Source organism: Stenotrophomonas sp. PD6, from assembly GCF_049199305.1.
In the GTDB taxonomy this organism is placed as follows: domain Bacteria; phylum Pseudomonadota; class Gammaproteobacteria; order Xanthomonadales; family Xanthomonadaceae; genus Stenotrophomonas.
The window spans coordinates 1-56,530 of the sequence record NZ_JBLZQD010000010.1; the positions used below are offsets into that span (position 1 = coordinate 1).

Here is a 56,530-nt window from a genome sequence, read left to right on the forward strand (position 1 = left end):
GGCAACGTTTCGCTTGCTTTAAAACAATTGATATGTTGCTTGATCAAACGTCTGCAAGATGGACATACATCCTTCCTGCAGGCGCCTTCACAAGATACCTGCGCATACTGTCAAAGAACTTGGGAGTCGGCCTCAGCGCCTTCCTCCGTGTGCCCCGACGTTTCCGTCGTTGCGAGCCGCCCATTATAGCCGACTTTTCCGCTTCGTCAACACCCTTTTTCGAGGGCCGTCTCACCAAAGTGGACGTTGTTGCCGATGCTGCTTCGTCGTGCGACCCGGAGGTCTTTTCGTCGAAGCGAGCCGCCTATTATGTCAGGCTTTTCGTTTCCGTCAACACCTTCTTTCGAAGAAGTTGAAGTCCGTTTCCTTCGCGGTTGCCGCCTTGCGGCGACCCCTGCGTCGGGGGAGGGAAAGTATGTCCCCAACCGCATCATTTGTGAAGGGGGTGCATGAACTTTTTTCACAGAACTGTGCATTCATTCATGCTGGTTTCGCGCCCGAAGGCGCGAAACCCTTGCAGCGCTTAGGCCGCGACCAGCAACACGCGGGCGAAGTTGCGCTTGCCCACCTGCAGAAGGCCCTCGAAACCGGGCAGGAACACCTGCTGGGCGTCGTCGACCACCTCACCATTGACCTTCACCGCACGCTCCTTGAGCTTGCGCGAGGCCTCCGAATTGCTCGGGGTGATCCCGGCAGCAGTGAGCAGCGCCCCGATCCGCAGCCCTTCGGCAGGTACCGGCACTTCCTGCAACGGCAGCAGGGACACATCGCCCTGCCCCGTCACGGCCGCGTTCCAGCCGGCAATGGCCAGTTCGGCCGCGTCGGCGTCGTGGAAGCGGGTGGTGAGCTCGCGCGCCAGGCGCAGCTTCACCTCACGCGGGTTGAGGCTGCCCGCCTCGACCTGCTCACGCAGGCTGAGCGCCTCGGCCTGGCTGATATCGAAGGACAGCAGCTCGATCCAGCGCCACATCAGGTCGTCGCCGATCTTCATGGTCTTGGTCACCATGTCGATCGCCGGTTCGCTGATGCCAATGTAGTTGTTGAGCGACTTGGACATCTTGGCCACGCCGTCCAGGCCTTCCAGCAGCGGCATGGTCAGCACAATCTGCGGCTTCTGCCCGTAGTGCTCCTGCAGGCCACGGCCCATGAGCAGGTTGAACTTCTGGTCGGTGCCGCCCAGTTCGACGTCCGCCTCCAGGGCGACCGAGTCGTAGCCCTGCACCAGCGGGTACAGGAACTCGTGCAGGGCGATGGACTGCTGGGCCGCGTAGCGCTTGGCGAAGTCGTCGCGCTCGAGCATGCGCGCCACGGTGTGCTGGCCGGCCAGGCGGATCATGTCGGCCGCGCCCATCTTGCCGAACCACTCGGAATTGAAGCGCACTTCGGTCTTTTCACGGTCCAGGACCTTGAAGACCTGCTCTTCATAGGTGCGCGCGTTGGCCAGCACGTCGTCCTTGCTGAGCGGCTTGCGGGTGACGTTCTTGCCCGAGGGGTCGCCGATCATGCCGGTGAAGTCGCCGATCAGGAAGATGACCTGGTGGCCGAGGTCCTGGAACTGGCGCAGCTTGTTCAGCAGCACGGTGTGGCCCAGGTGCAGGTCCGGGGCGGTGGGGTCGAAACCCGCCTTGACCCGCAACGGGCGGCCGCTTTCCAGACGCTGGCGCAGCTCCTCGATCTTGAGGACTTCGTCGGCGCCACGGCCGATCTGGGCAAGGGCTTGTTCAATCGAGGACACGTACAACTCCCGGCGATGCCTTATTTACATGAATGACGTTAAGTACAAGTTAACCGCAAGCGCTTCACAAAAGCCAATAGGCACAAGGGTTTGACGCGATATTTATACATGTCTATGTTACCGACGTTTGGGCCCGCGATCCCGGGTCAGCCAGGAACACACCGACGATGCTGAATACCGATCAAGGCCGCGCGCGCAAGCAGCGCTTCAAGGAACGCCTTCACGTTCTCCACGATACCGCCCTGCATCGGAAGCTCAGGCAGCATCTCCCCGCCGCGTTCAACGAACGCTGGACCCGCCGCCACTGGATGCACGCCAGCCTGTTCGCCACCATCGGCGCACTGGTGGCCACCATTGTTCCCGGCTTCTCGCACACCATCGAATCGCCCTACTCGGTCAGCCATTCCACGCTGGCCCTGCCGTTGCCGCCGCTCTCCCAGGAACGCCGCCAGCAGGTGCCCGGCGACAGCTGGCAGGTGTTGCGCGTGCAGCGCGGGCAGACCCTGAGCAACCTGTTCGACGAAGCCGGCATTTCGCCCACGGTGATGCACCAGGTGCTCGACCACCCCGGTGCCCGCGAGGCGCTGACCAAGCTGCGCCCGGGCGCGGAGATCGCCTTCGACCTGCCGCTGTCCGGCGAGCTGCGCACGATCCGCTTCGACCGCGATGCCGACAACCGCGTGGAGCTGTCGCTGAAGGGCGACCAGATCAACGAGAAGGTGATCAAGCGCGAATCCTCGGTGCGCCGCGTGGTGGCCAGCGGTGAGATCACCAGCTCGCTGTACGCCGCCGCGCGCAAGGCCGGGCTGTCGCCTTCGGCCATCGCGACGATGACCGACGAGATCTTCAAGTACGACATCGACTTCTCCAAGGACCTGCAGCCCGGCGACCGCTTCAGCGTGGTGCTGGACGAGACCTGGCGTGAAGGCGAGAAGGTGGACACCAGCAAGATCCTGGCGGCGACCTTCACTTCGGGCGGCAAGACCTACAGCGGCTTCCGCTTCGACCGCAACGGCAAGGCCGAGTACTTCGACGTGAGCGGCCGGCCGCTGAAGAAGAGCTTCATCCGCATGCCGATCCCGTTCGCGCGGCTGAGCTCCAGCTTCGGCGCGCGCAAGCACCCGGTGCTGGGCAAGATGCGCATGCACAAGGGCGTGGACTACGCGGCCCGTACCGGCACCCCGATCATGGCCGCCGGCGATGCACGCGTGCAGTTCGCCGGCACGCAGCGCGGCTACGGCAACGTGGTGATCCTGGACCACGGCCGCGGCCACACCACGCTGTACGGGCACATGTCGCGCTTTGGCGCGATCAAGACCGGCCAGCGCGTGGCGCAGGGCACGGTGATCGGCTACGTGGGCTCGACCGGCCTGGCGACCGGCCCGCACCTGCACTACGAATTCCGCGTCAACGGCGTGCACCGCAACCCGCTGTCGGTGACGATGCCGCCGCCGGAGCCGCTGCAGGGCAGCGAGCTGGTGGCGTTCCGCGCGCAGACCGCGCCGGCACTGGCCCGCATCCAGGGCATGGAGAAGCTGATCTACGCCGACGCCAGCCCGGCGCCGACGCCCAGCAAGGCGGCCACCACCACGGCCAGCGCGGCCAAGCCGGCCAAGCCGAACCGCGGCTGATCGCACCGGGCTGCAGCGCGCGCCGCAGGGGGCGCGCGCATTGACGGCGGCAACAGGTTGCGCGGAAGCTGCACGCACCTGTGTTGAACCGCCTGGCCATGACTGCATTCGATCCGCATTCCCCGCTCTACCTGGGCCTGATGTCCGGCACCAGCGCCGATGGCATCGATGCCGCGCTGGTGCAGTTTCCCGCCGAGGGCGGCTGCCGCTTTATCGATGGCCTGACCCACGAATGGGCCGCCGCGACCCGCGCCGAGCTGGTGGCGCTGGGCGAAGGCGGTGAGCTGGGGTCGCTGGATACGCTGGGGCGGATTGATGCGCAGATCGGCATCACCTTCGCGGCGGCCGCCAACCGGCTGTTGGCACAGGCCGGGGTCGCGCCCGCGCAGGTACGGGCGATCGGCTCGCATGGGCAGACGGTGCGCCACCGCCCGCTGGCCGATCCGGCCTTCACCTGCCAACTGGGCGACGCCAACCGGATTGCCGAGCTGACCGGCATCACCACCGTGGCCGACTTCCGCCGCCGCGATGTGGCCGCCGGCGGGCACGGCGCGCCGCTGATGCCCGCGTTCCACCTGGCGATGCTGGGCACGGCCGATGAGGACCGGGCGGTGTTGAACCTGGGCGGGATTGCCAACCTGACCCTGATTCCGCGCGAGGGCACGCCGCGTGGCTTCGATACGGGCCCGGCCAATGCGTTGATGGATGCCTGGTGCGAACGCCACACCGGCAAGCCGTTCGATGCCGACGGCGCGTTCGCGGCCAGCGGTACCTATGACGAGGCGCTGCTGGCGCGGTGGCGGGCCGAGCCGTGGTTTGCACTGCCGCCGCCGAAGAGCACCGGGCGCGAGCAGTTCCATCTGGAATGGGCGGAGGCGGCGCTGGGCGAGCTGATGCTATCGGCCGCCGATGTGCAGGCCACGCTGCTGGAATTGACCGCCGCCACCGTGGCCGATGCACTGCTGGCGAACCTGCCCGGGGCGACGCGGGTGCTGGTCTGCGGCGGCGGGGTGCGCAATCCGCAGCTGCTACGGCGGCTCGGCGCGCGGTTGCCGGGCGTGGTGATCGAGTCCAGCGCGGTGCACGGGCTGGACCCGGATTACCTGGAGGCGATGGGGTTTGCCTGGTTGGCGCAACGGACGCTGGACGGGTTGCCGGGCAACCTGCCGAGCGTGACCGGGGCGCGGGGGCCGCGGATTCTGGGGGCGATTCACCTGGCGTGACCGGCGGGGTAGAGCCGACGGGCTGGACACGACGGGGTAGAGCCGACTGTTAGTCGGCTGCTCTGCAACGCGGCACCGGAACGGAGAGCAGCCGACTAACAGTCGGCTCTACCCAGTCGGTGCGTCCAGTCGGGTCCACCCAGTCGGGTCAGCCCAGTCGGTCCGCCCAGTCGGGTCCGCCCAGTCGGGTCCGCCCAGTTGGGTCCGCCCAGTCGGTCCGCCCAGTCGGGTCCGCCCAGTTGGGTCCGTCCAGTCGGGTCCGCCCAGTCGGTGCGCCCGGTCGAGTCCACGCAGTCGGGTCCGCACCGTCGACCGTTTCCGATCGCCCGGAGCCCGTCGCGCAGTCAGAAGGCTTTGACGTCCGGGAGCGCCTGAAGCGCCGCGATGGCTTCGGCCAAGGCGTCCACTTCCGGGTCGCGGAAGCCGCTGCGGACTTCCAGTTCGCTGGCGAACAGGCCCTGCTCGAGCAGCACGACGCAGGTGTGTTCGCGGGTCCAGCCGCGCGCGACGGCAACCCGGCGGATCCGCTCGTTCAGCAGCGGATCCAGGTCTCGCAGCACCAAATCAGCCATGTGTTTCCCCTGTTGGCAACGCACCGCCCCCACGGCACAACAGGATCGATCATGGCCCAGCACCGGGGTGCGGGCAAGCGCCGGTCAGGACGCGGCCCGCAGATGGCGGCGCTGCTGCACGATCAGCAGGGTGCACAGGATGACCACCGGGATGCCGATCAGCGCGGTGCCGGTGAAGAACAGCGCGTAGCCCTCAAGCAGGGTGCGGCCCTGCGCCAGCGACTGCACCGCCCAGCCCGAGAAACCCTTGAGCGCCTTGCCCGGCATGGCATAGAACGAGCTGAGCAGGGCGTACTGGGTGGCGGTGTAACCGATGCTGGTCAGGCTGGACATGTAGGCGATCAGCGCGGTGCCGGCGAAGCCCCCCGAAATGTTGTCGATCGCCATCGCGATGGCGAAGCTGGTCGGGTCCGGGCCCACATAGGCCAGCCAGGCGAAGGCGAGGTTGGACGCGGGGCCCAGCACCGCGCCCACCAGCAGGGTCGCCAGCACGCCCCAGCGCACCGACACCAGGCCGGCGGCGGCAATGCCGACGAAGGTGGCCACCAGGCCGATCGAACTGCGTACCGCGCCGACGGTTTCTTCGGACAGGCCGAGGTCGACGTAGAACGGGTTGGCCATCGGGCCCATGATGAAATCGGCCATGCGATACACGCTGATGGCCAGCAGGATCAGGATGGCGCCGCTGCGGTGTTCACGGACGAAGGCGACGAACGGCCCGACCAGCGCGTCGAACAGGCCGCGCGGGGTCCACAGCGGGGCGGCCTGGGTCTGCACGGCGATCTGCGCGCGCGCCGGTTCGCGCGCCATCACCACGGCCACCACGCCCAGCGCCATCAGCCCGGCCATGATCTCGTAGGACATCTGCCAGCCCACGCGGGCGGCGATGAGCAGAATCAGGGCGTCGGTGACCAGCAGCGCCGTGCGGTAGCCCAGCGCGGCGGTCGAGGTCAGCAGGCCGAGCTGCTCGCTGTTGTCCGCGCTTTCAATGCGCCAGGCATCGATGACGATGTCCTGGGTGGCCGAGGCGAAGGCCACCACGGTGGCCATGATGCCGAACACCAGCATGTGTTCCCAGGCCACGCCCAGGATCAGGATCTGGCCGCCCTTGGGATGGACCACGGCCATGCCGATCAAGGCTGCAGCCACCACCGCCTGGGACAACAGCATCCAGCCGCGGCGGCGGCCGAAACGGCCGAGCAGCGGGGCGTCGACCTTGTCGACGATCGGCGCCCACAGGAACTTCATCGAATAGGCCAGGCCCACCCACGACAGGAAGCCGATGGTGTCCAGCTCGATGCCTTCCTTGCGCATCCAGAAGCCGAGCGTGTTGCCCACCAGGTAGATCGGCAGGCCCGAGCTGAAGCCGAGCAGCAGCATGGCCAGCACTTTGCGCTGGCGCAGGTTGGCCAGCACCCGCTGCCAGGGGCGCTGGGACTTGGCGACCGCTTCGGTCATGGGGCGTAGTCCACCGTGAACGGGGCATGGTCGGAGAAGCGCTCATCGCGGTAGATCGAGCAGCCGCGCAGGCGCTCGCGCAGGCCCGGGCTGACGAACTGATAGTCGATGCGCCAGCCCACGTTGTTGGCGCGGGCCGCGCCGCGGTTGCTCCACCAGGTGTAGTCCTCGCCGGTGGGGTGCAGCAGGCGGTAGGCGTCGCTCCAGCCCTGGCCGCCGGCGATGTCCAGCGCCTGGCCGGCGTCGGCGCACTGGCCGTTGAGCCAGTCGCGTTCGGGCGGCAGGCAGCCGGAGTTCTTCTGGTTGGACTTCCAGTTCTTGATGTCCAGCGCCGAGCGCACGATGTTCCAGTCGCCGCACAGCACGTAGTCGCGGCCGCTGGCCAGCCACTCGGCCAGGATCGGGCGCAGCCACTCCATGACCTCGTACTTGAAGCCCTGGCGCAGGTCGCCCGAGCTGCCCGAGGGGATATAGAAGGAGACCACGCTGAGGTTGCCGTAGCGGGCCTCGATATAGCGGCCTTCGTCGTCGAACGGGGCCCAGCCCAGCGAGGTGATGACCTGGTCGGGCTCACGCTTGCTGTAGATGGCCACGCCGCTGTAGCCCTTCTTGGTGATGGCGTCGCGGTAGAAGCAGTGGTGGCCGTCCGGGCGGAACATGGGATCGGTCAGCTGGTCTTCCTGGGCCTTGGTCTCCTGGATGCACAGCACGTCGGCGTCCTGGGCACGGAACCAGTCGAGGAAGCCCTTGGTGGCGGCGGAACGGATGCCATTGGCATTGAAACTGATGATGCGCATGCTGACCCGGGTCTGGAACGGTAACGGCCAAAGCATACCGGGTTGCCCGCCCCATCGGCTGGCCGGATCCGGCCATTGCAGGGGCCTGCGGCCGGTGGCCGCGAGCCTGAATTGCCGGTCATGCATTAGGATCTGCGCTCCAGATGAATTGAACAGAGCGTTAGATGAGCGACCACCGTTACCGTTTCCTGCAGCTGGCCCTGACCGCAGATGCGCTGCGTTTCGGCCAGTTCACCCTCAAGTCGGGCCGGCTGAGCCCGTACTTCTTCAATGCCGGCCGTTTCGACTCCGGCGCCCGCATGGCCCAGCTGGCGGCCTGCTATGCCGACGCGGTGGAGGCCACCGGACTGAAATTCGACGTCGTGTTCGGCCCGGCCTACAAGGGCATCCCGCTGGCCACCGCGACCGCCTGTGAGTTCGCCCAGCGCGGCCGCGACCTGCCGCTGTCGTTCAACCGCAAGGAAGCCAAGGCCCACGGCGAGGGCGGCAACCTGATTGGCGCGGACATGAATGGCAAGCGCGTGCTGATCGTGGACGATGTGATCACCGCCGGCACCGCGATCCGCGAGGCCCTGGGCATCATCAAGGAGGCCGGCGGCACCCCGGCCGGCATCGTGGTTGCCTTGGACCGCCAAGAGATCGCCTCGGAAGAAGACCGCCGTTCGGCCGCCCAGGCCGTGGCCGAGGAAGCCGGTATTCCGGTGGTCGCAGTGGCCACCTTGGGCGACCTGCTTGATTTTGCCTCCGGAAATCCGGAACTTGTCGGGTACCGGCAGCCGCTGGAGGACTATCGTTCCCGTTACGGCAGCCGTCCTACGCGTTGAGAGCAGGGGGCTCCCATGTCCAGGATCGTCACGTTCACCATCATCGGCCTGTTGCTGGCCGCGCCCATGCTCACGGCCGAGGCCCAGAGCAAGCGCAGCAGCACCGACCCGAAACCGAAGAAGCTGTTCTGCTGGAACGAGGGCAAGGAGCGCATCTGCAGCGATGCCCTGCCGCAGGAGGCGGTGAACAACGCGCGTGAGGAGTTCAGCGTCAACAGCGGCCTGCGCCGCGGTGGCGTGGAACGCACGCTGACCGAGGACGAGCGCGCCGATGCCGCCGTGGCCGCCGCGCAGCTCCAGCTGGACAAGGCCGCCGAGGAAACCCGGCAGCGGACCGAACAGGCGATGCTCTCCACCTACGAGGACGAGAACGACCTGCGCCGGGTCTTCGTCGAACGCACCGGGATCCTGGACAACAACGTACAGACCGCCAACTACAACGTGGCCAGCCTGCGCGGTGCGCTGGTGACCTTGCTGGGCGCAGCGGGCGACCGCGAGCTGGCCGGCCAGCCGGTGGCCCCCAAGCAAGCCGAGAGCATCCAGCAGCGGCACACCGAGCTGCTGGCCCAGCAGCGCATGCAGGCCTCGTACCTGCAGCAGCGCAAGGCGCTCGATGTGGAGATCGAGGAAACCCTGCAGCGCTACCGGTTGTTGAAGGGTGTCACCACCGACCCGCGCGGCTGATGGGTTCATGAGGGCCGGCCGGGGTTCATGACCCCGGAGAGACCAAAGGGTGTACCTACCAACGTCGGTACACCCTTTTTTATGCTCTTTTTACGCCGCGCACCGCTGACGGGCGTGGAGCGTTTACGCCGGTGAGGACCACCATGACGGCCTGACGTGGAGTGGTTCCACCTGGACGTCCCATGAGCCTGACCCTGTTCGCTGTCCGTACCGCCGCAACCCTGCGCGCGGCACCTTCCCTTCCCCGCTGCTGAGATCACGACCATGCCTGCCTGGCTTTCCCTGGTGTGCGGCGTGCTGGTGCTCGTCGCCGCGGCCTACCTGCTGTACGTCGTGCTTCGGCCCGAAACCTTCTGACCGGAGCCGACCATGACCGAGATCCTGTTGATCCTGCTGGCCAGCATCGTGCTGGCCTTTCCGCTTGGGCTGTACCTGGCCCGGGTGATGCGCGGTGGGCCGATGCGCGGCGACGCGCTGTTCGGCTGGATTGAAAAACCGCTGTACCGCGTACTGGGCGTGAACCCGGCGCGCGGCATGAGCTGGCGCGGCTACGTGGCCTCTTTCCTGCTCAGCAACGTGGTCATTGCCGTGCTGGTGCAGGCGGTGTTCATGACCCAGGCCTGGCTGCCGTTCAATCCCGACCAGATTCCCAACATGCGCTGGGACACGGCGCTGCACACGATGGTGTCGTTCCTGACCAACACCAACCAGCAGCACTACTCCGGCCAAGCGCAGCTCTCCTACTTCTCGCAGATGACCGCGATCACCGGCCTGCAGGTGGTCACCCCGATGATGGGGCTGGCACTGGTGGTGGCCACGCTGCGCGCCCTGTTCGGCAAGGCGCCGGAAGGCGACGCCAGCGCCAGCGAACTGCCGGCCGACCGCCGCATCGACGTGGGCAACTACTACGCCGACGTGGTGCGTGCCTGCGTGCGCTTCATGCTGCCGCTGTGCCTGCTGTGGGCGGTGCTGCTGACCAGCCAGGGCGTGCCTTCGACGCTGGCCGGTGGCCCGGTGGCCACGCCGATTGATGCAGCCGCGGGCATGGAAACGCAAAAACTGCCGCTCGGGCCGGTCGCGGCCATGGTGGCGGCCAAGCAGCTGGGCACCAACGGCGGTGGCTGGTACGGCCCCAACAGCAGCATGCCGCTGGAGAACCCGACCCCGCTGTCGAACGCGCTGGAACTGATCGGCATCCTGCTGATCCCCATCGCGGTGGTGTTCATGCTGGGCGCCTTCACCGGGCGCAAGCGGCTGGCGGCGCTGGTGTTCGGCTGCATGCTGGCGATGTCCAGCATCTCGATCGCGGCCACGGTCTGGCTGGAAGGACATTCGGCCACGGCCGCCAGCCCGCTGCTGATGGAAGGCAAGGAAGTGCGCTTCGGCGCGGACGGCACCGGCCTGTGGGCGGCAGTCACCACCCAGGTGTCGAACGGGTCGGTCAACGGCATGCATGACTCGCTGAGCCCGCTGGCCGGCGCGGTGCCGATGATCAACATGCTGGTCAACGCGATCTGGGGCGGCATCGGCTGCGGCCTGCAGCAGTTCCTCGTGTACCTGCTGCTGGGCGTGTTCCTGGCCGGGTTGATGACCGGGCGCACCCCGGAACTGCTGGGCCGCAAGCTGGAAACCCCGCAGATACGCCTGCTGGCGCTGCTGGTGCTGCTGCAGCCGATCACCATCCTGGCGTTCACCGCGATCACCCTGGCCATTCCGTCGATCACCGGCACCTCCAATCCGGGCTTCCACGGCGTCAGCCAGGTGTTCTACGAGTACGTGTCGGCGTTCGCCAACAACGGCTCCGGTTTCGAAGGCCTGGGCGATGCCACGGTGTGGTGGAACCTGAGCTGCACGCTGGTGCTGCTGCTGGGCCGCTACCCGGTGCTGGTGATTCCGCTGATCGTCTGCGCGCAGCTGGCCGCGAAGCGGCGTGCGCCGGAATCGGCCGGCACGCTGCAGATTGAAACCCCGACGTTCGCGCTGACCCTGATCGCGCTGATCGCCATCCTGACCGTATTGCAGTTCATGCCGGCGCTGGTGCTGGGCCCGGTTGCCGACCACCTGTCGCTGACGCTGCGCTGAGACGTGAAACCATGAGTACCTATCCCTTGAATGCAGCTTCATCCCGCCGCCCGCGCCTGCTCGATGCAGCCGGCCTGCGCCGGGCATTGCGCGATGCGGTGATCAAACTCTCGCCACGCCACCTGGTGCACAGCCCGGTGATGGCGGTGGTGATGGCCGGCACCGTGGTCAGCCTGCTGGTGACGCTCAGCGGCAACGCGCCACTGGGCTTCGGCCTGGCCGTGACCGCGATCCTGCTGCTGACGGTGTTGTTCGGCAATTTCGCCGAAGCGGTGGCCGAGGCGCGTGGCCGTGGCCAGGCCGCATCGCTGCGCCGGGCGCGGCAGGACCTGAGCGCACGCCGCCTGGCGGCCGCGCACCCCGGTGCCAGTGAAACCCAGGTGCCGGCCGCCGAGCTGCGCCCGGGCGACCACGTCATCGTGAGTGCCGGCGAGCTGATTCCGGCCGACGGAGAGATCGTGCAGGGCCTGGCCACCATCAACGAAGCGGCGGTCACCGGCGAATCGGCACCGGTACTGCGCGAGGCCGGCACCGACCGCAGCGGCGTGATCGGCGGCACCAAGGTGCTGTCGGACCAGATCATCGTGAAGATCACCGCCGAGCCGGGGCACAGCTTCCTGGACCGCATGATCGCGCTGGTGGAAGGCGCCAACCGGCAGAAGACGCCCAACGAAGTGGCGCTGACCCTGCTGCTGGCGGCGATGACGCTGACCTTCCTGGTGGTGGTGGCCACGCTGCCCGCCATCGGCGCGTTCGTCGGGGTGAAGGTCGACCCGCTGCTGCTGATCGCGCTGCTGGTGTGCCTGATTCCCACCACCATCGGTGGGCTGCTGCCGGCCATCGGCATCGCCGGCATGAACCGTGCGCTGGCCGCCAACATCCTGGCCAAGTCCGGCAAGGCGGTGGAAGTGGCCGGCGACGTGGACGTGCTGCTGCTCGACAAGACCGGCACCATCACCCACGGCGACCGCCAGGCGACCCACTTCCACGCGCTGGCCGGCATCGATGCGGCGCAGCTGCGCGAGGCGGCACTGCTGTCGTCGCTGGCCGACCCGACCCCGGAAGGCAAGTCGGTGGTGCGCCTGGCCCGCGAACAGGGCTGCGTCACGGCCGAACCCGACCGCGCGGAGTACCTGGCCTTCAGCGCCCAGACCCGCATGTCCGGCGTGGACCTGGACGGCGGCCGGCGCATCCGCAAGGGCGCCGCCGATTCCATCACCGCGTATGTGCGCGAACTGGGCGGCACGGTGCCGGCCGAGCTGGCCGGGCGGGTGGAACAGGTGGCGCGCAATGGCGCCACGCCGCTGGTGGTGTGCGAAGGCCGCTACGTGCTGGGCGTGATCGAGCTGTCGGATGTGGTCAAGCACGGCATGCCCATCGCGCGCAGCTGCGCGCGATGGGCATCCGCACGGTGATGATCACCGGCGACAACCCGCTGACCGCCGCCGCCATCGCGGCCGAGGCCGGCGTGGACGACTACATCGCCGAGGCCCGCCCGGAAGACAAGCTGGCCCGTATCCGCGCCGAACAGGCCGGTGGCCGGCTGGTGGCGATGGTGGGCGACGGTACCAACGACGCGCCCGCGCTGGCCCAGGCCGACATCGGGTTGGCCATGAACTCCGGTACGCAGGCGGCCAAGGAAGCCGGCAACATGGTGGACCTGGATTCGGACCCGACCAAGCTGCTGGCCGTGGTGGAAGTCGGCAAACAGCAGCTGATCACGCGCGGTGCGCTGACCACCTTCTCGCTGGCCAATGACGTGTCCAAGTACTTCGCGATCCTGCCCGCGTTGTTCGCCGCCACGCTGCCGGCGATGGCCAGCTTGAACGTGATGCAGCTGTCCAGCCCGCGTAACGCGGTACTGGCCGCGCTGATCTTCAACGCACTGGTGATTCCGGCGCTGATTCCGCTGGCGCTGCGCGGGGTGCGCTTCCGCCCGGCCACGGCCACCGCGCTGCTGCGCCGGAACATGCTGGTGTACGGCCTGGGCGGCGTGCTGCTGCCGTTCGCGGCCATCAAGTTGATCGACCTCCTCCTTGTCTCGGTATTTGGCGCATGAACCGCTCGGCTGCTGCTCCGCTTTCCCGCCCGGCGCGTACGCGCGCCGCCCTTGCCATCGCGCTCCAGCACGACGGCGCGCTGCGCCCGGCCATCGGCCTTGGCGTGGTCAGCCTGCTCGGGTTGGGCCTGGTCTACGCGGTGGCCACCACCGGCATTTCGGCGGCACTGTTCCCGGCCCAGGCCGAGGGCAGCCTGCTGGTGCACGACGGCCAGGTGCGCGGCTCGCGCCTGATCGCCCAGCCGTTCGTCGGCGATGGCTATTTCCAGGCGCGGCCCTCGGCTGCCAATTACGACCCGATGGCCGCCGCCGGCAGCAACCTGGCGCGCAGCAACCCTGCCCTGCAGCAGCGCGTGGACGAAGCCACCCACGCGGTCGCCGTTCGCGAAGGCATCGCCGTGGCGCAGGTGCCCGGTGATCTGGTGACCCAGTCCGGCGCGGGCATGGACCCGGAGATCTCGCCCGCCGCGGCCGCCGTCCAGGTGGCGCGTGTGGCGCGCAGCCGTGGGCTGGACAGCGACCAGGTGCAGGCGCTGGTGCAGGCGCATACGCAGGGGCCGCAATGGGGCGTGTTCGGGCAGCCACGGGTCAACGTGATGACGTTGAACCTGGCGCTGGATGGCCTGAAGGGCGCCCACGCAGCGCCGGGCAGTACGCCTTGATGCCTTTCAGGCGCGCTTGCGCGCACACTCTGCACCCATGACCGATTCCCGTACCCGACAGGCGGATGCGCTGGTGGAACGCCTGCAGCGCGAAGCCGGCGGCAAGCTCACCGTGTTCCTGGGCGCCGCCCCCGGCGTGGGCAAGACCTACAGCATGCTCGGCCGCGCGCACGAGCAGCTGCGCCGTGGCGTGGACGTGGTGGTGGGGCTGGTGGAGACCCACGGCCGTGCCGAGACCTCGGCGCTGCTGGAAGGCCTGCCGCAGGTGCCGCTGCTGCAGCGCGAGTACCAGCAGCATGCACTGCAGGAGATGGACCTGGACGCGGTGCTGGCACGCCGCCCCGCGCTGGTGCTGGTGGACGAACTGGCCCACCGCAACGTGCCGGGCAGCCGCCACGAGCGGCGCTGGCAGGACGTCATGGAACTGCTGGATGCGGGTATCGATGTCTGGACCACGATCAACATCCAGCACCTGGAAAGCCTCAACGATGTGGTGATGCGCATCACCGGCGTACGGGTCAGCGAGACGGTGCCCGATGCGGTGCTGGACCGCCTGCACGACATCGTGCTGGTGGACCTGCCGCCGCGCGAGCTGATCGAGCGGCTGCAGCAGGGCAAGGTGTACGTGCCCGAGCAGGCCGCGCAGGCGCTGCAGGCATTCTTCTCCCCCGCCAACCTGACCGCGCTGCGCGAGCTGGCCATGCAGGAGGCGGCCGACCGCGTGGACACCAGCCTGCGCGAGACCCGCGCCGCGCGCGGCGAAGGCAACCTGCCGCTGCGCCGCCGGGTACTGGTGGCGATCGATGGCGGCGGGCAGAGCGAGTACCTGGTGCGGGTGGGCCGGCGCATCGCCGAGCGGCGTGACGCGCCGTGGACGGTGGTGACCGTGCAGCGTCGGCGCGAGGATGACAGCACCCGCCGCGAGATCGACGCAGCATTTGCGCTGGCACGTCGCCTGGGCGGCGAGGCCGAGCTGCTGCATGGCACCAGCATCGCCGACGCGCTGCTCGACCACGCCGCGCACAACAGTGTTTCCACGGTGGTGCTGGGCCGCACCCGCGAGCGTCCGTTCGCGCGCATGCTCAACCGCACCCTCACCCAGCAGCTGATCCAGCGCGGCGCGCATCTGGAGATCACCATCATCGGCACCCCGCAGGCACGCGCCCGCGCGCGCCGCCATGGGTTGTCGATGCCCACGCTGAGTACCGGCAGGGACACCGCATTGGCGCTGGGTGCCACCGCGCTGGCCTGCCTGGTGGCATTGGTGGCCGAGCGCTGGGTGGGGCTGTACGACCTGTCGATGGTGTTCATCGTGGCGGTGGTGATGGTGGCCGCGCGCAGCCGCACCAGCGCGGCGGTGATCGCCGCGGCGCTGTGTTTCCTGGCCTACAACTTCTTCTTCATCGCGCCGCGTTTCACCTTCGCGATCAGCGCGCGCCAGGGCGTCATCACGGTCTTCCTGTTCCTGGCCGCCGCGCTGGTGGCCGGCCGCCTGGCCTCGCGCCTGCGCATGCAGGTGCTGGCGCTGCGCGCGGCCAACCGGCACGCCAATGCCCGCCAGGTGCTGGGCGGGCAGCTGACCCGTGCGGCCAGCAACGAACAGGTGGCGCAAGCCGGGCGCCAGGCGTTGGAGCAGGCGCTGGACGCACCGGCCTGGCTGCGCATCGGCGCGGACACCAGCACCAGCGGCAGCGCGGCACCCGGCGACACCGACCTGGCTGCCGCCGACTGGGCGCACCGCCACGGTCAGCCCAGCGGCCGCTTCACCGACACGTTGGCCGGCGCGGAGTGGTGGTTCCTGCCGCTATTGGATGGCGATAACCGCGCGATTGGCGTGGCCGGCATGCGGTTCGCGCGCAACGTGGCACGGCTGGCCCCGGAGCAGCGCCAGCTGGCCGAGGCGATGGTGGATGACATCGCGCAGGCGGCGCTGCGCACGCGGCTGGTGGCCGACCTGGAAAAGGCGCACGTGAGCAACGAGACCGAGCGCCTGCGTTCGGCGTTGCTGTCCTCGGTGTCGCATGACCTGCGCTCACCGCTGGCGGCAATGATCGGCTCGGCCGACAGCCTGTCCAGCTATGCCGATGCGATGGATGCGCGCGACCGCCGCGCTCTGCTCGATACCATCCTGGTGGAAGGCGAGCGGCTGGACCGCTATATCCAGAACCTGCTGGACATGACCCGGCTCGGGCACGAAGGGCTGCAGATCAACCGCGACTGGATCGGGGTGGACGAGCTGGTCGGGTCGGCCGCGCGCCGGCTGCAGCGCTACCAGCCGGAGGTGAAACTGCAGCTGGACATTCCCAGCACGCTGGCCCCGATCTGGGTGCACCCGGCGCTGGTGGAGCAGGCGGTGTTCAACGTGATGGAAAACGCCGCGAAGTTCTCCCCGCCCGGCGCGCCGGTGGAGGTGCAGGCACGGCTGGTGGAAGGCGAGCTGCGCATCGACGTGCTGGACGCCGGCCCCGGCATTCCCGACGACGAGCGGGCGCGCATCTTTGACATGTTCTACAGCGTGGAGCGCGGCGACCGTGGCCGGCACGGTACCGGGCTGGGGCTGACCATCTGCCAGGGCATGATCGGTGCGCATGGCGGCAGCGTGCAGGCGCTGCCGGGACGCGACGGACGCGGTACCCTGATCCGCATCACGCTGCCCCTGCTGCAACCCCACCCCGCCGATGACCACGACGACACCTGACCCCTCCCAAGGCGTGCCCCCGGCGCGCGTGCTGGTGATCGACGATGAAGCGCAGATCCGCCGCTTCCTCGAGATCAGTCTGCGCGCGCAGGGCTACCGCGTGCTGCAGGCGGCCAACGGCCAGGCGGGGCTGGAGCAGCTGGTCACCGAGGGTGCCGACCTGGTCATCCTGGATATCGGCCTGCCCGACATGGAGGGCCACCAGGTGCTGGCCGAGCTGCGCCAGTGGAGCCAGGTGCCGGTGATCATGCTCACTGTGCGCGCCAGCGAGACCGAGAAGGTGTTGGCCCTGGACAACGGCGCCAACGACTACGTGACCAAGCCGTTCGGCACGCAGGAACTGATGGCGCGGGTGCGTGCGCTGCTGCGCTCGCGCACGGTGTCGGCCGAGGGCGTGCTGCCGCACTTCGACGACGGCCATCTGCACATCGACCTGGTGCGCCGCGAGGTGCAGCTGGACGGCGTGCCGGTGGCGTTGACCCGCAAGGAATACGCGCTGTTGTCGCTGCTGCTGCGCAACGCCGGCCGGGTGGTGACCCAGCCGCAGATCCTGGCCGAGATCTGGGGGCCGACCCACCAGCACGACACGCATTACCTGCGCATCCTGGTGGGCAAGCTGCGCCACAAGCTGGGCGATTCGGCGCTGGATTCGCGTTATCTGTTCACCGAACCCGGTGTGGGGTTGCGATTCAAAGGGTGATTCCCGACCGTAGGTCGTGAATCACCCGGGTAGCGCCGGCCGTTGGCCGGCCCATGCATGATCCGCTACCCCGAGGGCCGGCCAACGGCCGGCGCTACCGGGTTACGTTTGCGCCTAGAACCCAAGCTCCACGCCCGGCAGCAACGGCTGCAGCTGTTCGCGGAACAGCGTCTTGATCCGCGCCAGCGCGGCCTCGTCGTTGCCTTCGAAACGCAGCACCAGCACCGGGGTGGTGTTGGAAGCGCGCAGCAGGCCCCAGCCGTCCGGGAAGTCAGCGCGCAGGCCATCGATGGTGGACAGGCGCGCGCCGGCGAACGGCGACTCTTCCGCCTGTGCCGAGGACACGAACAACGACACCAGCGCATGCGGCGTGCCCGATTCCACCGGCACCTTCAGCTCCGGGGTGGAAATGCTGTCGGGCAGTTCCTCGAACACTTCCGACGGCGTCTCCTCGCGCTGGGCGAGGATTTCCAACAGGCGCGATGCCGCGTACAGGCCGTCGTCGAACCCGAACCAGCGCTCCTTGAAGAAGAAGTGCCCGCTCATCTCACCGGCCAGCTCGGCGTCGGTCTCGCGCATCTTGGCCTTGATCAACGAATGCCCGGTCTTCCACATCATCGGGCTGCCGCCATTGCGCAGCACGTAATCGGACAGCTTGCCGCTGCACTTCACGTCGTAGATCACCAGCGCACCCGGGTTGCGCATCAGCACGTCGGCCGCGAACAGCATCAACAGGCGGTCGGCATAGATGATCTTGCCTTCGCGGGTGACCACACCCAGGCGGTCGCCGTCGCCATCGAAGGCCAGGCCGATATCGGCGTCGAAACGCTTCACGGTCTGGATCAGGTCTTCCAGGTTGTGCGGGTCGCTCGGATCCGGATGGTGGTTGGGGAAGGTCCCATCCACGTCGCAGTACAGCGGAATGACCTCGGCGCCGATGGCCTCCAGTAGCGGCTGGGCCAGTTCGCCGGCCACGCCGTTGCCGGCATCGGCCACCACCTTGAGCGGGCGGTCCAGCTGCACGTCGTCGGCAATGCGCTGGATGTAGTCCGCGTTGACGTCGCGCTGCTGCAGGCTGCCGGGTTCGGCGGCCACATGCAGCTGGCCGTCGCGGATGCGCTGGTACAGCTCGGTGATGGAGTCGCCGGACAGCGTTTCACCGCCCACCACGATCTTGAAGCCGTTGTAGTCCGGCGGATTGTGGCTGCCGGTCACCGCCACGCAGCTGCCCGCGCGCAGGTGATAGCTGGCGAAGTACACCACCGGGGTGGGCGCCAGGCCGATATCGATGACATCGCAGCCGGCACGGCGCAGGCCTTCGATCAGGCTGGCGCTCAGTTCCGGACCGGACAGGCGGCCATCACGGCCCACCACGATGTCGCGCAGACCCTGCACCTGCAGGACCGAGCCGATGGCCTGGCCGATCAGCACCGCTACCTGCGGGGTGAGCTCGCGGCCGATCACGCCGCGGATGTCGTAAGCGCGGAAGATGCCTTCCGGCACCTCGTTGCGTTCGCCGGCCGGCAGCGGCGGCGGGGCGGTGCCGGTGGCGGCAGGTGCGGCCTCCAGCACCGGTTCCAGCACCAGGCTTTCGCGCAGGGTGGGGCCTTCTTCGCCTTCGCTGGCGGCAGCCCGGCGACGCGGCAGCTTCACGCGGCCCTTGCCGAACTGCAGCATGCCGGCGACGGCGAGCAGCAGCACCGCCACGATGAGACAGGAAATGGCGCCCATGCCCAGCGGGCCCGGGTCGATGTCCGGCACGGCGGCGGCCAGGCGCAGGCCGCTCTTGCCGATCGGGCGAGCCAGGCCCTCTGCCCCTTCGGACAGCCCGGCATCGCCCTGCTCGACGATGTTGTGGCCGCCTTGGCGCAGCGCCAGGTAGCCGTCGGACGGCACGCGCACCTGGTCGAAGGTGCCGGTCAGGCGCAGCAGCGGCTGGCGCACATAGATGACGGCCGGCCCCTGCGTTCCCAGCTGCACCGGTACCGCCAGGCCCAGACGCTGGCCGCCGGCATCACGGACCACGCGCGTTGCCACGGTATCGCCTGCGATGGCGGCTTCCAGCAGGGCCAGGCGCGAATAGCCGAAGGCCTTCGGGTCGGCGTAGGCCTCGTCCAGGCCGGTGGTGAGCACCTGCACCTCTTCGGTGCCGGGCCAGCCTTCACGGACGGCCAGCGCGGTGGCATCGGCGTCGCCGGCGGCCAGCGCGGCAGTGACCCGCTCGCTCTTCACCAGCGCGCGCAGCTGCGTGCTCTGGCTGGTGAGCGCGGCCTGCACGCCGCCCACGATCTGGTCGCGCGACTGTTCCAGCGCCTGCCCCACCGAGGCCTGCCGCCACTGCCGCACGCCGCTCCAGGCAAACCACACCGCCAGCAGGGTCAACGCCCCCACCAGCAACAGCCCATTACGCTTGCTTGTCAGTCGCGGCTGCCCTTCCGCCGTTGCCTTGCTCATTGAAGCCCCCTGTCAGCGCACCCCGGTATGGCCGAATCCACCCGTTCCCCTGGCGCTGTCGGTGAAAGTATCCACTACCTGCAGGCCGACGCGTGCAATTGGTAGTACAACCAACTGTGCAATACGGTCGCCCGGCTGCAGCGTGAAGGCCTCGCGGCCGCGGTTCCAGGCGCTGATCAGCAGCGGGCCCTGGTAGTCGGCATCAATCAGGCCGGTGCCGTTGCCCAGCACGATGCCGTGGCGGTGGCCCAGCCCGGAGCGCGGCAACACCACCGCGCACAGGTTCGGGTCGGCAATGTGGATGGCGATACCGCTGGGAATCAACGCCGTGTCACCCGGCTGCAGGGTCAACTCGGTCTCCAGCGCCGCGCGCAGGTCCAGCCCGGCGCTGGCTTCGGTGGCATAGGCCGGCAGCGGCCAGCTGTCGCCGAAACGGGGATCGAGCAGCTTCACCTGCAGCGACTGCAGGGACGGGGCTTGGGTCATGCGTGCAACCTCTGGGCAATCAGGGACAACAGTTGTTCGGCCAGCAGCGCCTTGGTGGTGCCGGGGAACACCTGTTCCCCGCCCTGCCAGTACGCGGTAGCTGCATTCTCATCGCTTTCGAAGCCGCCGTTTGTGATGCCCACCTGATTGGCGATCACCAGATCCAGCCGCTTGTCGACCAGCTTGCCACGCGCGTATTTCTCCACGTCGTGGGTTTCAGCGGCAAAACCGACCACCAGCTTCAGCGACTGGGTCTGGGTGGCCACTTCGGCCAGGATGTCAGGGGTGCGCACCAGTTCCAGCGTGAGGGTCTGGGTGCCGGCGGTCTTCTTGAGCTTCTGCGGGGCCACCTGGCGCGGGGTGTAATCGGACACCGCCGCCGCACCTATATAGATGTCGGCCGGCAGCGCATCCAGCACGGCAGTGCGCATCTGCGCGGCCGAACGCACGTCCACCCGCTGCACCCCGGCCGGCGTGGCCAGGTGCACCGGGCCGCTGACCAGCACCACCTGCGCGCCCTGGCGCACGGCGGCCGCGGCCAGCGCGTAGCCCATCTTGCCGCTGCTGCGGTTGCCCACATAGCGGACCGGGTCCAGGTCTTCATAGGTAGGACCGGCGCTGATCACCACGCGCAGCCCCTTCAATTCCTGCTCGGCGGCAGGCACGGCCGACGGCGCCTGCAGGGCCGCCAGCGCGGCCACGATCGCGTGCGGCTCGGTCAGCCGGCCGGGGCCGGACTCGCCTTCGGCCAGCGGGCCGTCCTCCGGGCCGATCACCTGGGCGCCGCGCTGGCGCAGCAGGCCGATGTTGGCCTGGGTGGCCGGGTGCAGCCACATGCGGTGGTTCATGGCCGGGCACACGGTGAGCGGCGCGGTGGTGGCCAGGCACAGGGTGGTGACCAGGTCGTCGGCATGGCCGTTGGCCAGGCGCGCCAGCAGGTCGGCCGTGGCCGGGGCCACGATGACCCGGTCGGCCCAGCGGGCCAGCTCGATGTGGCCCATGGCCTGCTCGGCCGCGCTGTCCCACAGGGTGGTGCGGGTGGGCTGGCCGGACAGGGCCTGGAAGCTCAGCGGGGTGACGAACTGCTGGGCCCCGGCGGTCATGGCGACCTGCACCTGGGCCCCGGCGTCGCGAAGGCGGCGCACCAGCTCCAACGACTTGTAGGCCGCGATGCCGCCACCCACGCACAACAACAGCTTCTGGCCTGCCAGCGGGCGCACCTGCGCCGGGGAAGCCTGGGGGGAGTCAGCCACCTGCGAATTTCCTGTCGAACCGAGGCGATTAGCTTACCCGATGAGGGTTACGGGCCTCATGCGCCAGGGGAATAAGGGGAGGTTTTTTCGTCATGAGAGGGCCTCGCGGGCGCACGCCAGCTTGTTGCCGCGGGCTCGTGGGCCCTAGGATCGCCACCAGCCAATGTCGCGGCCTGGCACGCCACCTATCGGGGATCGCACGGTGCCGGACCTTTATCTTTTCACTGTGGCCGATGTCCTCAAGATTCCCAAGCTCGCAGGCCACGTGCTGCTGCCGGGCATCCCGGCCACCGACGAGATGCCAGACATCGTGGTGGGCGCGCCCTTGGTCATCGTTACACCCGCACAGACGCGCGTGGAAACTGTCCTTGCGTCCTACGCGTTGATCCGGATGCAGCCTAAGCCGGAGCCCTTATCGCTCCCCATTACCGTGCCGTACCCCCTGACGCATGCCCACATCCCGCCGGGGAGCAGGGTCTACCTTGTTGATCCGCAAGAGGGCGAAGTATTGGACCGCTGATCCAAAGCGTGCGCTTGACACTTTGCCCAGTGCTTGGCCGAGCGCGGTTGTTAGCATTGCCCGCAGTAGATCAAGGACCGTGAACTGCCTGTGGCCACCTCGTCTTCCCCTGTAGTACTGGACACTCCCCTTACCTGTGACGACGCGTTCGCGGAGATCGAACGGCATGTACGTGCCGGCGTGCACCCTGACCGCATCCGCTTGGGTCATAACGAACGCGCCCTGTATTGGGTATGCAACAACAGCATGCTGCACTATGACGGGCCAGATGAGGCGACTATTGCGCGACGTATCGATGCGCACGTCTCGCTGATCTCCCTGTTGCTGGCGAAGGGCGCGGACCCCAACAAGGCGGCCGGGCGTGGCGCCACAGCGCTCTCGACCACCTGCCGGGATTTCATCTTCAGCCCCGCTGCATGGGCGGTGGAGAAACTTCGGTTGCTGCTCGCTGCCGGCGCGAACCCGCGCCTGACCAAGGATTCGCCGATCTGCACCGTGATTGGCCTGCGCGACATGCGCGGAGAGGTATGGAACTCCGCGTTCGATGCAGATGCGGATCCGGCCGAGATGGGCTTCATCTTCGAGGCCATCGACGCGCTGCTGCACGCCGGCGCCAGCATTGAAGCCATGGACCACCGGCAGATGTACACACCGGTGCTCATGGCCGCTTACCTGGGAAGCGCACCATTGATGCGCTTCCTGGCCGAGCGCGGCGCCAACGTGCGCATTACCACGCCCGCCGGTTCCAATGCGCTGATGTATGCGGCGGGCGACGTGGATGGACTGAAGGCCAGCCGCGGTGGATTCTCCACCACGTGGCACCGGATGGGCGACCCGGTAGCCGTCACCCGGCTGCTTATCGAGTGGGGTCTGGATCCTGCGGCTGCCAATGATCGCGGACGCACGCCGCTGACGCTGGCCTTGAACGCCGGGAACCTGGACGTGGCCGTGGTGCTGGCCGAAGCGCTCTCCGCACAGGGCACGCTGCTCAAGGCGGATGTCCGACGGTTCAAGGGCAGCGCATTCGAGACACACGTGGCCGCGCTGGCTACCGGTGGCCGCACCAGCAAGCCGCCCAAGACCGACGCGAAACCCGAGGGCGCCGCCCAGACCGCGTCGTGGGAGAAGGCACGTCAGGAGCTGAATCACCCCAGTGCGTGGCAGCGGCCGGCGTGGTTCTGCGCCTACAACAAGGCGCTGTTCGAGCACCTGGCCGCCGGCAACCACCCGGCCATTCCGCCGCAACGGCTCTATGTCGACTACGGCGACACGCTGCGCACCCTGCGCCTGTCAAAGACCAAGGACTGGATCAGCCGCAGCGGTGTGGTGACGGTGCAGCCGGATGTGCTGAACTGGGCGACGCTGCGGATCAGCTACGCGCAATTGGACGGGGATGACCTTTCGTGCCGCGAAGAGATATGCCTGCCGATGTCCGCCGATGCGCAGCCCGACATAGAGGCCGTCGCGGATCTGGTCGGGCAGATGTGTGCACGCTACTTCAAGCTTCCTGTCGCTGATTGACTGTGCAACGGTGCCGATTCTGACAGGTGCTAATTTAGGGGGACAAGCTCTCTCCAAACTGCGACGTGTGATCGAGCTTCAGCGCAAAACCCGACGATAGACTTTGCGCCCTACAGTCCAGCGCAACGTCGATAGCGGGAGCCAGAGATGCAGACAGCACGGACGAAGTGGCTTGCATACACGGTCCTGGTCGGATTGCTTCCGATCTTCTCCAGGTTTCTTGTGTGGCTCGTGACCAAGCAAGGAAGCATCGAACCCTTCGCGCCGCAGGATTTCATCGCCTTTGGACTCGTTCTCCATATCTCCAACATCAATGAAATCGAACAATTGGTCGGCGCCGACCGATCATGGAAAACTACCCAGAACGGCATGTCCGCCTTTTTCATCGCCATTCATGGCGTCCTGTTCTGCTTGACCCTGATTGGAGGCGACGCAATCGATCAGCAAGCCATCATGTACTGCGTGGCTGCCATCGCTCTCACTTCGCTTTCGATCAGCTACTCCCTGTTCAATCGGATCGCAAGCATTCATCTCACCCATCCGGAGCATGCTCAATGACAACCGCCCTCATTGTCGCCACCGTGGTGATCTCTCTCGCAGGCCTCGGGTTCGCCGCCTGGACGATGGTGCAGACGCACAAAGAGGTCGAGCGGCGGAAAGCCCATTCGTCTGAAGAGTGATCCGCGGAGGTTTGGCCGGGCGCCACTCCTGCCCTCTTGGCAACCACCACGTTTGGCCTGACACTTCCGGATGTTCGATCTCCAGACCTGCCAACGACAATGGATTGTTCAATGCATGTTGACCGCTTGCGCCCGCTCATCCTGTTGATGGCAGCCGCCTTTCTGCTTTCCTCCTGCACACGCAACGAAAGTCGGCTCGAAACCTCCTTTGTCAGCTCCTGCGCGGAAGGCGGCACCAGCGAGGCGCGATGCCAGTGCACGTACGATGCGATCCACAAGCACTACGGCGATGAGACGATGGCAGAGTTCAACAACGGGAACCCACCCGCTGACTTCGCCAACGTGCTGGGGACTTCAATGGCGCAATGCCTTGCCAAACAATGACCTCCAAAGATTTGAAACTACTGGTCCTTGACCTCGACGAGACGCTGGTCTTCGCGAGTGAGCGCGAGCTTGACCGCCCTGCCGATCTCAGCGTTGCCGGGTATCACGTTTACAAGCGCCCCCACCTCGATGCATTTCTGGACTTCGCTTTTTCCACGTTCAAGGTGGGCGTCTGGACCTCGTCGGGACAGCTGTACGCAGAACCCCTGGTCGCCCAGCTGATGCCAGGCCGCGACGTGCAGTTCGTCTGGTCAGCGAAACGCTGCAGCACGGCCCGGGATTGGGAGACCGGCGGCTACTCCAGCCAGAAGCGACTGGCCAAGCTCAAGAAGCGCGGGTTCAAGCTGGAGCATGTGATCGGCATTGACGATACCCCCAGCAAGTACGCCCAGAACTATGGAAACCTGGTGCTGGTTCAGGAGTTCACCGGCGACAGGCATGACGACGAGTTGGCCCGCCTAGCGGCCTACCTGGAGCAGCTCTCCGCACAACCGAACATTCGCGCCGTGGAGAAGCGCAACTGGCGAGACCGCTTGAAGGAGCATTGATCCCTCCAGCGGTGTGCGCTTGCACGCTCCGCGGGTTTTCCTCCTACGCGACAGAGCGGCCCTGGCTTATGGGCGCCGCCCGCATTCGGGCCGACACTGCCCCAATGGCAATCAAGCACTGGCTCGAACAGGACCGTCCCCGCGAGAAGCTGCTGGCCCGCGGTCCGGGGGCTCTGGCCGATTCGGAGCTGCTGGCGATCTTCATCTGCAAGGGTCCGAAGGGGACGAATGCGGTTGAAAGCGCGCGGAAGCTGCTTGAGCTCCATGGTCCCTTGCGGCGCCTGATGGACATGGATGCCAACACGCTCAAGAAGCTACCCGCCCTTGGCCCCGCCAGCGCCTGCAAGATGGTGGCCGCGCTGGAGCTGGCCAGCCGCCATCTTCTGGCCCAGCTTGAGCGGGGGGACAGCATGTGCGATCCCGGCACGGCCGGGCGCTACTTCAAGCAGCGGCTGCGCTCGCGACCGCAGGAGGTGTTCGCGGCGCTGTTCCTGGACACCCGCAACCGGACGCTGGCCTACGAGGAGCTGTTCAGCGGGACCATCGATGCGGCCACTGTCTATCCCCGTGAGGTGGTGCGCCGCGCCCTCCTCCACAACGCGGCGGCAGTGATCGTCAGCCACAACCATCCGTCGGGCAATGCAGAGCCCTCGGCCGCCGATAGACAGATCACCGCCCAGCTCCAGCAGGCCCTGACCCTGGTCGGGGTGCGGCTGCTCGACCATGTGGTGGTGGGCGATGGCCTGCCTGTCTCCATGGCTGAACGGGGCTGGCTGAAGCCGAAATTGTCCTTCGACGGCTGAACGTGCGGGTCAGGCGGAGGTGCCCGCCCGCAGGGCCCGGAGCGCCTGGCGGACCGGCCCCCCACCCCGCTTGGCCGCGGTTCAATGGATCGGGGTGGCTTCTAGGCTAAAATTGCCGATTCCGCCGCTCCAGTCTTCAAGCAGGCCCTGTGAAAAATCTCCTCCGCGCCCTGATCAGCCAAGGCATCGAAGCCTTGCGCGCCAACGGCACTCTGCCGGCCGATACCCTGACCCCGGAATTCGTGGTGGAACGCCCGAAGACCCGTGAACACGGTGATTTCGCCACCAATGCCGCCATGCTGCTGGCCAAGCCGGCGCGCAGCAACCCGCGCGCCCTGGCCCAGGCGCTGCTGGACGCGCTGCCCAAGAGCGACGACGTGCTGCGCGTTGAGATCGCCGGCCCGGGCTTCATCAATTTCCACCTGGCCCCCAGCGCGTACCAGCGTGAAGCGGCCAGCGTGCTCAAGGAAGGCGCCGATTACGGCCACAACCTGAGCGGCAACGGCCGCACCGTGGGCGTGGAGTACGTGTCTGCCAACCCGACCGGCCCGCTGCACGTGGGCCACGGCCGCGCGGCGGCGATCGGCGACTGCCTGGCGCGCCTGCTGGAAGTGAACGGCTGGAATGCCAAGCGCGAGTTCTACTACAACGACGCCGGCGTGCAGATCGAGAACCTGGCCCTGTCCACCCAGGCCCGCGCCAAGGGCCTGAAGCCCGACGACGCCGGCTGGCCGGAAGCGGGTTACCGCGGCGACTACATCGAGGATGTGGCCAAGGCCTACCTGTCCGGCGCCACGGTGGAGCTGGAAGGCCATTCGGTGGTGGGCGAGCGCGACCCGGACAACCTGGACGCGATCCGCCGCTTCGCCGTTGCCTACCTGCGCAACGAGCAGAACCAGGACCTGGCCGCGTTCGGGGTGGATTTCGACATCTACTTCCTGGAAAGCTCGCTGTACAAGGATGGCAAGGTTGAAGAGACCGTGGCCCAGCTCAAGGCGGCCGGCCATACCTATGAGGAAGGCGGCGCGCTGTGGCTGCGCTCGACCGACTTCGGTGACGACAAGGACCGCGTGATGCGCAAGTCCGACGGCACCTACACCTACTTCCTGCCGGACGTGGCCTACCACCTGAGCAAGTGGCAGCGCGGCTACGAGCGCGCGATCACCGAGCTGGGCGCGGACCATCACGGTTCGCTGGCGCGCGTGCGCGCCGGCCTGCAGGCGCTGGACGTGGGCATCCCGAAGGGCTGGCCGGAATACGTGCTGCACCAGATGGTGACGGTGATGCGCGGCGGCGAGGAAGTGAAGCTGTCCAAGCGTGCCGGCAGCTACCTGACCCTGCGCGACCTGATCGAGGAAGCCGGCCGCGATGCGACCCGCTGGTTCCTGATCGCGCGCAAGCCCGATTCGCAGCTGACCTTCGATATCGACCTGGCGCGCCAGCAGAGCAACGACAACCCGGTGTTCTACGTGCAGTACGCGCACGCCCGGGTGTGCAGCCTGCTGCGTCAGGGCCAGGAGAAGGGCCTGTCGTACGCGCCGAGCGAGGGCCTGGCTGGCCTGTCCTCGCTCAGCGACGAGGCGTCGCTGTGGTTGATGGTGGAAATGTCGCGCTTCCCGGAAGTGGTGGAAGCGGCCGGTCTGGCGCTGGAGCCGCACCTGATCGCGCAGTACCTGCGTGAATTGGCGCACGCGTTCCACACGTGGTATCACGGCACGCAGGTGCTGGTGGCTGACGATGCCGAGCGCAATGCCAAGCTGACGCTGGCCTGTGCCGCACGCCAGGTCCTGGCCAATGGTCTGAACATCCTGGGCGTTTCCGCCCCGGAAAAAATGTAAGTTCTGGAGAAGCAGTAGATGGCAGCGCGACGCGGCAAAACCCAGGCACGACGCAACAGCAACCAGGGCACGCCGGGATGGGTGTGGCTGGTGGCCGGTGTGGCGATTGCGGCCGTGGTGTTCCTGGCGGCACCGAACCTGTTCAAGAACGATGGCGACGGCTTCCTGCGGGTAGGCCCGCAGCCGAACCCGAATGCGCAGCCGGCCCCGGTCAGCGACGCAGAGACCGACGTGGGCGCGGAACTGCCCAAGCCGGGTGCGGCGGCCAAGCCTGCCGAACCGGCCAAGCCGGCCGCGACGCAGTACGACTTCTACACCCTGCTGCCCGGCAAGGAAGTGGAAATGTCCGATGCGGAGCTGGCCGCCAGTGCCCGCGCCGAAGACCAGCGCCGCGCCAAGGTGGAGGCGCAGCGCGCGCAGGCGGCACTTGAAGGTCGCCCGGTGCCCGCAGCGGCGGCGACGTCCACGTCGGCGGCGACGTCCACGTCGGTGGCTTCGACCGCACAGGTCAGCACGGCGGCACCGCTGCCGGCGCCGGTCAGCGAGCGCCCTGCGCCGAAGCCGGCCGCCGTGGCGGCAACGCCGAGTGCTGCCGCCCCCCCGAAGCCGGAGCCCGCTGCGGCGGCTGCGCCGCCGGCAACGGCTACGGCGGCGGCTGAGCCGGCGGCCAGCAACGTGCGTTACATCCTGCAGGCCGGCGCGTTTGGTGCGTCGGGCGACGCCGAAGCGACCAAGGCAAAGCTGGCCATGATCGGCTTGGCGGCGCGGGTGGAGTCGGCGCAGATCAACGGCAAGACCGTGTACCGCGTGCGCATGGGCCCGTATGGCAGCGCCGGCGAGCTGGCCGAGGCCAAGCAGAAGCTGGACGGCACCGGGTTGCAGGCGATGGCGATCAAGGCGCAGTAGAGCCGACTGTGTAGAGCCGACTGTTAGTCGGCTGCCACGAACCAACAAACAGAAAGCCCCGCATCGCGGGGCTTTTTGTTTTACGTTAGGCCTCCAATCCCCCCAGCACGGAGCACGTATGGGCAGTTCAGACGGCAACAACCACCGCATCGACAACATCGAATTCAACGTTTCCGACATCGCCCGCAGCAAGACCTTTTACGGCGAGGTGTTCGGCTGGACGTTCACGGACTACGGCCCCGGCTACACCGAGTTCAACGACGGGCGGCTGCGCGGCGGCTTCACCACCGATGGGCCCGTGCGAAGCGGTGGGCCGCTGGTGATTCTGTACGCCGATGATCTGGTGGCCACGCAGGCGCGCGTTGAACGCGCCGGCGCGGAGATCTCCACGCCGGCGTTCGATTTCCCGGGTGGGCGCCGGTTCCATTTCCGCGACCCGGATGGGTACGAATTGGCGGTGTGGTCGGCGGCGTGATCAGTCGCGGGCGACCTGGAAGCCCGCGAACGACTGGCTGACCGGCATCAGCTCCAGGCGGTTGATGTTGAGGTGCGCCGGCAGGGTGGCCACCCAGAAGATCTGCTCGGCGATGTCGTCGGCGGTCATCGGGTTGGCGCCGGTGTACAGCGTGTCCGAGGCCGCCTGGTTGCCGTGGGTGCGGACCAGGGTGAATTCGGTCTCGGCCATGCCCGGCTCAATGGTGGTCACACGCACGCCGGTGCCGTGCAGGTCCGAGCGCAGACCCAGCGAGAACTGGCTGACGAAGGCCTTGGTGCCGCCGTAGGCGTTGCCGCCCGGGTACGGGTACACGCCGGCCACCGAGCTGATGTTGATGATGGCGCCCTTGCGTGCCACCAGCTGCGGCAGCAGGCGGTGGGTGAGCGTGACCAGCGCGGTGACGTTGGTGTCGATCATGGTGCGCCAGTCGTCCAGCGAAGCGCTCTGCGCCGGGGCGGTGCCCTGGGCCAGGCCGGCGTTGTTGACCAGCAGATCGATGTCGGCGAAGCCGGCCGGCAGTGCGGCCAGCGCCGCTTCCATGGCGGCGCTGTCGCGCACGTCGAACACCGCCGCATGCACGCGCTCGGGGCCGTACTGGTCCACCAGCGGCTGCAGCCGCTCGGCGCGACGGCCCGTGGCGATCACCCGCCAGCCGGCCTGGGCGAAACGATGGACGGCGGCAGCGCCAAAGCCGGAGGTGGCGCCGGTAATCAGAGCGGTACGGGTCATCGGGGGTCTCCGTGGGAATCCCGACTATTTTCGCACCCTCTGGCGATGCGTGTTGCCGCCGGTTGGCGGCTTCAGCGGATGCGGAACACGCGCGCCTTGGGCAGGTCCTCGTCCACCTGCAGGAACCAGCGCCCGGCGATGCCCGGCACGACCACGATGGGCGGGTTGCTGCGCGCGGTCTTGAGCTTCATTTCGCCCTTGAGCACCTGCCACTGCTGGCCATTGTCGAGGGTGAAGACCATGCCGGGCTGCCAGCCACTGATGTCGCCAACGACACTGGCCTTGATGGGACCGTCATCCAGGCCGGGAAACATCGGGGCCGGGTTCGGTGCGCCCTGCAGCGGCACCGGGGCGACCGGCGCGGCGGCAACGGGGGCCGGCGCACGGGCGTCGGCCTCACGGAGCAGGCGGTTCAGGGTCTGCAGCTGGGCGGGGGTGAGGCCCACGTCGGCCAGCTGCTGCGGGTCCACCCGCTGTTCGATCGCCACATACGGGGCCTGGGCCGAGGCCGCTGCGGCCAGCCAGACCATGCCCACACCCGCCAGAACCTGCCACCTGCGCATTGCCTGCTCCACTGCCTGTTGATGCCTGAGGCCCGCACTGTGCTTCACTTTCATGGCAGCCAGATGACAGCCGGAACGGGCCTGGCGGGTGCGGGGGCCGGGTGGGGGTAAAATGGCAGCCAGCCACGCAGCCGCGTCGGCGGTATTGGACGCCTCATGATCAACAACGATGTACTGCGCAGCATCCGCTACATGCTCGACCTCAGCGACGGCATGATTGCCGACACCTGTGCCCTGGCCGACCCGGCCTTCGTGGTGGACAAGGCCGATGTGGCCGGCTGGCTGCGCAAGGAAGACGAAGAAGGTTTCGTGGCCTGCGACGACCGCACCCTGGCCCACTTCCTGGATGGGTTGATCGTGCACTTCCGTGGCCGCGATGAAAGCCAGCCGCTGCGCCCGGTGGAGAAGCGGATCACCAACAACCTGGTGTTGAAGAAGCTGCGGGTTGCCTTCGAGCTGAAGGACGTGGACATGCATGAGATCTTCAACAACGCCGGGTTCCCGGTGTCGAAGCCGGAGCTGTCGGCGCTGTTCCGCCAGCCGGACCACAAGAATTTCCGCGCGTGCGGCGATCAGCTGCTGCGTAATTTCCTGAAGGGGTTGACGCTGCGCGTTCGCGGCGCGTGAGGTGCAGCCACGCATGGCGTGGCTCTACCTTTTTCGGTCGGTGATATGTTGGACACGCATGGCGTGTCTCTACGCGTCAGAACGTGGTCTGGATCGCGAATTCGACGCGGGAACCGGCGTTGCTGCCGAACAGGCGCTTGGCGGCGCGGTCGGTGTCGTGCGCGGTGACGCGTAGTTCCCAGGGGCCGTGGACTTTCCAGATGGCGCTGAGCTGGCCGTGCAGGTAGTCGTCGGCGTAGGCGCTGTCGAGCCAGTACTGGCCCACCGCGCCTTCGATGCGCCACTGCTCGCCCAGCGGTACGCGGGCGCCGAGCTGCGCGTACGTGCCGGTGGTGCCGCTGGCCAGCGCATCGTCGGATACACCCACGCTGAGCCAGTAACGTTCCTTCCAGGTCAGCGTGCTGTTGAGCTCGGTCCAGTCCAGGTCCACGTTCGTGGACGGATACAGGTAATGGGTGAGGTTGACGTCCAGCGCCCAGTCCGGCGCGAGCTCACCGCCCCAGCCTGCGACGATGTCGAACTCGCTGCGTGCACCGGCGTCCGGTTCGAACGACACGCCCGAGCCCCAGACCGAGGCGTACCAGCCTGATTCACTGCTCAACTTCACCCCTGCCTGCACGGTCGGGTCTTCCATGGTCTGTGAGCTGCCGCGCCAGACGTAGTCTGTGGTGAGCGTGGCATTGCCGTCCACGCCAGCCAACGCCGAACCACTGAGCGCCAGGCCGAGAACCAGCCCACTTACCCGGCGCACTGCGCGCCCTGTTACCTGCATTGCCACCACGTCCACCCCTCCAGAAAACGGCCGCGCCGTTGAAGCGCACAGTGTGGTGAGCGCGCCCGTAAAGGCGCCATGCGGTGCGGCGGCGCCGCGCGCAAATTCGGCGTAAAAGCTGCCTACCAGACCTTCAGGCGGCCCGCGCTATCATGGCGGCCCTGACTGACCTGCAGCGAGAATGGCGTGGACGCGATCCTGACCCCGGTATCGATTGGCGAACTGATCGACAAGATCACCATCCTGGAAATCAAGGCCGAACGCATCACCGATGCGGGCAAGGTCGCCAACGTGCGCACCGAACTGGATGGGCTGCTGCCGCTGTGGCAGGAATTGCTGGCCGCGCAGCCGGGGCTGGATGCGCTCAAGACCCAGCTCAAGGACATCAATGAGCGGATGTGGGATATCCAGGACCAGCTGCGCGACAAGGAAGCGGCGCAGGTGTTCGATGATCAGTTCATCCAGCTGGCGCGCGGTGTTTACGGCACCAATGGCGAGCGGGTGAAGGTGAAGAACGAGATCAACCGGATTGCCGGGTCGCAGCTGGTGGAAGAGAAGCAATACCAGGGGGAATGATCGTCCGGCGCGTGGCGCGGGTCGGCGTTGCGCCAGCCACCCATGGGGTGGCTCTACCGTCCTGGTATGGCGTTATTCCGCGAGTGGGCGCGTCGCGCCATGGCGTTGTTCTGCAAATGGGCGGACGACCGGGCCGTAGAGCCACCCCATGGGTGGCTGGATGCATCAGCGCGCGGTAGCGGCCAAGAACCGCTCGCGGTCCTGCTGGGTGCGCCGGCGGATCTCCGCCAGCGCTTCATTTTCCGTCGCTTCCAGCATGGATTCGAACAGCCGCTGGAAGTGATTGCGCATCGCGGTGCGCGCCGCGCCCGGATCACGCAGGCGCAGGCCATCGAGGATGGCGGTGTGTTCGTCGTTGCGGGTATCACCATCGTTGTGGCACACGTTGGCGTACACCTGGCGCACCCGCGGCAGTTCATTGCGCATGCGCCAGATCAGCTGCACGCAGTGCTCCACCACCGGGTTGCCGGCAATGCGCGCAATGGCCAGGTGGAACTGGCGGTCGGCCTCGCTGGCTGCCGCCTCGCTCGAGGCCGGGTCGGTCATCGCCGCAATGAGCCCTTCCAGCATTTCCACTTCGGCGTCGGTGATGCGGCTGGCCGCCATGGCCGCCGCCTCGGCCTCGATCACCGCACGTGCGGCGGTGAGGTCGAAGGCCGACACATCCGGCAGCGCGCCAGGGGCGGCCGCCGGACGTGCCTTCACGTACACGCCCGAGCCGGTCTTGATGGTGATCAGGCCCTGCGCCTCCAGTGCGATTTCCGCCTCGCGCACGGTGACCCGGCTCACCCCCAGCCGTTCGGCCAGGTCGCGTTCGCCGGGCAGGCGCGAGCCGGGCGGGAATTCGCCCTTCTCGATCAGCGCGACGATTTCAGCGGCAATGGACTGGTAAAGGCGGGGTTCGGACATCATCAAGGCCTGGCTGTACGGTGGCTGGGAACCGAAGGTGCGCTTAGAAACGGTAGCGTACCCCCAGATAATACCGCCGCCCGTAGGTGGTGTACTCGCGGAAGCTGCCCAGGATCGGCATATCCGACACCCGCGGCTCGTCCGTGAGGTTGCTGGCCGACAACGACACCGACAGGTGCTTGTTCACCTTGTAGGTGGCGCGGAAGTCCAGCGAGCCATTGTCGCGTACGTAGCGGTTCTGCGCCGGGTCGCCGACAAACTGCTGGTAATAGTCGGAGCGGTACTTGTAGATCGCCTGCAGGTCCAGCTTGCCCAGGCCCCAATACACCTGCGCCGAGGCTACGTGCTTGGACAGCCCGAAGATGTTGGCCGGCTCCACGATACCGGGGGTGACGATGCCGGTGGCCGGGTCGGTGGACTCGCCCAGGCGCAGGTCTTCGGTCTTGAAGTTGGAATGGGCGTAGTTGTAGCTGGCCTTCACGCCCAGCCCGGAGAAGATGCCCGGCAGGTAGGAGAAGGCATGCGAACCGGTGAGCTCGAAGCCGATCAGGTCGCTCTTCTGGTCGCTGGTGGCCAGCTGCTCCACCGGCACGGTGACGCTCACCCCGTCGATATCGAAGTTCTCGCCCACCACCACCGGCACCGAGCCGCCGTTGAACTGCTTGTAGTACACGGCGGTGGAGAGCATGGAATCGGCGTTGGCGTACCACTCCAGCGACACGTCGGCATTCCACGACATCAGCGGGGTGGCGCGCGGGTTGCCGGTGGCGGTGATGTTGCCCAGCGCGTCGGCGACGCTGCCGAACTCGGTGTCCACTTCGTCCAGGTTGAAGCTGCGGCCATAGCCGAGCGCGGCCAGGTCCGGGCGCGACATCGCCCGGTAGGCGCCCACGCGCAGCAGCAGGTCCGGGCGCAGTTCGAAGGCGGCGTTGAAGCTGGGCAGCCATTCGTTGTTGCTGGACTTGAGCACCTGCCGGGTGAAATCGCCGGTGGGCCGCAGAGTCACGGTGCCATCGGGGTTGTTGACCACGTCCAGCCCGCTGCGCAGGCCCATCGAGCGCACATCGGTGTGTACCCAGCGCACGCCGATGTTGCCGGTGACCGGCACGCCGAACCATTCGCTGCTGTAGTCGCCCATCAGGTAGATGGCGCTGGTCTTCTCGGTCACATCGTTGTTGGCCGGGTCGCGCAGGTCCGCGCTCAGGCCGGTGTCATCCACGCCGGTGAAGGCCTTGAACAGGCAGCGGCTGTCGAAGGTGGCCCACTGGTCGATGGTGTTGCCGCTGGCATTGGCCAGGAAGTCGTCCTGCGGAAACTCCTGGCGGCAGGCGCGGTTGGCCGCCCGGATCGCGGCGACGTTGGTGGTGGTGACATCCACGGTGTCGGTGAAGTCGGTGTAGGTCGCCTCCGACCGGCGCAGGCCGCCCTTGAGCGCGGTGAAGAAGCCGCTTTCCGGGGTAAACGCCGCATCGAACCGGCCGGCGCGGATGGTGTGCTCGCGGTCCTGCTGGCGGCGACGGATCAGCGCCGAATCGGTGAAGTTGTCCGGGTTGTTCACATTGAACGCCGGATCCAGGTAAATGCTGGGCACGTCGCCGCTGTAGTCGTAGGTGTAGTCGACGTACCGCGTGTTCTTGATGCCGGCCACCGGGTTGCCGTTGACGTCGGTACGGCCGGCGCGCAGGCGGGTGGAGCGTTCGATCTGCGAACGCTGGGTGTTGGAATAGGACAGGTCGGTGGAGAACATCCACGCCGCGCTGGGCCGCACGATCACGTTGAAGCCGCCGCCCGTGTATTCCTCCTTGCGCTCCAGGAAATTGCCGGTGGAATCGATGGTGGTGCTGCCGGTGTGGTGCAGCAGCGCGCCATCGTCGCTGACCACGCGGTTGTTGAGGTTGCGCATCATCGACGACAACGTCAGGTCCGAACGGTCTTCGGTGTAGTCGCGCTTGGAGTGCTGGTAATCCAGGTTCACCTCCACCGCGTCGTTGGGCCGCCACTGCAGCGCGCCGAACTGCGAGTCACGCTTGTCGTGTTCGATGAACTGGCGGTACAGCCGGCTGCCCGGCACCAGGTAGTACGGCACGTCGTTGGCCACGTCGTTGCCGTTGACCTGGGTGCAGTTGCGCGTGGCGCCGACCACTTCACGGCCATCGCAGGCCGCCCAGGTGGTGCTGCTGGAGAACATCTCTTCCGGGTTGCTGCCTTCCAGCGCCTGCAGGCCGACCGACACGCCGAGCTTGCCGCCGTTGCTGAACTCAAACTGGTCGATGTAGCTGGCGGTACCGCGCCAGCCCACGCCGTCGCCGTCTTTCAGGCGGTCGTCGTATTCCTGCCAGGTGCCGCGCCCGTCCAGCTGGAAGGTGCGCTTGCCATATTCCAGCGGTTTGACGGTTTCCATGTTGACCGTGCCGGCCACGCCGCCTTCGACGAAGTCGGCGCGCTGGGTCTTGTAGATCGCCACGGTGTTGATCAGCTCCGACGGGAACTGGTTGAAGTTCACCGAGCGGTCGCCACTGCCGTTGGTCGCCTCACGCCCGTTGAAGGTGGACGAACCCAGGAACGGGCCGAGGCCACGGATCGAGATTTCGGAGGCGCCGCCCTTCTCGCGGTGGGTGGACGCGCCGGTGATGGTTTCGATGGCCTCGCCGATCGAGAGCGCGGGCAGGTCGCCGATGTCCTCGGCCGACAGCACGTCGGAGACCACGGTCTCTTCGCGCTTCTTGTCGATCGAGGTCTGGATGGTGCCGCGCGTCCCGGTCACCTGGACCTGGTCGAGCGTGGTGGCCTGTGCCGGCGGGCTGGCCGGTGCTTCGGCGTCCTGTGCGTGGGCCAGCGGCACGGCCGCGGTGGCGCACAGGGCGTAGAACAGCGCGCTGTGCAGCGCGGTGTGGCGAAAGCCTCGTGGCGAGGCCGTACGGCGGTCATGCAACATCGTGATCTCCCTCCCAGGATGGATCGTCCGAATACACGGATTCGATCCGGAAGATTCACGGTTCAAAGACCAATGTCAATGAATTGGTACTAAAGTCTACCCCGGTGATCCACCTAGACCACTTGGGGCACGTTTTATGTGCGGATGCAGCAGATATTTGCGCAAATGGCTTACCAGATGCGGCTAAAGTGGTATGCGGTTGTGGTTGACGTTGTTGCGGTGGAGGCTGTTACCATCCGGACTCGCGTTGAGGTCTACGGTGATCTGGGAGGGTTAGCCTGTGGCACAGCAACAACAGGATGTACGTTTTGGCGGGGTGGTGACGCGTTGGCGTTGGTGGAGTCCATGCGTTGAAGCACCGGGGCGCCGCAGCGGCAGTCGTTTGGGAACCGGCCCTACCGGGCTGGGTCTCGCGGTCGCCCTGGCCCTGGCGCCGACCGCTGCCTGGTCGGCCGAGTATCTGGTGCATGACGCCACTGCGTACGCCGCCGCTGCCCAAAGCCTCAAACCCGGCGACACGGTGATCCTGGCCGACGGCACCTGGCGCGATGTGGATCTGCTGCTGACGGGCACCGGGACAATTGGTCAACCAATTAAGCTGACCGCGCAGACCCCCGGCAAGGTGATCCTGAGCGGACAGTCGCAGCTACGGCTGGCCGGTGCCTATCTGGAGGTCTCCGACCTGGTCTTCCGCGACGGCTGGGCGCCGGGCGGCGAGGTGGTGAGCTTCCGCCGCTCGTCCAGCGAGTGGGCCGACCACAGCCGGGTCACCGGCATCGTCATCGACGGCTACAATAAGCCCGACCGTGCCCAGTCCGACAACTGGGTGGGGATGTACGGCAAATACAACCGCTTCGACCACAACCAGCTGGTCGGCAAGACCAACGCCGGCACCACCCTGGTGGTGGTGCGCAACACCACCAGCGGGTTGGACAACCGCCACCGCATCGACCACAACTGGTTCGGCCCGCGCCCCAATCTGGGCAGCAACGGCGGCGAGACGATCCGCGTCGGCACCAGCCACGACTCGCAGTCGGCCTCCAATACGGTGGTGGAGAACAACTGGTTCGAGGAATGCGATGGCGAGGTGGAGATCGTCTCCAACAAGTCGGGCGGCAATCTGTACCGCGGCAACGTGTTCAAGGATTCGCGCGGGTCGCTGGTGCTGCGTCACGGCCACGGCAACACGGTGGAGCGCAACGTGTTCCTGGGTGGGCGCAAGGCGCATACCGGCGGGGTGCGGGTGATCAACCGCGACCAGATCGTGCGCGACAACTATTTCGAAGGCGTGCTGGGCGACGGCTTCGCCTCGGCGCTGGCGGTGATGGCCGGCACCCGCGATGCACCCCTGAACCGCTATGAGCAGGTCGACAACGCCCAGATCCGCAGCAACAGCTTCGTGCAGGTGGGCCACCTGTTCCTCGGCGCCGGGCTGGACGATGAACGCAATGCCATGCCGGTGCGCAGCAGGATCAGCCGCAACCTGTTCGTGGGCGATGGCAGCGAAGACCCGCTGCGCGTGCAGGGCGACCTGTCCGGCATCAGCTTCGGCGGCAACGTGCAGAGCCCTTCGGCGTCGCCCGGTTTCCCGAACGGCGTCAGCAGCCGCGTCCTCACCCTGCAGCGCGCGGCCAATGGCCTGCTGTATCCACCGGCCGGCACCGAGGTGGGTGCGCCGCGCGACCTGGCGCCGATTCCGCGCGAGCAGGTGGGCGTGGACTGGTACCCCAAGCAGCGCACCCAAGTGGCCGTGGACAGCGGTGCCAACCATCGCGTGGCCCCGGGCGAAGATACCCTGACCCGCGCGGTGACCGGCAGCGCGCCCGGCGATGTGCTGCAACTCGCCCCCGGCGACTACCGGGTGAACCAGGTGCTGGGGCTCACCCATCCGCTCAGTGTGGAGGGCCCGATGCAGGGCACCGCACGCGTGCGCTTCAGCGGCCCCTCGCTGTTCGAGCTGCGCGCCGGTGGCGCGCTGCGGCTGACCCGGCTGGAGATCGACGGCCGCCTGGCCCCTGACGTGGCGGGCAATGCCGTGGTGCGCGTGCCGCCGGGCAGCCAGGCGTTCGACTACACGCTGGAGATCACCCAGAGCCGCATCCACGGGCTCACCAGCAACAAGGCGTTCGATGTGATCACCACCGGCAAGGGCACCTTCGCCCGGTCGATCCGCCTGCAACGGGTGGAGGTGGACGACATCAGCGGCAGCGTGATCAACGCGGCCGCCGAGACCGACAACCTGGGCACCTACAACGTGGAGGCCGTGGACATCCTGGATTCGGCGTTCCACCGCATCGGCGGCCCGCTGGTGACCCTGTACCGCGGTGGCACCGACGAAAGCACCTTCGGCCCGGCCCTGCACCTGCGCAGCAGCCGGTTGGACAACGTGGGCGTGGCCGACGACACCAGCCTGCGCCTGCACGGCGTGCAGCTGGCCAGCCTGACCGACACCACCTGGCAGCGCAGCGGCCGCGTGCGCTTCAGCCATCAAACCGGCGAGCCGCAGCTGCGCCTGCGCGGCAACACCTTCACCGCTACTGCGGCACTGCAGTCCGATATCCCAGCCGAGACCCTGCCATGACGCGTTCCACGCCCCTGATGCTGCTGCTGGCGGCCACCTTCAGCGCAGCCGCGCTTCCCGCCGCCCACGCCCAGGCACCGAGTGCGGCCGCGCGCAGCAGTGAAGCCTCCAGCGCGCCCGTGCTGGTCACCGCCGCGCAGTGGGAACAGATGCGCCGCGACGGCGCCGGCTACCCGATGTTCGCCAAGGAACAGGCACGCGCCGAGAAGCTGGTGCGCGCGATAATGAAGGCCGGCATCGACGTGCCGGTGCCCAAGGACAAGGGCGGCGGTTACACCCACGAACAGCACAAGCGCAATTACCAGGCGATCCAGGCGGCCGGCGCGCTGTATCGGCTGACCGGCGACAAGGCGTACGCGAACTTCGCGCGCGACGTGCTGCTCGGCTACGCCAAGCTCTACCCCGGGCTGGGCGCACACCCGGAAGGGCGCGGGCAGATTCCGGGGCGGCTGTTCTGGCAGACGCTCAACGATTCGGTGTGGCTGGTGAACGCGGTGCAGGGCTACGACGCGATCCGCGACAGCCTGAGCGCCGACGAGCGTCGCACCATCGACGACAACGTGTTCCGGCCGATGGCGAAGTTCCTGAGCGGCAACCCGGAGAACTTCGACAAGATCCACAACCACGCCACCTGGGCGGTGGCCGCCACCGGCATGACCGGCTACGTGCTGCGCGACCCGGTGCTGGTGGAGCAGGCGCTGATGGGCAGCCGCCGCGACGGCAGCGCCGGCTTCCTCAAGCAGGTGGACCAGCTGTTCTCGCCCGATGGCTATTACGAGGAAGGCCCCTACTACCAGCGCTATGCGCTGGCGCCGTTCATCCTGTTCGCCAATGCGGTGGAGCGCAACGAGCCGCAGCGCGGCATCTTCAAGCGCCGCGACGGCGTGCTGCTCAAGGCGGTGGATGCGCTGGTGCAGAGCAGCTACGGCGGCTACTTCATTCCGATCAACGACGCGATCCTGGACAAGGGCCTGGATACCGAAGAACTGGTGGCGGGTATCGACATCGCCTACGCCAACACCAGCGATGCACGCCTGCTGTCGGTGGCCAAGCAGCAGAAGCGCGTGCTGCTCTCGCCCGAAGGCCTTCAGGTGGCCAAGGCGCTGGCCGACGGCAAAGCCAAACCCTTCGCGTTCGTGCCCACCCTGCTCCGCGATGGGCCGGACGGCAACGAAGGCGCGCTGGCCATCCTGCGCATGGGCGGTGAAGACGGTCAGGCGCTGGTGATGAAGAACACCAAGCAGGGCATGGGCCACGGCCACTTCGACAAACTCAACTGGCTGTTCTATGACAACGGCCAGCGCGTAGTGACCGACTACGGCGCGGCGCGCTTCCTCAACATCGAAGCGAAGTCCGGCGGCATCTACCTGCCCGAGAACAACAGCTGGGCGCGGCAGACGCTGGCGCACAACACGTTGGTGGTGAACGAGCAGAGCCACTTCGGTGGCGACTGGAAGAAGGGCCAGCCGCTGGCCCCTGCCCCGCTGCTGTTCGCGGTGACCGACGACACCCAGATTGCGTCGGCGCGCATGGTCGGCGCCTACGACGGGGTGAGCTTCACCCGTACGCAGGCGCTGCTGTCGCACCCGTCGCTGGGCCAGCCGGTGGTGCTGGACCTGCTGCGCGTGGACGGCAGCAAGCCGGCGCGCTACGACCTGCCCCTGCACTTCAACGGCCACATCATGGACGTCGGCTTCAGGGCGCAGTCCGCCGTGGCCACCCGCCCGGTGCTGGGCAAGGCCAACGGTTACCAGCACGTGTGGGTGGATGCGTCGAGCGAACCCGGCACCGAGCCGCGCAGCCTGACCTGGCTGCTGGACGGACGCTTCTACACCTACCGCTTCGCCAGCACCGCCCCGTCGCGGGCGCTGATCGGGGAGAGCGGCGCCAACGATCCTTCCTTCAACCTGCGCCGTGAACCGATGCTGCTGCAGCGGGTGGACGGCCAGGCCAGCACCACGTTCTATGGCGTGCTGGAACCGCATGGCCAGTACGACGGCACCGCCGAGACCGTGCGCGGCGCCAACAGCCGCATCGACCGGCTGGCGCACTACCGTGGCAAGGATGCGAGCGTGCTGGTGCTGGACCTGGCCGGTGGCACGCGGGTGGCACTGGGCATTGCCGATGATCCGTCCACCGGCGGCAACCACGAGGTGAGCGCCGATGGCCAGCGCTGGAGCTGGAGCGGCGGCTGGAAGCGCTTCGATACCGCCAGCGGCAAGGACGGCAAATGAACGTCGGCACGCGGACGCGCTCGTATGTGCGCTGGCTGATCGTGGCCCTGATCGCCGTGGCCACGGTGATCAATTACATCGACCGCAACGCGCTGGCGGTGATGTGGCCGCAGATCTCCAAGGACGTGGGCGCCACCAAGGAAGACTACGCGCTGCTGGTGACGGTGTTCATGCTGTTCTACGCCGCCGGCCAGTTCGTGTTCGGGCGCCTGTTCGACATCATCGGCACGCGGCTGGGCTTCGCGCTGTCGATCGCGGTGTGGTCGATCTCGATTGCCCTGCACTCGGTGACCCACTCGATCCTGTCCTTCAGCATCGTGCGGGCGATGCTGGGCATCAGCGAGGCCGGCGCCTGGCCGGGTGCGGTGAAGGCCAACGCGGAGTGGTTCCCCGCGCGCGAGCGTGCGCTGGCGCAGGGCGTGTTCAACGCCGGCGCCTCCATCGGCGCGATCATCTCGGCGCCGCTGATCGCGGTGCTGTTCCTGTGGCTGGGCTGGCGCGGCACCTTCATCCTGATCGGTGCCATCGGCTTCGTGTGGCTGCTGCCCTGGCTGGTCATCTACCGCGCCGGGCCCGACAAACACCCGTGGGTGAGCGCGGCCGAGCGTGCATTGATCCTGGATGCGCCGTCCGAACAGCCGGCGGTGCCCAAGGTCGAATATGTGCCCAACGTGCGCCAGCTTCTGGGCCACCGGCAGACTTGGGGCATCCTCGCCACGCGCTTCTTCATCGACCCGATCTGGTGGCTGTTCGTGTCGTGGTTGCCGATCTACCTGGCCGACACCTTCGGCTTCGACATCAAGCAGATCGGCATCTTCGCCTGGGTGCCCTATGTGGGCGCGATGATCGGCAGCCTCGGCGGCGGCTGGTTGTCCGGGCGGCTGATCGGCGCCGGCTGGAGCGTGGACCGCGCGCGCAAGTGGGTCATCACTCTGGGCGGCGCGATCATGGCCCCGGCCCTGCTGGGCGCGGTGCTGGCCACCGACCCGGTGTGGGCGGTGGTGACCATCGCCTTCGTGCTGTTCGGTTTCCAGATCGCCATCGGCAACATCCAGACCCTGCCCGGCGACATCTTCAGCGGCAAGTCGGTCGGCTCGCTGGCCGGGCTGGGCGGCATGGCCGCGGTGGCCGGCACGCTGATCACCACCTGGCTGGTGCCGGTGATGACCCGCGACTCGTATGCACCGATTTTCATCCTGGTGGCGGCGCTGGTGCCCGCTTCCCTGCTCGCCCTGTGGCTGGTGACCGGACGCGTCGAGAAGGTCGACGCGCCGCCCTCCCGCTGACGTTTCCTTTTTTCCCCCTCGCATCACTGGAGTTACTGCATGAATCAGTTCAAGGACAAGGTGGCCATCGTCACCGGTGGCGGCCGCGATATCGGCCGTGAGATCTCGCTCAAGCTGGCCGCGGCCGGCGCCAAGGTGTGCATCAACTACGCCAACGACGAAGCCAGCGCGCAGGAAACCCTGCAGCAGGTACAGGCGGCCGGCGGCACCGCCATCGTGCACCGCGCCGACGTGACCGATGCCCAGGCCGTGGCCGGCATGGTCGCCGCCACCCAGGCCGCGTTCGGCCCGCAGATCGACGTGCTGGTCAACGTGGCCGGTGGCATGGTGCAGCGCCGCCCGCTGTCCGAGATCGACCCGGCCTTCTTCCACAAGGTCATGGACCTCAACATGAGCTCGGTCTACCTGACCACGCATGCGGTGGCGCCGCACATGCCCGAAGGCGGCGCGATCGTGAACTTCGCCTCGCAGGCCGGCCGCGATGGCGGCGGTCCGGGCGCGTCGATCTACGCCACCGCCAAGGCGGCGGTGATGACCTTCACCCGGGCGATGGCCAAGGAACTGGGACCGCGTGGCATCCGTGTCAACGCGCTGTGCTGCGGCATGATCGCCACCCGCTTCCATGACGAATTCACCAAGCCGGAAGTGCGTACCGCCGTGGCCGGCAACACCCCGCTGCGCCGCCAGGGCCGCCCGCAGGAAGCGGCCGACACCGCCGTGTACCTCGCCTCGGATGCGGCCGGCTTCATCACCGGTGCCAACGTTGACGTCAACGGCGGCACCTACTTCTCCTGATAGACCGCTGACCGCCTGGGAGGGCCGCCATGCTGCGCTGGATCACTGCACTTTCATTTGCACTTGCCACCAGCGCCGCGGCGCTGCCCACCCAGGCCCAGGTCTGGGTGCCGGCCTGGACGGCGTCACCCGCGCCGGACCGCCAGGACGGTTCACCCGACGCACCGGTGCAGTTCGCCAACCAGACCGTGCGCCAGGACATGCGCCTGGCCAGTTCGGCCACGGCGCTGCGCTTCCGCATCAGTAATGAGCTGGGCACCACGCCGCTGCATATCGGCGGCGCCAGCGCCCAGCGCACCGGCACGGCAACACCCGCCAAGCTGGTGACCTTCAATGGCCGCAGCGAGGTGGTGGTGCCCGTGGGCGCCGCGCTGCTCAGCGACCCGGTGGCGATGGCGGTGCCGGCGCTGGCCGATGTCTCGCTCACCCTCTATTTCCCCGATGCCACCCAACCGGCGGTGCGACGCACCGCGCTGCGCATTGCCGATGGCCGCCAGGCCGAGGTCGCCGACAAGGTGAAGCTCGCCTACCGGCAGAACGTGGTGTCGGCCGTGCTGGCCGAGCGCAGCAGCACGCCCATCGTGGTGGTCGCGCTGGGCGATTCGATCACCGAAGGCGCCACCGCCACGCGCGGCAGCAATGGCGACTGGCCGGCGCTGCTGTCCGCCCGCCTGCAGCAGGCCTGCCCGGACCAGGTGGTGCTGGTCAACGCCGGCATCAGCGGCAACAAGGTCATGGACCATGGCCGCAGCCACAGTGCACTGGCCCGGCTGGACCGCGACGTGATCGCGCTGCCGCACGTGAACCGGGTGATCCTGTTTGAAGGCATCAACGATATCCGCCACGACGGCGGCACGCCGCCAGTGGCCGGCCGCAACGCCGAGGACATGGTGCTGGGCTACCGGCAGGTGGCCGAGCGGCTGCACAGCAACGGCATCCGCGCGATTGCCGCGACGATCACCCCGTTCGGCGGCTCGGACCGCTACGAGCCGGTGGCCGCCGCTACCCGCACCACGCTCAACAGCTGGATGCGCGGCGGCCGCAGCGGCTTCGATGCGCTGATCGACTTCGACCAGATCCTGCGTGATCCGGCCAAACCGGAATTCCTGCCGGAAGCGATCACCCGCGATTTCCTGCACCCCAACGACGAAGGCTACCGGCGCATGGCCGACGGCGTGGACCTGGCCCTGCTGGGGTGCACCGCACGATGAGCACGCAGCACTTCCAGCTGGCCGCCCACGCGAACCCTCGCTGGCAGGCGATGGCGCTGGGCGAGGTGATGCTGCGCTTCGACCCGGGCGAAGGCCGCGTGCGCAACGCGCGACAGTTCCAGGTGTGGGAAGGCGGCGGCGAGTACAACGTCGCGCGTGGCCTGAGCAGCACCTTCGGCCACGCCACGGCGGTGCTGACCGCGCTGCCACGCAACGAGCTGGGCCTGCTGGCGCAGCAGCTGATCCAGGCCGGTGGCGTGGACAGCAGCCAGATCCTGTGGCGCGAGTACGACGGCATCGGCCGCAATACGCGCATGGGCCTGAACTTCACCGAGCGCGGGTTTGGGGTGCGCGCGCCGCTGGGGGTGTCCGACCGGGCGTACTCGGCGGCCTCGCAGCTGCGTGCGGACGAGTACGACTGGGACGCGGTGTTCGGGGTACACGGGGTGCGCTGGCTGCATACCGGCGGCATCTTCGCCGCCTTGTCCGAGCACAGCGCGCAGACCGCCATCGCCGCCGTGCAGGCCGCGCGCCGCCACGGCGTGGCGGTGTCCTACGACCTCAACTACCGCGCCAGCCTGTGGAACAGCCATCCAGACCCGGACGCGGCGCGGCAGGCGAACTGCGCGATCGCCGCCGAGTGCGACCTGCTCATTGGCGACGAGTACTCCTTCGCCGCGTGCCTGGGCATGGATCTGGCGGACCTGGGGCGACGCGAGACGCCGATGGATGTGGGCCCGGCCGATGCCGCGGCGCTGCGCGCGATGGAGCGATTTCCGAACCTGCAGGCGGTGGCGTTTACCCTGCGCGATGCCAGCAATGCCGCGCGCAACGGCTGGGCCGGCGCGCTGCGCAATCGCGAGGCGCTGTTCGTCTCGGCCGCGCGCGAGGTGGAGCTGCTGGACCGGGTGGGCGGTGGCGATGCCTTCGTGGCCGGCGTGGTGCACGCGCTGCTGGAAGGCTTGGGCGAACAGGCCGCCGTGGAACTGGGGGCCGCGCATGGCGCGTTGGCGATGTCCACACCGGGCGATGCCGCCTGCACCAGCCGCGAGGAGGTGGAAGCCGTGGCGCGCGGGGATGGCGCGGCAGCAAGGCGCTGACGCCGCGACTCAGCCCTGGCTTGAAAGGCGGGCCAAGCCCTCGGTGGCCGAGCGGGTGAGCGGCGCGGGCAACGCGTCGGGATGGAACCACGCCACGGCGAGGATCGCCTCGGGTTCAAGTGGCATCGCCTGCGCGTCGTCCAGCGTACGCGCGAGGTAGACCGGGGCCACCCAGTGCTGCCCCAGTGCCGGCTCGAAGTGGTCCACCACGCACAGCAGTCGTTCCACCGCCACGCGCAGCCCGGTTTCTTCCTGCACTTCGCGGACCACGGTGTCTTCGACCTTCTCCATCCAGTCGACCTTGCCGCCGGGCAGGCCCCAATAACCCTGCTCGGGCTGTCGCCCGCGCTGGACCAGCAGCACGGCACCATCGGCGCGCTGGATGACGGCACCGCAGCCGACGCGAGGCTGCTGCACGGGAAGCGGATCAGGCATCGGTGGTCTCCGGACGTTGTGTCGTCATCAGGTGGCCCGCACCGGCAGCACCTGCAGCGCCACCGCGACGGCGGCCAGCAGGCGGGCGCGGCTGGCACCATCGCGCGCCTGGGTGGAAATGCCGTGCAGCAAGGTCGCGTAGTAGTCGCCGAGTGCCTGCACATCAGCGCCCTCGGCCAGTTCACCGGCAGTGGCGGCCTGCTGCAGGCGCGCGATGATCTGCTGGGTGCGCTGGCGGCGATGTCCGGCCAGCCACTCCATCACCCCCTCGTTCTCCGGTGCGGTGCTGGTCGCCGCCGATACCACCAGGCAGCCCTGCGCGCGACCGCGCCGGGTGTAGGTGAGCACCGCGTCGTGCAGCATGCGTTCGATCGCCGGGCGGACTGCTTCTGCGCGCAGCGCGCGGTCGGCAAAGCCACCGTCGCCGCTTTCGTACAAGGCCACGGCCTCGCGGAACAGCTGTTCCTTGCTGCCGAATGCCGCATAGATGCGTGCCGAGGCAATGCCCAGCGCTTCCACCAGCGCCGCCATCGAAGTGCCTTCATAGCCGCGCTCCCAGAACAGCAGCATGGCCTGTTTGAGGGCCTGGTCTTTGTCGAACTCGCGCGGGCGTCCGGCCATGGGGCATCACAACGGAAAGAAACGATGGGGCAATTCTATCGACATCCGCGGTTGACCGTGGCGAAATCGACGCCTATTCTTTGCCGCTCGACAAACAATAAGGCAGCATCGTCATGCGTACCATCCAAGGCCCCAGCCTGCACCTGGCCCAGTTCAGTGCGGACCAGTCCCCCTTCAACGACCTGCCCTCGATGGCGGCCTGGGCGGCCAGCCAGGGCTTCAAAGCGCTGCAGATTCCGGCGTGGGACGAGCGCCTGTTCGACGTGGAGAAGGCTGCGCGCAGCCAGCAGTACTGCGACGACCTGGTTGCGATGCTGGCCAGCCACGGGCTGGTCATCAGCGAACTCACCACCCATATCTTCGGCCAGCTGGTCGCGGTGCACCCGGCCTACGATGCGCTGTGCGACAGCTTCGCGCCCGCCGCCCTGCACGGTGACCCGGCCGCACGCAGTGCCTGGGCGATCGAGCGCATCAAGCTGGCCGCCAAGGCCTCGCACCGGCTGGGCCTGGACCGCATGGGCACCTTCTCCGGTTCGTTCGCCTGGCCGTATCTGTTCCCGTTCCCGCAGCGCCCGGACGGCCTGATCGAAGCGGCCTTCGAAGAACTGGCGCGGCGCTGGCTGCCGATCCTGGACGTATGCGATGCGCATGGCATCGACCTCTGCTACGAGATCCACCCCAGCGAAGACCTGCATGACGGCACCAGCTTCGAACGCTTCCATGCTGCCGTGGGCATGCACCCGCGCTGCCGGATCCTGTTCGACCCCAGCCACTTCGTGCTGCAGCAGCTGGACTACCTGCAGTTCCTGGACATCTACCGCGACTTCATCGGCATGGTCCATATCAAGGACGCGGAGTTCAATCCGAGCGGGCGCCAGGGCATCTACGGCGGCTACAGCGGCTGGACCGAACGTGCCGGGCGGTTCCGTTCGCTGGGCGACGGGCAGGTGGACTTCAAGGGCATCTTCTCGCGACTGGCCCAGTACGACTACGACGGCTGGGCCACGCTGGAGTGGGAGTGCTGCCTGAAGAACCAGGAAGACGGCGCCCGCGAGGGCGTGGCGTTCATCAACGCGCACATCATCAAGGTCACCGACCGCATCTTCGATGATTTCGCCGGGGCACCGGTCAGCCGCGATCAGATCCACGGCATGCTGGGGATCGGTCGATGAACCTCGCACCTGAAGGCATCACCCATCGCCATGTGCGCATCGACGGGCGCAACGTGCACTGCGCCCTCCTCGGCGCCGGCCAGCCGGTCCTGCTCATTCCCGGCTGGCCGCAGACCTGGTACGCGTGGCGGCACATCATGCAGACGCTGGCCGCGCAGGGCTTCCAGGCCATCGCCGTGGACCCGCCCGGCACCGGCGATTCGGACACCCCGGCGCAGGGCTACGATACCGGCGCCATCGCCGCCACCCTGCATGCGCTGATGCAGCAACTGGGCCATGCGCGCTATGACGTGGTGGGGCATGACGTCGGCATGTGGGTCGCCTACGCACTGGCCAGCGATCAGCCACACGCCGTGCGGCGGTTGGCGATCACCGAAGCGGTGATCCCCGGCCTGGCCGAGGCGCCGCCGGTGTTCGTGGCCCCGGAAGAAAACATCTTCCTGTGGCACTTCATGTTCAACCAGGTCCGCGACCTGCCCGAGGCACTGATTGCCGGGCGCGAACGCGCCTACCTGACCTTCATGTTCGACCGCTGGGCGCACCGCCGCGAGGCCGTGGCCTGCGAGGTCTATATCCGCGCGTATTCGGCACCGGGCGGGCTGACAGGAGGTTTCGGCTATTACCGGGCGATTCCGGAGACGATCCGCCAGAACCGGCAGCGCGCCCTCATCCCGTTGGCCATGCCGGTGCTGGCGATCGGGGCCGAGCATGCCACCGCCACCCTGCCGATGGACACCATGCGCGACCATGCCGGCGACCTGCGCGGCAGCATGATTCCGGACTGCGGCCACTTCGTGATGGAAGAGGCGCCGCAGGCCTTCCTGGACCAGTTGCTGCCGTTCCTGCAGCCGGCGGTGGCGGCGTGAGCCTGGATCCGGACATCGCGCGCTTCCTGTCCACGCTGCCCCCGAGCGAGGTGGTGGCCGGCCTGTCGCTGCAGCAGATCCGGGCGGCCAGCGAGGAAGCGCTACCGCCGCTGCAGGGTCCGGCGGAAGCCGTTGCGGCGGTGCGCGACTTCAGCGTGCGAGGACACGACGGGCATGCCATTGGCGTGCGTGCCTACTGGCCGGCCGGGCACATGCACGGCCAGCCGCGCGCGGGACTGCTGTTCGCCCATGGCGGCGGCTGGTTCCAGTGTTCGCTGGCGGTGTACGACCGCCCGTGCCGGGCACTTGCCAACGCCACCGGCTGCGTGGTGCTGGCGGTGGACTACCGGTTGGCGCCGGAGCATCGCTTCCCCATTCCCCTGGAGGACGTGTACGCCGCGCTGTGCTGGAGCCACGCCAGTGCCGCCCTGCTGGACATCGACCCGGCCCGGCTGATGGTGGGTGGCGACAGCGCCGGCGGCAATCTGGCTGCTGCAGTCGCACTGCTCGCCCGCGACCGCGGCGGCCCGCCCATCCATCACCAGCTGCTGCTGTACCCCGCGCTGGACACGGCCACCGACAGCGACAGCCACCGGCAGTTCGGCCAGGGCTACTACCTGGAAACGGGGTTGATGCAGCGCTGCTGGGACGCCTATCTCGGTGATGGGCTGGCGCAGGCCGATGGCCACGCGGTGCCGGCGCGCGCCGTGCAGTTGCAGGGCCTGCCGCCGTGCAGCGTGCTGGTCTGCGAATACGACCCGCTACGCGATGAGGGCGAGCAGTACGCCGCGCGGCTTGAGGCGGCGGGCGTACCGGTGCGGTGCGAACGCCTGCCCGGCATGGTGCATGCCTGCCTGCATCTGCTGGGGATCGCACCGGCGTCAGGGCTGTTGCTGGAACGGTGCGCGGCGCATGTAGCCGCCGTGCGCTGAGCGCAGCAACGCGCACAAAAAAAGGCCCGGCAAACTGCCGGGCCTTTGCCACTACGCCACTACTGCGCGTAGCGAAGCGATCAGGCGTCGCTTACCAGCTGAAACGCGGGCCGACCGACCATTCCTTGTCCCCGTGGCGGTCCATCTTGATGTCGCCGTTGATGCCCCAGTTCTGGTTCAACTTCACCTGGCCACCCAGGCGGCCGTAGAACTGGCCATCCGGATTGATGCCGTGCTTCTTGTTGTAGTCCTCGTAGCCGGCCATTGCGTAGACTTCGGCGTGCTGGCCGAACGCGGTACGGATACCGGCTTCAGCGCTGTAGCCGTTGAAGTCCAGGCCTTCCTTCGGGTCGAACTTGTTGTAGGCAACGCGGCCCACGAAGTCGGTGCTGGTGGCGATTTCGTGGTTGTAGCCCACACCCACACGCCACTGGTCAACCTTGAAGTTGCCGATGTCGGTCTTCTGCTGGTTGTATTCACCGAAGGCGTGGAAATTCGGCAGGAAGCCGTACGAACCCTTTACACCCCAACCATCGGCCTTGCCACCATCGGCGTCGGTCTTGACGTAATCGCCTTCGGCGTAGTTGTAGGACAGGCCTTCAGCGGCCGAAGCGCCGAACGGCAGGGCGGCGGCGAGCGCCAGGGCAATCAGGGACGTCTTCATGGGGGTACACCTTTTCTGTTGTTTCGTTCGTGCAGTGGCGCAAGCGGCTTCTGCATCGGGAATGTAAATTCTCCGTTATTCGACACAACGCGCCCTGAAGTAAGCCGTTTTTGGCCACGCGAATTTTTGGCAACCATTCAGACGCGCCGTGTCATATACGCGCGCGCTGCATTTTTGAGGTGTTTTTGCCGTGTTCGCGCTACACGATGAACCGCGCGTTTATAACGCGCGCACGAAAGGAATCTGGTCACGACGATACCCTTGCGGGGCGTCACGCGTTGGGGAAGCCGCTCTTGGGGAGTAGTCGGCTAACGCGTCCATCCTCCGTGTTGCACCGGCTGACGCAGCTGTGGCGTCGAACCGCAGGTTCCGTGAGGCATCCTGCCCGGCCCATCGATCTTGGCGGCAAGCCCGGCGGTCCGCTATCAGGATGTCCCTCGCCGTCATTCAGGGTTTTCTGACCCTGCTTTCGCTGCAGTGCGGCGCGGGTATCGCCCAACATATTGATTTTCCTTGCTTGGATCGTGCCAAACGGCGGCCGTCACGCGGCGCCACGCGTGGGCACGGCAGTGTCGATTCCCCGCACCCCCACGCGTCGTACTCATTGAAGGTGCCCATTCCGGCGCACCGTTCCCGGAGGCTGCAGATGTCGTACATCGACGGTTTCGTCCTGGCCGTTCCCACCGCCAACAAAGACAAGTTCATCAAACACGCCAACGAAGGCGATTCGGTGTTCATCGAGTTCGGCGCGCTGCGCGTGGTCGAATGCTGGGGCGACGATGTCACCCACGGCAAACAGACCGACTTCTTCCGCGCGGTGGAGGCCAAGGATGATGAAACCATCGTCTTCTCCTGGATCGAATGGCCCGACAAGGCCACCCGCGATGCCGGGATGGAGAAGATGATGAAAGACCCGCGCATGGATCCGGCCAATAACCCGATGCCGTTCGACGGCAAGCGGATGATCTACGCCGGCTTCGTGCCGATCGTGGAACTGCGCGGGAAGTAAGCCGCTACTGCGGGCGGCGCGCGACGCAGGTCGCCACGGCGAGGCTCAACGCGTGTGGTTGCCGTCGTCGTCCGCGCCGTGGCCGATGCCCATGCCGCCGGCACCACCCCCCATGCCGCCCATTCCACTACCGCCACCGCCGCCCTTGCCCTTCTCGCCCGCGTCGGCGCCCTTGCCCTTGGCGCCGGCGGCGGGCCGTGCGGGCCCCTGGCGTGGAATGACCACGCTGGCGGGAATGGGGGCCAGGTCGAGTGCCTGCCGGATGAAATCGCGCAGGGACACCACCAGTTCCGCCGTGGGCACCGCGCGCCCTTCGGCCAGTTCATTGGCCGCGTGTGCGGCCAACCGCACCTGTTCGTCGGTACCGAGCAGGACGATGTCGGACAACGCTGCCTCCACCGCGTCGCGGATCCGCCGAGCACGGTCGCTGCCGGTGTCGGCAGGCGCGGCCAGGGCATCGTCGGGCGCGGTTGCCGCCGGGGGCAGGTCGCGCCGGTGGCGTGGGTCCACGTGCAAGACCCCGGTGAATGACCCGCCCAGCGTCTTGTAGGCGGCAATCAGCGTGCGCAGCCGTTCGTTGATCTGGCGGTTCTCGCGCTCACGCCGCTGCTGCAGGGTCTGCATCACCAGCAAGCGGATGCCGACGCCGATGAGGGTGATGACGGCCAGCCCGACCAGGGTGGAGAGCATGGCCTGCCAGGAGCTGAAGTCGAGGTTACGCATGGATGACTCCTTGTCGAGCTGGTCTGCAGGTAACTCTCCTTCTAGCGAAGCACGCGTAGGCAACGCGTGTTCTCCGCCGCACTTTGACTAGCTTCGTTTCAAGGATTCCGCCCGCCCGGACATGATAGCCAACACTCCTAAATTGGAGTTGTTCGACATTGGGACACCGGGCCAGAGCGCCAACGAATCCGTACTTCCTAGTTGTCGTTCAGGCCATGTGGTGCGCGCGTCTGCAGGCGCTCTTTCCAAGAGTTTTCGACCCGCACTACCTCCTCCGAATGCATGTCGGGCGATAAGCGCTGCAGTACGCTGAAAACGAATCCCTGCGGGTTTCTTCCACGCAACAGGCGGTTGCCGCCGTCTCCATTGGCGGCGTAGTTTTGCCATCGCCCTAGCAGGTTCTCACTACCACTTGCCGAGCCAACATATCCCATACGAGCGGTCCGGTCGAAGATGTAGTAAATGCCACGCCACTGAGCCAGTACCTGCCGCCAACTGGCAGGAAGCAAAGACAACTGGCTCCAATCAAATGTCAGCGTCTGCCAATCGGGCATCGACTTAACCAGCTTACTCTCATCGTGGATCGCGCGGATGGGAAACTGATTGCGCGAGGCCCAGCGCCACCAAGAGCGCTCGATTCCTGTCCAATCAATCACCAGCCTCCCCTTCCAATCCTCCATGTACTGCGTCAGCTGCAAATTAAACCAGAGCGAATCACGGCCATCCTTTGGCCCCCTCGTTCCTAATCGGCACAACTCCTGGTTGTTCGGCAACGACCAGAATCGGTCGACCGTAACCTCCTCCACGCCGGCTATCTCATAAAGGCCTACAAACACGGCCCGGCCGGGCTCGTGGCCGATGAAGGATGCTAGATACCCTGCCTTAGACAGAGCCTTCTCGACAACCTCTCCGTGATTGGACTGATACGCGTTGTAGACCTCAGGCCGCTCTGCCGCTAACCATGGTAGTACGGCCCGTAACTCCTTCTCGGTCGGGCGATGGCGCATCACCATCACCTGTAACGGGTCCAATCCTGCCTTGGCAAGCAAATCGTTTAGCTCAAACATTGCCTTAGCCTTCATTAGATCTGGAAGTCCTCGCCCACGAACCGCAGTTGGCGGGCTGCCTCAGAAAGAGCGCAGGTGATCGCAGTTATCCAGAACGCTAGTAAGCACGAATTTGGTCAGTGTAGCCTTCGAACTCAACCCCAACCGAGCGATAATATTCACGAAGATACGTTTCGAACCAAACATGCTTTCCAAAAGGCGCTTCTTTTCCGACCAACGCATTGGCATCACGGACGTACAGGTCCCTTGCAGAACTATAGACTTCCTTGAAATTGCCAACGTCGATGACGTTAACAAAATACAGCCCATTTTGAACCGACAAGATTCCGGACCCCTTTAAATTCTGCTGCGACGAAGGACCAGCGTCCATTTCTACAATATTCTTGTCCACGACAATTCGCGGGTAAATAGCACTCCCTGACTCGAGCTCATATGCTCGCGCTATGGCATGACTGTACGTCAGGCGATTGGAATGGAAGTGCTTTGAGTAGGCCACACCCCCCCGCACGTACAGCCCTCGCTGAAGAAACCCCAAGAATACTTCCTTCAGCACACCTAGAAATTCCACAAGCAGTCCATGGCTGGTACAGGTGATGACGATCGTATCGGATATAGCCTGCACATTAAAAACTGCCGAGTTAACTGAATCGAGGCAACGCAAAGCCACTTCCAAGTCGTCCTTGAACGTGAACTCACCACGATCTTGATCTTCCTTGAGCCGTTGCTTGTATCCAAGAACATCAATAAGAGCGCAGTAGGCATAGCTCGGATTCATGCGATTGCCTTCGAGATCTTTGCGATCTCCTTCTTGTAAGCCTCCATGCGCTGTTCCCACGGAGTCCATACAGAGCCGTAGTACATGCTTCCATCGGTGGAAGCTTCGCGTGTGTGCTCTTGCTGGATGTCAAAGATCGCTCGGCCGAACATCTGAGCTACGGGTGCCAGCACTGCCACGTCACGAATCGAAGCAATGTACGGGTTTTTTCGATTGAATCCCGCCTTTACAGGCAATCCCCCGGGCCCTGTTAGCGAGGTATTAATCTGGTCGGTGATCTTCTCCTGCCACTTGACGTAAGACTGCTTTGCCTTCACCCCGCTGTGCACTTTAAAGTTCTGCACGACAGTGCCTGCAAGCTTTGGCTCGCCGGCAAATGGCTCGACCTCGAAGGGAATTAAGGCTTCGGATATAATCTTGTGGCGATCAATCCACTCCTTGATTATCTGCCCCAGGAGTTTCACAGCTTGATAGCAGAATCGATCAGGAACCAATGGTATTACCAACTCATCGCAACTGAGAATCACAGTGCGGCTTATGGCTCCTGTACTGGGCCCTACATCGCAAAGGATGTAGTCAAATCCTCGCTGGTCGCCAAGAGCCCGCATCAGCCTGTCGAACACCACGTAAGTGTTCTTTTCATGGATGTTTTCGGTGATTGCTTGGTTCCATGCGGTACCGAAGTAGGTTTCCGCACGCGCAAACTCCATGTCACCTCGGAAAAGGAACAGCCCAGCGTAGTGATTGTGCTCGGTCAGCTGAATCGTAGACTGATCAATGGTCGCCTGTTGGCCTTTGAAGCGCGGAAGGAGTGCGTCGTAAATCGATGTACCCGGGAGGTCGAATTCGGGGCTGTCCGCATCCTCCCGAGCCGCGAAGAAGAGTTCTGTTGCGTTGCACTGAGGATCACAGTCGACAATCAACACACGCTTGCCGACAATTGAGAGATACGCGGCTACATTGAACAGAGTAGTCGTTTTTGAGACGCCGCCCTTATTGTTGTACAGAGTAACAATCTTGGTCATTGCTCAGATCATCCTTAATTTCCCCCAATCATAGTGAGGGTTTGACAATGAAGAAGTTGAGCCAAGCCTCGGCCTCGCTGCAACACTTGGCAATCCTGCGCAGCAGTCGAGTCGTGATCGGCCAGTCATGCGCAAGAGCGTTATCGGCTGCGAATTCTCTTTCTTTAGCTGCCGAGCCAGTAATGCACAGGGGCCCTCGAGCCCAGAATTGGCCTTCATCATCATGCTGACGCGCCCGTCAGGATGCGACGCTTGAGGCTCCGCGAAGTTGCCACTGAGCAGAAGCCTAGAAAAGCATCACAACACTTACCCGCACTTGGAATACCCGCAGTTCAGGCACGTCGCACACCCGTCCATGATCACCAGCGCCTTGGTATTGCATTTGTGGCACATGCTGGCGCTGGGCGGGAAGCTGGTGCCGTCGCCGGTGATGGCCAGATCCTCGTCGTGGTCGGCAGTGGTGCTGCTGCGCGGCGCCGCGGCGGCGGCTTGCCTTTCGAGGTCCTCATACTGGCGGCGCTTGTCGGCGATCAGCGCGCGGTGCGCGGCGCTCAGCTCGGGCGCGTGCAGCAGGCCGATGGAGGTGAGGTGGTCTTCGATGACGCTGCCCAGTTCGGCCACCAGCGAGGGCATGTAGACGCCGCCGGCCTTGTAGTAGCCGCCACGCGGGTCGAACACCGCCTTCATTTCCTCGACCAGGAAGGTCACGTCGCCGCCCTTGCGGAAGACGGCGGACATGATCCGGGTCAGCGCGACGATCCATTGGAAGTGCTCCATCGACTTGGAGTTGATGAACACCTCGAAGGGGCGGCGCAGCTCGTGTTCGGTGCCCGGGTTGAGCACGATGTCGTTGATGGTCACGTAGAAGGCGTGTTCCACCAGCGGCGATTTGATCTTGTAGGTATTGCCGATCAGGACATCCGGGCGCTCGATGCGCTCGTGCATCTGCACGATGTCGTTGGCGGCGTCCTGGCGGGTGTCGGGACCGGGCGCTGCGGAGGCCGTAGCCTGGCGCGCCTTCTCCTCGGGGGTGACGACGGCGTAGCCGGTGATCTTCTGATCGATCCTGACAGCCATGGCGCGGTTCCTAGGTGTTCACGGTGCCCGCCCCGGGGGGCAGGCACCGCGTGTTACCAGCTTACTTGCGTGCGCGCTTGGCCGGGGCCTTGCGGGCCACGGTTTTGGCAACGCGCTTGGCCGGTGCGGCCTTGCGGGCAACCGACTTGCGGGCAACGGCGGTCTTCTTGCCAACGGCCTTCTTGGTCGCAGCCGATTTCTTGGCCACGGCCTTCTTGGCGACGGCGACCTTCTTGCCAACGGTCTTGCGGGCGACGGCGGTCTTCTTGCCGACGACCTTCTTGGCCGCTGCGGTCTTGCGGGTCACGGCCTTCTTGGCGGTGGCGACCTTCTTGCCGGCAACCTTCTTGGCGGCCACGGTCTTCTTGCCAGCGACCTTGCGGGCGGTAGCCGACTTCTTGGCCACTGCCTTCTTGGCGACGGCGACCTTCTTGCCCACAACCTTCTTGGCAGCGGCGGTCTTCTTGCCGACGACCTTCTTGGCGGTAGCCGACTTCTTGGCGACAGCCTTCTTGGCCACGGCGACCTTCTTGCCCACGACCTTCTTGGCGGCGGCGGTCTTCTTGGTCACGGCCTTCTTGGCGGTGGCGACCTTCTTGGTCACGGTCTTCTTGGCGGCGGCGGCCTTCTTGCCGGCAGCCTTGGTGGTCTTGGTCACGGCCTTTTCGGCGGCAACCTTCTTCTTGGCGACCTGCTTCTTCAGCGAGGCGGCCTCGGCCTTGGCGTTGGACTTGGCCGCTTCCAGCTTCTTCTTGGCGCTGGCCAGGGTCTTGCCAACCGACTTGGCGGCCTTGTCGGCCTTCTTGGCGACGGTCTTCTCGGCCTTCTTGAC

53 protein-coding genes and 1 pseudogene (1 of these 54 cut by a window edge) are annotated in these 56,530 nt (G+C 66.6%); 33 read left to right on the forward strand and 21 right to left on the reverse strand.

The genetic code is table 11. The features are described 5' to 3' along the window. A partial coding sequence (locus tag ACOZHM_RS13990) for a hypothetical protein (RefSeq protein ID WP_421569927.1) occupies positions 1–356 on the forward strand: 356 nt, incomplete at its 5' end. Between the two features lie 167 nt (positions 357–523). Here ACOZHM_RS13990 and tyrS read toward each other — a convergent pair. After that, on the reverse strand, positions 524–1,735 hold the full coding sequence (tyrS, locus tag ACOZHM_RS13995; protein WP_421569928.1) for a tyrosine--tRNA ligase: 1,212 nt from the start codon (positions 1,733–1,735) through the stop codon (positions 524–526). 167 nt (positions 1,736–1,902) lie between these two features. Between tyrS and ACOZHM_RS14000 the strand changes: the two genes are divergently transcribed. Then, complete coding sequence (locus ACOZHM_RS14000) at positions 1,903–3,366, forward strand: peptidoglycan DD-metalloendopeptidase family protein (RefSeq protein WP_421569929.1); 1,464 nt, start codon at positions 1,903–1,905, stop codon at positions 3,364–3,366. A 98-nt stretch (positions 3,367–3,464) separates the two neighbouring features. Beyond that, a complete protein-coding gene (locus tag ACOZHM_RS14005) occupies positions 3,465–4,589 on the forward strand; it encodes an anhydro-N-acetylmuramic acid kinase (protein WP_421569930.1) in 1,125 nt (374 codons plus the stop codon). Between the two features lie 344 nt (positions 4,590–4,933). Here the strand turns inward: ACOZHM_RS14005 and ACOZHM_RS14010 are convergent, their stop codons facing one another. The 3 genes from ACOZHM_RS14010 to ACOZHM_RS14020 form a co-directional block, all read right to left on the reverse strand. Then, positions 4,934–5,161 carry a hypothetical protein gene (locus ACOZHM_RS14010; RefSeq protein WP_421569931.1) on the reverse strand — a complete coding sequence of 76 codons (228 nt, stop codon included), beginning with the start codon at positions 5,159–5,161 and terminating at the stop codon, positions 4,934–4,936. An 84-nt stretch (positions 5,162–5,245) separates the two neighbouring features. Next, positions 5,246–6,619: an AmpG family muropeptide MFS transporter gene (locus tag ACOZHM_RS14015; RefSeq protein WP_421569932.1), complete on the reverse strand. Its 1,374-nt coding sequence runs from the start codon at positions 6,617–6,619 to the stop codon at positions 5,246–5,248. After that, the gene (locus tag ACOZHM_RS14020) at positions 6,616–7,416 is read right to left on the reverse strand and encodes an exodeoxyribonuclease III (RefSeq protein ID WP_421569933.1); all 801 of its coding nucleotides are present in this window, start codon (positions 7,414–7,416) and stop codon (positions 6,616–6,618) included. Before ACOZHM_RS14020 ends, ACOZHM_RS14015 begins: the two co-directional genes overlap by 4 nt. 164 nt (positions 7,417–7,580) lie before the next feature. Here ACOZHM_RS14020 and pyrE point away from each other — a divergent pair, with 164 nt between their 5' ends. The 8 genes and pseudogenes from pyrE to ACOZHM_RS14060 all read left to right on the forward strand — a co-directional run bounded on the left by pyrE (position 7,581) and on the right by ACOZHM_RS14060 (position 17,125). After that, entirely contained in the window at positions 7,581–8,240 is a 660-nt protein-coding gene (pyrE, locus tag ACOZHM_RS14025) for an orotate phosphoribosyltransferase (protein ID WP_421569934.1), read from the forward strand. Positions 8,241–8,255: 15 nt separating this feature from the next. Continuing rightward, complete coding sequence (locus tag ACOZHM_RS14030; protein ID WP_421569935.1) at positions 8,256–8,924, forward strand: hypothetical protein; 669 nt, start codon at positions 8,256–8,258, stop codon at positions 8,922–8,924. Between the two features lie 264 nt (positions 8,925–9,188). Next, positions 9,189–9,281, forward strand: a complete 93-nt coding sequence (locus ACOZHM_RS14035) for a potassium-transporting ATPase subunit F (protein WP_313347417.1) — start codon at positions 9,189–9,191, stop codon at positions 9,279–9,281. 12 nt (positions 9,282–9,293) lie between these two features. Beyond that, positions 9,294–11,006 carry a potassium-transporting ATPase subunit KdpA gene (gene kdpA / locus ACOZHM_RS14040; protein ID WP_421569936.1) on the forward strand — a complete coding sequence of 571 codons (1,713 nt, stop codon included), beginning with the start codon at positions 9,294–9,296 and terminating at the stop codon, positions 11,004–11,006. An 11-nt stretch (positions 11,007–11,017) separates the two neighbouring features. Beyond that, positions 11,018–13,065: pseudogene (kdpB, locus tag ACOZHM_RS14045) on the forward strand (potassium-transporting ATPase subunit KdpB). Next, positions 13,062–13,727, forward strand: a complete 666-nt coding sequence (gene kdpC / locus ACOZHM_RS14050) for a potassium-transporting ATPase subunit KdpC (protein ID WP_421569937.1) — start codon at positions 13,062–13,064, stop codon at positions 13,725–13,727. The pseudogene kdpB and the gene kdpC overlap by 4 nt, the downstream one beginning before the upstream one ends. A gap of 37 nt (positions 13,728–13,764) precedes the next feature. Continuing rightward, positions 13,765–16,425 carry an ATP-binding protein gene (locus ACOZHM_RS14055; protein ID WP_421569938.1) on the forward strand — a complete coding sequence of 887 codons (2,661 nt, stop codon included), beginning with the start codon at positions 13,765–13,767 and terminating at the stop codon, positions 16,423–16,425. After that, entirely contained in the window at positions 16,406–17,125 is a 720-nt protein-coding gene (locus ACOZHM_RS14060; protein ID WP_421569939.1) for a response regulator transcription factor, read from the forward strand. The genes ACOZHM_RS14055 and ACOZHM_RS14060 overlap by 20 nt, the downstream gene beginning before the upstream one ends. 114 nt (positions 17,126–17,239) lie before the next feature. On the opposite strand, the gene ACOZHM_RS14065 is transcribed toward ACOZHM_RS14060, so the two are convergent. From ACOZHM_RS14065 to coaBC, 3 genes are read right to left on the reverse strand one after another with little or no spacing between them, the layout of a single operon-like run. Then, positions 17,240–19,579: a phosphomannomutase/phosphoglucomutase gene (locus ACOZHM_RS14065; RefSeq protein ID WP_421569940.1), complete on the reverse strand. Its 2,340-nt coding sequence runs from the start codon at positions 19,577–19,579 to the stop codon at positions 17,240–17,242. A 12-nt stretch (positions 19,580–19,591) separates the two neighbouring features. After that, positions 19,592–20,065: a dUTP diphosphatase gene (gene dut / locus ACOZHM_RS14070; RefSeq protein WP_421569941.1), complete on the reverse strand. Its 474-nt coding sequence runs from the start codon at positions 20,063–20,065 to the stop codon at positions 19,592–19,594. Beyond that, positions 20,062–21,318: a bifunctional phosphopantothenoylcysteine decarboxylase/phosphopantothenate--cysteine ligase CoaBC gene (gene coaBC / locus ACOZHM_RS14075; RefSeq protein WP_421569942.1), complete on the reverse strand. Its 1,257-nt coding sequence runs from the start codon at positions 21,316–21,318 to the stop codon at positions 20,062–20,064. Before coaBC ends, dut begins: the two co-directional genes overlap by 4 nt. 202 nt (positions 21,319–21,520) lie before the next feature. On the opposite strand from coaBC, the gene ACOZHM_RS14080 reads away from it, so the two are divergent. The 10 genes from ACOZHM_RS14080 (at position 21,521) to ACOZHM_RS14125 (ending at position 28,993) form a co-directional block, all read left to right on the forward strand. After that, positions 21,521–21,838, forward strand: a complete 318-nt coding sequence (locus ACOZHM_RS14080; RefSeq protein WP_421569943.1) for a hypothetical protein — start codon at positions 21,521–21,523, stop codon at positions 21,836–21,838. Positions 21,839–22,084: 246 nt separating this feature from the next. Next, positions 22,085–23,359 carry an ankyrin repeat domain-containing protein gene (locus ACOZHM_RS14085; RefSeq protein WP_421569944.1) on the forward strand — a complete coding sequence of 425 codons (1,275 nt, stop codon included), beginning with the start codon at positions 22,085–22,087 and terminating at the stop codon, positions 23,357–23,359. Between the two features lie 231 nt (positions 23,360–23,590). Further along, entirely contained in the window at positions 23,591–23,917 is a 327-nt protein-coding gene (locus tag ACOZHM_RS14090; RefSeq protein WP_421569945.1) for a hypothetical protein, read from the forward strand. Continuing rightward, entirely contained in the window at positions 23,914–24,039 is a 126-nt protein-coding gene (locus ACOZHM_RS14095) for a hypothetical protein (RefSeq protein WP_421569946.1), read from the forward strand. The genes ACOZHM_RS14090 and ACOZHM_RS14095 overlap by 4 nt, the downstream gene beginning before the upstream one ends. A gap of 111 nt (positions 24,040–24,150) precedes the next feature. Then, complete coding sequence (locus tag ACOZHM_RS14100) at positions 24,151–24,423, forward strand: hypothetical protein (RefSeq protein ID WP_421569947.1); 273 nt, start codon at positions 24,151–24,153, stop codon at positions 24,421–24,423. Beyond that, the gene (locus ACOZHM_RS14105; RefSeq protein ID WP_421569948.1) at positions 24,420–24,971 is read left to right on the forward strand and encodes an NIF family HAD-type phosphatase; all 552 of its coding nucleotides are present in this window, start codon (positions 24,420–24,422) and stop codon (positions 24,969–24,971) included. Before ACOZHM_RS14100 ends, ACOZHM_RS14105 begins: the two co-directional genes overlap by 4 nt. A 104-nt stretch (positions 24,972–25,075) precedes the next feature. Beyond that, complete coding sequence (gene radC / locus ACOZHM_RS14110) at positions 25,076–25,774, forward strand: RadC family protein (protein WP_421569949.1); 699 nt, start codon at positions 25,076–25,078, stop codon at positions 25,772–25,774. Positions 25,775–25,923: 149 nt separating this feature from the next. After that, positions 25,924–27,612 (forward strand): arginine--tRNA ligase, encoded by a 1,689-nt coding sequence (argS, locus tag ACOZHM_RS14115; RefSeq protein WP_421569950.1) that lies wholly within the window; start codon positions 25,924–25,926, stop codon positions 27,610–27,612. Positions 27,613–27,630: 18 nt separating this feature from the next. Beyond that, positions 27,631–28,518 carry an SPOR domain-containing protein gene (locus ACOZHM_RS14120; RefSeq protein WP_421569951.1) on the forward strand — a complete coding sequence of 296 codons (888 nt, stop codon included), beginning with the start codon at positions 27,631–27,633 and terminating at the stop codon, positions 28,516–28,518. Between the two features lie 118 nt (positions 28,519–28,636). Further along, complete coding sequence (locus ACOZHM_RS14125) at positions 28,637–28,993, forward strand: VOC family protein (protein ID WP_421569952.1); 357 nt, start codon at positions 28,637–28,639, stop codon at positions 28,991–28,993. Here ACOZHM_RS14125 and ACOZHM_RS14130 read toward each other — a convergent pair whose 3' ends face one another. Together ACOZHM_RS14130 and ACOZHM_RS14135 are read right to left on the reverse strand one after the other, a co-directional pair. Then, on the reverse strand, positions 28,994–29,743 hold the full coding sequence (locus ACOZHM_RS14130; protein WP_421569953.1) for an SDR family NAD(P)-dependent oxidoreductase: 750 nt from the start codon (positions 29,741–29,743) through the stop codon (positions 28,994–28,996). It abuts the gene before it with no gap. A 71-nt stretch (positions 29,744–29,814) separates the two neighbouring features. After that, positions 29,815–30,306 carry a hypothetical protein gene (locus ACOZHM_RS14135; protein WP_421569954.1) on the reverse strand — a complete coding sequence of 164 codons (492 nt, stop codon included), beginning with the start codon at positions 30,304–30,306 and terminating at the stop codon, positions 29,815–29,817. A 156-nt stretch (positions 30,307–30,462) separates the two neighbouring features. Between ACOZHM_RS14135 and ACOZHM_RS14140 the strand changes: the two genes are divergently transcribed. Beyond that, positions 30,463–30,933, forward strand: coding sequence for a DUF1456 family protein (locus tag ACOZHM_RS14140; RefSeq protein WP_421569955.1), 471 nt, complete (start codon positions 30,463–30,465; stop codon positions 30,931–30,933). A gap of 76 nt (positions 30,934–31,009) precedes the next feature. Here the strand turns inward: ACOZHM_RS14140 and ACOZHM_RS14145 are convergent, their stop codons facing one another. Then, the gene (locus ACOZHM_RS14145; RefSeq protein WP_421570062.1) at positions 31,010–31,705 is read right to left on the reverse strand and encodes a TorF family putative porin; all 696 of its coding nucleotides are present in this window, start codon (positions 31,703–31,705) and stop codon (positions 31,010–31,012) included. Between the two features lie 186 nt (positions 31,706–31,891). Here ACOZHM_RS14145 and ACOZHM_RS14150 point away from each other — a divergent pair, with 186 nt between their 5' ends. Next, a complete protein-coding gene (locus tag ACOZHM_RS14150) occupies positions 31,892–32,281 on the forward strand; it encodes a DUF6165 family protein (protein ID WP_421569956.1) in 390 nt (129 codons plus the stop codon). A 165-nt stretch (positions 32,282–32,446) separates the two neighbouring features. On the opposite strand, the gene ACOZHM_RS14155 is transcribed toward ACOZHM_RS14150, so the two are convergent. Beyond that, the gene (locus ACOZHM_RS14155) at positions 32,447–33,190 is read right to left on the reverse strand and encodes a FadR/GntR family transcriptional regulator (RefSeq protein ID WP_068854509.1); all 744 of its coding nucleotides are present in this window, start codon (positions 33,188–33,190) and stop codon (positions 32,447–32,449) included. Positions 33,191–33,233: 43 nt separating this feature from the next. Further along, positions 33,234–36,125 (reverse strand): TonB-dependent receptor, encoded by a 2,892-nt coding sequence (locus tag ACOZHM_RS14160; protein ID WP_421569957.1) that lies wholly within the window; start codon positions 36,123–36,125, stop codon positions 33,234–33,236. A 382-nt stretch (positions 36,126–36,507) separates the two neighbouring features. Here ACOZHM_RS14160 and ACOZHM_RS14165 point away from each other — a divergent pair, with 382 nt between their 5' ends. Genes ACOZHM_RS14165 through ACOZHM_RS14190 form a run of 6 tightly spaced genes read left to right on the forward strand, consistent with a single transcriptional unit; the run spans position 36,508 to position 45,332 of the window. Next, a complete protein-coding gene (locus ACOZHM_RS14165) occupies positions 36,508–38,706 on the forward strand; it encodes a polysaccharide lyase 6 family protein (protein WP_421569958.1) in 2,199 nt (732 codons plus the stop codon). Then, positions 38,703–40,940 carry an oligoalginate lyase gene (locus ACOZHM_RS14170; protein WP_421569959.1) on the forward strand — a complete coding sequence of 746 codons (2,238 nt, stop codon included), beginning with the start codon at positions 38,703–38,705 and terminating at the stop codon, positions 40,938–40,940. Before ACOZHM_RS14165 ends, ACOZHM_RS14170 begins: the two co-directional genes overlap by 4 nt. Further along, positions 40,937–42,226: an MFS transporter gene (locus tag ACOZHM_RS14175; protein WP_421569960.1), complete on the forward strand. Its 1,290-nt coding sequence runs from the start codon at positions 40,937–40,939 to the stop codon at positions 42,224–42,226. The genes ACOZHM_RS14170 and ACOZHM_RS14175 overlap by 4 nt, the downstream gene beginning before the upstream one ends. A gap of 39 nt (positions 42,227–42,265) precedes the next feature. Continuing rightward, complete coding sequence (locus ACOZHM_RS14180) at positions 42,266–43,021, forward strand: SDR family NAD(P)-dependent oxidoreductase (RefSeq protein ID WP_421569961.1); 756 nt, start codon at positions 42,266–42,268, stop codon at positions 43,019–43,021. A 29-nt stretch (positions 43,022–43,050) separates the two neighbouring features. Continuing rightward, positions 43,051–44,232, forward strand: a complete 1,182-nt coding sequence (locus ACOZHM_RS14185) for a GDSL-type esterase/lipase family protein (protein WP_421569962.1) — start codon at positions 43,051–43,053, stop codon at positions 44,230–44,232. Beyond that, a complete protein-coding gene (locus ACOZHM_RS14190) occupies positions 44,229–45,332 on the forward strand; it encodes a sugar kinase (RefSeq protein WP_421569963.1) in 1,104 nt (367 codons plus the stop codon). The genes ACOZHM_RS14185 and ACOZHM_RS14190 overlap by 4 nt, the downstream gene beginning before the upstream one ends. A 9-nt stretch (positions 45,333–45,341) precedes the next feature. On the opposite strand, the gene ACOZHM_RS14195 is transcribed toward ACOZHM_RS14190, so the two are convergent. Then, a complete protein-coding gene (locus ACOZHM_RS14195) occupies positions 45,342–45,767 on the reverse strand; it encodes an NUDIX domain-containing protein (protein WP_421569964.1) in 426 nt (141 codons plus the stop codon). A gap of 27 nt (positions 45,768–45,794) precedes the next feature. After that, positions 45,795–46,388 carry a TetR/AcrR family transcriptional regulator gene (locus ACOZHM_RS14200; protein WP_421569965.1) on the reverse strand — a complete coding sequence of 198 codons (594 nt, stop codon included), beginning with the start codon at positions 46,386–46,388 and terminating at the stop codon, positions 45,795–45,797. Positions 46,389–46,501: 113 nt separating this feature from the next. Between ACOZHM_RS14200 and ACOZHM_RS14205 the strand changes: the two genes are divergently transcribed. From ACOZHM_RS14205 to ACOZHM_RS14215, 3 genes are read left to right on the forward strand one after another with little or no spacing between them, the layout of a single operon-like run. Beyond that, complete coding sequence (locus ACOZHM_RS14205) at positions 46,502–47,560, forward strand: sugar phosphate isomerase/epimerase family protein (protein ID WP_421569966.1); 1,059 nt, start codon at positions 46,502–46,504, stop codon at positions 47,558–47,560. Continuing rightward, a complete protein-coding gene (locus ACOZHM_RS14210) occupies positions 47,557–48,426 on the forward strand; it encodes an alpha/beta fold hydrolase (protein WP_421569967.1) in 870 nt (289 codons plus the stop codon). The genes ACOZHM_RS14205 and ACOZHM_RS14210 overlap by 4 nt, the downstream gene beginning before the upstream one ends. After that, the gene (locus tag ACOZHM_RS14215) at positions 48,423–49,358 is read left to right on the forward strand and encodes an alpha/beta hydrolase (RefSeq protein ID WP_421569968.1); all 936 of its coding nucleotides are present in this window, start codon (positions 48,423–48,425) and stop codon (positions 49,356–49,358) included. The genes ACOZHM_RS14210 and ACOZHM_RS14215 overlap by 4 nt, the downstream gene beginning before the upstream one ends. 91 nt (positions 49,359–49,449) lie before the next feature. Here the strand turns inward: ACOZHM_RS14215 and ACOZHM_RS14220 are convergent, their stop codons facing one another. Next, positions 49,450–50,022 carry an Ax21 family protein gene (locus tag ACOZHM_RS14220; RefSeq protein ID WP_421569969.1) on the reverse strand — a complete coding sequence of 191 codons (573 nt, stop codon included), beginning with the start codon at positions 50,020–50,022 and terminating at the stop codon, positions 49,450–49,452. Between the two features lie 646 nt (positions 50,023–50,668). Here ACOZHM_RS14220 and ACOZHM_RS14225 point away from each other — a divergent pair. Further along, a complete protein-coding gene (locus ACOZHM_RS14225; RefSeq protein ID WP_421570063.1) occupies positions 50,669–51,031 on the forward strand; it encodes a DUF1428 domain-containing protein in 363 nt (120 codons plus the stop codon). 45 nt (positions 51,032–51,076) lie between these two features. On the opposite strand, the gene ACOZHM_RS14230 is transcribed toward ACOZHM_RS14225, so the two are convergent. The 6 genes from ACOZHM_RS14230 to ACOZHM_RS14255 form a co-directional block, all read right to left on the reverse strand. Then, on the reverse strand, positions 51,077–51,754 hold the full coding sequence (locus ACOZHM_RS14230) for a hypothetical protein (protein ID WP_421569970.1): 678 nt from the start codon (positions 51,752–51,754) through the stop codon (positions 51,077–51,079). Between the two features lie 197 nt (positions 51,755–51,951). Then, positions 51,952–52,821: a GIY-YIG nuclease family protein gene (locus ACOZHM_RS14235; protein ID WP_421569971.1), complete on the reverse strand. Its 870-nt coding sequence runs from the start codon at positions 52,819–52,821 to the stop codon at positions 51,952–51,954. A 97-nt stretch (positions 52,822–52,918) separates the two neighbouring features. Continuing rightward, a complete protein-coding gene (locus ACOZHM_RS14240; protein ID WP_421569972.1) occupies positions 52,919–53,596 on the reverse strand; it encodes a hypothetical protein in 678 nt (225 codons plus the stop codon). Continuing rightward, the gene (locus tag ACOZHM_RS14245) at positions 53,593–54,621 is read right to left on the reverse strand and encodes a ParA family protein (RefSeq protein ID WP_421569973.1); all 1,029 of its coding nucleotides are present in this window, start codon (positions 54,619–54,621) and stop codon (positions 53,593–53,595) included. Before ACOZHM_RS14245 ends, ACOZHM_RS14240 begins: the two co-directional genes overlap by 4 nt. A gap of 306 nt (positions 54,622–54,927) precedes the next feature. Next, a complete protein-coding gene (locus ACOZHM_RS14250; RefSeq protein ID WP_421569974.1) occupies positions 54,928–55,698 on the reverse strand; it encodes an NrdJb in 771 nt (256 codons plus the stop codon). Between the two features lie 61 nt (positions 55,699–55,759). Further along, positions 55,760–56,530, reverse strand: partial view of a histone gene (locus ACOZHM_RS14255; RefSeq protein ID WP_421569975.1) — the 3' portion only. Its footprint extends 183 nt past the window's final position; the window shows 771 of its 954 coding nt (coding positions 184–954); its start codon lies beyond the right edge, outside the window; it ends in the stop codon at positions 55,760–55,762.

Coding starts and splice junctions, on each gene's coding strand:
- ACOZHM_RS14000 (WP_421569929.1), top strand. CDS start 1,903: ATGCTGAATACCGATCAAGGCCGCGCGCGCAAGCAGCGCTTCAAGGAA.
- ACOZHM_RS14005 (WP_421569930.1), top strand. CDS start 3,465: ATGACTGCATTCGATCCGCATTCCCCGCTCTACCTGGGCCTGATGTCC.
- ACOZHM_RS14010 (WP_421569931.1), bottom strand. CDS start 5,161: ATGGCTGATTTGGTGCTGCGAGACCTGGATCCGCTGCTGAACGAGCGG.
- ACOZHM_RS14015 (WP_421569932.1), bottom strand. CDS start 6,619: ATGACCGAAGCGGTCGCCAAGTCCCAGCGCCCCTGGCAGCGGGTGCTG.
- ACOZHM_RS14020 (WP_421569933.1), bottom strand. CDS start 7,416: ATGCGCATCATCAGTTTCAATGCCAATGGCATCCGTTCCGCCGCCACC.
- pyrE (WP_421569934.1), top strand. CDS start 7,581: ATGAGCGACCACCGTTACCGTTTCCTGCAGCTGGCCCTGACCGCAGAT.
- ACOZHM_RS14030 (WP_421569935.1), top strand. CDS start 8,256: ATGTCCAGGATCGTCACGTTCACCATCATCGGCCTGTTGCTGGCCGCG.
- ACOZHM_RS14035 (WP_313347417.1), top strand. CDS start 9,189: ATGCCTGCCTGGCTTTCCCTGGTGTGCGGCGTGCTGGTGCTCGTCGCC.
- kdpA (WP_421569936.1), top strand. CDS start 9,294: ATGACCGAGATCCTGTTGATCCTGCTGGCCAGCATCGTGCTGGCCTTT.
- kdpC (WP_421569937.1), top strand. CDS start 13,062: ATGAACCGCTCGGCTGCTGCTCCGCTTTCCCGCCCGGCGCGTACGCGC.
- ACOZHM_RS14055 (WP_421569938.1), top strand. CDS start 13,765: ATGACCGATTCCCGTACCCGACAGGCGGATGCGCTGGTGGAACGCCTG.
- ACOZHM_RS14060 (WP_421569939.1), top strand. CDS start 16,406: ATGACCACGACGACACCTGACCCCTCCCAAGGCGTGCCCCCGGCGCGC.
- ACOZHM_RS14065 (WP_421569940.1), bottom strand. CDS start 19,579: ATGAGCAAGGCAACGGCGGAAGGGCAGCCGCGACTGACAAGCAAGCGT.
- dut (WP_421569941.1), bottom strand. CDS start 20,065: ATGACCCAAGCCCCGTCCCTGCAGTCGCTGCAGGTGAAGCTGCTCGAT.
- ACOZHM_RS14085 (WP_421569944.1), top strand. CDS start 22,085: ATGCTGCACTATGACGGGCCAGATGAGGCGACTATTGCGCGACGTATC.
- ACOZHM_RS14095 (WP_421569946.1), top strand. CDS start 23,914: ATGACAACCGCCCTCATTGTCGCCACCGTGGTGATCTCTCTCGCAGGC.
- ACOZHM_RS14100 (WP_421569947.1), top strand. CDS start 24,151: ATGCATGTTGACCGCTTGCGCCCGCTCATCCTGTTGATGGCAGCCGCC.
- ACOZHM_RS14105 (WP_421569948.1), top strand. CDS start 24,420: ATGACCTCCAAAGATTTGAAACTACTGGTCCTTGACCTCGACGAGACG.
- radC (WP_421569949.1), top strand. CDS start 25,076: ATGGCAATCAAGCACTGGCTCGAACAGGACCGTCCCCGCGAGAAGCTG.
- ACOZHM_RS14120 (WP_421569951.1), top strand. CDS start 27,631: ATGGCAGCGCGACGCGGCAAAACCCAGGCACGACGCAACAGCAACCAG.
- ACOZHM_RS14125 (WP_421569952.1), top strand. CDS start 28,637: ATGGGCAGTTCAGACGGCAACAACCACCGCATCGACAACATCGAATTC.
- ACOZHM_RS14130 (WP_421569953.1), bottom strand. CDS start 29,743: ATGACCCGTACCGCTCTGATTACCGGCGCCACCTCCGGCTTTGGCGCT.
- ACOZHM_RS14135 (WP_421569954.1), bottom strand. CDS start 30,306: ATGCGCAGGTGGCAGGTTCTGGCGGGTGTGGGCATGGTCTGGCTGGCC.
- ACOZHM_RS14140 (WP_421569955.1), top strand. CDS start 30,463: ATGATCAACAACGATGTACTGCGCAGCATCCGCTACATGCTCGACCTC.
- ACOZHM_RS14145 (WP_421570062.1), bottom strand. CDS start 31,705: ATGCAGGTAACAGGGCGCGCAGTGCGCCGGGTAAGTGGGCTGGTTCTC.
- ACOZHM_RS14155 (WP_068854509.1), bottom strand. CDS start 33,190: ATGTCCGAACCCCGCCTTTACCAGTCCATTGCCGCTGAAATCGTCGCG.
- ACOZHM_RS14160 (WP_421569957.1), bottom strand. CDS start 36,125: ATGTTGCATGACCGCCGTACGGCCTCGCCACGAGGCTTTCGCCACACC.
- ACOZHM_RS14170 (WP_421569959.1), top strand. CDS start 38,703: ATGACGCGTTCCACGCCCCTGATGCTGCTGCTGGCGGCCACCTTCAGC.
- ACOZHM_RS14175 (WP_421569960.1), top strand. CDS start 40,937: ATGAACGTCGGCACGCGGACGCGCTCGTATGTGCGCTGGCTGATCGTG.
- ACOZHM_RS14180 (WP_421569961.1), top strand. CDS start 42,266: ATGAATCAGTTCAAGGACAAGGTGGCCATCGTCACCGGTGGCGGCCGC.
- ACOZHM_RS14185 (WP_421569962.1), top strand. CDS start 43,051: ATGCTGCGCTGGATCACTGCACTTTCATTTGCACTTGCCACCAGCGCC.
- ACOZHM_RS14190 (WP_421569963.1), top strand. CDS start 44,229: ATGAGCACGCAGCACTTCCAGCTGGCCGCCCACGCGAACCCTCGCTGG.
- ACOZHM_RS14195 (WP_421569964.1), bottom strand. CDS start 45,767: ATGCCTGATCCGCTTCCCGTGCAGCAGCCTCGCGTCGGCTGCGGTGCC.
- ACOZHM_RS14200 (WP_421569965.1), bottom strand. CDS start 46,388: ATGGCCGGACGCCCGCGCGAGTTCGACAAAGACCAGGCCCTCAAACAG.
- ACOZHM_RS14205 (WP_421569966.1), top strand. CDS start 46,502: ATGCGTACCATCCAAGGCCCCAGCCTGCACCTGGCCCAGTTCAGTGCG.
- ACOZHM_RS14210 (WP_421569967.1), top strand. CDS start 47,557: ATGAACCTCGCACCTGAAGGCATCACCCATCGCCATGTGCGCATCGAC.
- ACOZHM_RS14220 (WP_421569969.1), bottom strand. CDS start 50,022: ATGAAGACGTCCCTGATTGCCCTGGCGCTCGCCGCCGCCCTGCCGTTC.
- ACOZHM_RS14225 (WP_421570063.1), top strand. CDS start 50,669: ATGTCGTACATCGACGGTTTCGTCCTGGCCGTTCCCACCGCCAACAAA.
- ACOZHM_RS14230 (WP_421569970.1), bottom strand. CDS start 51,754: ATGCGTAACCTCGACTTCAGCTCCTGGCAGGCCATGCTCTCCACCCTG.
- ACOZHM_RS14235 (WP_421569971.1), bottom strand. CDS start 52,821: ATGTTTGAGCTAAACGATTTGCTTGCCAAGGCAGGATTGGACCCGTTA.
- ACOZHM_RS14240 (WP_421569972.1), bottom strand. CDS start 53,596: ATGAATCCGAGCTATGCCTACTGCGCTCTTATTGATGTTCTTGGATAC.
- ACOZHM_RS14245 (WP_421569973.1), bottom strand. CDS start 54,621: ATGACCAAGATTGTTACTCTGTACAACAATAAGGGCGGCGTCTCAAAA.
- ACOZHM_RS14250 (WP_421569974.1), bottom strand. CDS start 55,698: ATGGCTGTCAGGATCGATCAGAAGATCACCGGCTACGCCGTCGTCACC.